33 protein-coding genes are annotated in these 40,605 nt (G+C 29.1%); 8 read left to right on the top strand and 25 right to left on the bottom strand.

The annotated features are described in order from the left end of the window. A partial coding sequence (locus tag E5347_RS15910) for an exo-beta-N-acetylmuramidase NamZ domain-containing protein (RefSeq protein ID WP_136008213.1) occupies positions 1 to 283 on the bottom strand: 283 nt, incomplete at its 3' end. Between the two features lie 426 nt (positions 284 to 709). On the opposite strand from E5347_RS15910, the gene E5347_RS15905 reads away from it, so the two are divergent. Beyond that, positions 710 to 1,057: a hypothetical protein gene (locus E5347_RS15905; RefSeq protein WP_136008212.1), complete on the top strand. Its 348-nt coding sequence runs from the start codon at positions 710 to 712 to the stop codon at positions 1,055 to 1,057. Between the two features lie 90 nt (positions 1,058 to 1,147). On the opposite strand, the gene E5347_RS15900 is transcribed toward E5347_RS15905, so the two are convergent. From E5347_RS15900 to E5347_RS15875, 6 genes are all read right to left on the bottom strand, one after another. Further along, positions 1,148 to 1,447: a hypothetical protein gene (locus E5347_RS15900; RefSeq protein WP_136008211.1), complete on the bottom strand. Its 300-nt coding sequence runs from the start codon at positions 1,445 to 1,447 to the stop codon at positions 1,148 to 1,150. 93 nt (positions 1,448 to 1,540) lie between these two features. Then, positions 1,541 to 1,915, bottom strand: a complete 375-nt coding sequence (locus tag E5347_RS15895) for a GNAT family N-acetyltransferase (protein WP_136008210.1) — start codon at positions 1,913 to 1,915, stop codon at positions 1,541 to 1,543. A gap of 42 nt (positions 1,916 to 1,957) precedes the next feature. After that, positions 1,958 to 2,458, bottom strand: a complete 501-nt coding sequence (locus E5347_RS15890) for a GNAT family N-acetyltransferase (protein WP_168354985.1) — start codon at positions 2,456 to 2,458, stop codon at positions 1,958 to 1,960. A 57-nt stretch (positions 2,459 to 2,515) separates the two neighbouring features. Beyond that, positions 2,516 to 2,830: a hypothetical protein gene (locus E5347_RS15885; protein WP_136008208.1), complete on the bottom strand. Its 315-nt coding sequence runs from the start codon at positions 2,828 to 2,830 to the stop codon at positions 2,516 to 2,518. 346 nt (positions 2,831 to 3,176) lie between these two features. Further along, complete coding sequence (locus E5347_RS15880) at positions 3,177 to 3,365, bottom strand: DUF3139 domain-containing protein (RefSeq protein WP_136008207.1); 189 nt, start codon at positions 3,363 to 3,365, stop codon at positions 3,177 to 3,179. Between the two features lie 132 nt (positions 3,366 to 3,497). Beyond that, positions 3,498 to 5,426: an SEL1-like repeat protein gene (locus E5347_RS15875; RefSeq protein WP_243109806.1), complete on the bottom strand. Its 1,929-nt coding sequence runs from the start codon at positions 5,424 to 5,426 to the stop codon at positions 3,498 to 3,500. A 293-nt stretch (positions 5,427 to 5,719) separates the two neighbouring features. Between E5347_RS15875 and E5347_RS15870 the strand changes: the two genes are divergently transcribed. Continuing rightward, positions 5,720 to 6,040: a hypothetical protein gene (locus E5347_RS15870; protein WP_136008205.1), complete on the top strand. Its 321-nt coding sequence runs from the start codon at positions 5,720 to 5,722 to the stop codon at positions 6,038 to 6,040. Positions 6,041 to 6,261: 221 nt separating this feature from the next. Here E5347_RS15870 and E5347_RS15865 read toward each other — a convergent pair whose 3' ends face one another. The 3 genes from E5347_RS15865 to E5347_RS15855 form a co-directional block, all read right to left on the bottom strand. Beyond that, positions 6,262 to 6,984, bottom strand: a complete 723-nt coding sequence (locus E5347_RS15865) for an amino acid ABC transporter ATP-binding protein (RefSeq protein WP_136008204.1) — start codon at positions 6,982 to 6,984, stop codon at positions 6,262 to 6,264. Continuing rightward, complete coding sequence (locus tag E5347_RS15860; RefSeq protein ID WP_136008214.1) at positions 6,971 to 7,618, bottom strand: amino acid ABC transporter permease; 648 nt, start codon at positions 7,616 to 7,618, stop codon at positions 6,971 to 6,973. The genes E5347_RS15865 and E5347_RS15860 overlap by 14 nt, the downstream gene beginning before the upstream one ends. Positions 7,619 to 7,766: 148 nt before the next feature. Next, positions 7,767 to 8,588 carry a transporter substrate-binding domain-containing protein gene (locus E5347_RS15855; protein ID WP_136008203.1) on the bottom strand — a complete coding sequence of 274 codons (822 nt, stop codon included), beginning with the start codon at positions 8,586 to 8,588 and terminating at the stop codon, positions 7,767 to 7,769. A gap of 405 nt (positions 8,589 to 8,993) precedes the next feature. Here E5347_RS15855 and E5347_RS15850 point away from each other — a divergent pair, with 405 nt between their 5' ends. Continuing rightward, on the top strand, positions 8,994 to 10,085 hold the full coding sequence (locus tag E5347_RS15850) for an ATPase (protein WP_243109805.1): 1,092 nt from the start codon (positions 8,994 to 8,996) through the stop codon (positions 10,083 to 10,085). A gap of 157 nt (positions 10,086 to 10,242) precedes the next feature. Here the strand turns inward: E5347_RS15850 and E5347_RS15845 are convergent, their stop codons facing one another. From E5347_RS15845 to E5347_RS15795, 11 genes are all read right to left on the bottom strand, one after another. Beyond that, positions 10,243 to 10,530 carry a hypothetical protein gene (locus E5347_RS15845; protein WP_136008201.1) on the bottom strand — a complete coding sequence of 96 codons (288 nt, stop codon included), beginning with the start codon at positions 10,528 to 10,530 and terminating at the stop codon, positions 10,243 to 10,245. A gap of 5 nt (positions 10,531 to 10,535) precedes the next feature. After that, positions 10,536 to 12,527: an NAD-dependent DNA ligase LigA gene (gene ligA / locus E5347_RS15840; RefSeq protein ID WP_136008200.1), complete on the bottom strand. Its 1,992-nt coding sequence runs from the start codon at positions 12,525 to 12,527 to the stop codon at positions 10,536 to 10,538. Positions 12,528 to 12,838: 311 nt separating this feature from the next. Beyond that, positions 12,839 to 16,087 carry a UvrD-helicase domain-containing protein gene (locus E5347_RS15835; RefSeq protein WP_136008199.1) on the bottom strand — a complete coding sequence of 1,083 codons (3,249 nt, stop codon included), beginning with the start codon at positions 16,085 to 16,087 and terminating at the stop codon, positions 12,839 to 12,841. 757 nt (positions 16,088 to 16,844) lie between these two features. Beyond that, positions 16,845 to 17,561: a pseudouridine synthase gene (locus E5347_RS15830; RefSeq protein WP_136008198.1), complete on the bottom strand. Its 717-nt coding sequence runs from the start codon at positions 17,559 to 17,561 to the stop codon at positions 16,845 to 16,847. Between the two features lie 267 nt (positions 17,562 to 17,828). After that, the gene (locus E5347_RS15825) at positions 17,829 to 18,602 is read right to left on the bottom strand and encodes a lytic transglycosylase domain-containing protein (RefSeq protein ID WP_136008197.1); all 774 of its coding nucleotides are present in this window, start codon (positions 18,600 to 18,602) and stop codon (positions 17,829 to 17,831) included. Positions 18,603 to 18,789: 187 nt separating this feature from the next. Further along, a complete protein-coding gene (locus tag E5347_RS15820; RefSeq protein ID WP_136008196.1) occupies positions 18,790 to 20,868 on the bottom strand; it encodes a triple tyrosine motif-containing protein in 2,079 nt (692 codons plus the stop codon). Positions 20,869 to 20,991: 123 nt separating this feature from the next. Further along, positions 20,992 to 21,435 (bottom strand): YaiI/YqxD family protein, encoded by a 444-nt coding sequence (locus tag E5347_RS15815; RefSeq protein WP_136008195.1) that lies wholly within the window; start codon positions 21,433 to 21,435, stop codon positions 20,992 to 20,994. Then, entirely contained in the window at positions 21,435 to 22,790 is a 1,356-nt protein-coding gene (locus tag E5347_RS15810; RefSeq protein ID WP_136008194.1) for a glucose-6-phosphate isomerase, read from the bottom strand. Before E5347_RS15810 ends, E5347_RS15815 begins: the two co-directional genes overlap by 1 nt. 477 nt (positions 22,791 to 23,267) lie before the next feature. Continuing rightward, positions 23,268 to 27,143, bottom strand: a complete 3,876-nt coding sequence (locus E5347_RS15805) for a fibronectin type III domain-containing protein (protein ID WP_136008193.1) — start codon at positions 27,141 to 27,143, stop codon at positions 23,268 to 23,270. Position 27,144: 1 nt separating this feature from the next. After that, positions 27,145 to 29,577, bottom strand: coding sequence for a discoidin domain-containing protein (locus E5347_RS15800; RefSeq protein WP_136008192.1), 2,433 nt, complete (start codon positions 29,575 to 29,577; stop codon positions 27,145 to 27,147). A 10-nt stretch (positions 29,578 to 29,587) separates the two neighbouring features. Then, positions 29,588 to 30,646, bottom strand: coding sequence for a peptidyl-prolyl cis-trans isomerase (locus tag E5347_RS15795; protein ID WP_136008191.1), 1,059 nt, complete (start codon positions 30,644 to 30,646; stop codon positions 29,588 to 29,590). A gap of 157 nt (positions 30,647 to 30,803) precedes the next feature. Between E5347_RS15795 and E5347_RS15790 the strand changes: the two genes are divergently transcribed. From E5347_RS15790 to E5347_RS15780, 3 genes are all read left to right on the top strand, one after another. Further along, positions 30,804 to 31,679, top strand: a complete 876-nt coding sequence (locus E5347_RS15790; RefSeq protein ID WP_136008190.1) for a helix-turn-helix domain-containing protein — start codon at positions 30,804 to 30,806, stop codon at positions 31,677 to 31,679. A 107-nt stretch (positions 31,680 to 31,786) separates the two neighbouring features. Further along, complete coding sequence (locus tag E5347_RS15785) at positions 31,787 to 32,209, top strand: GNAT family N-acetyltransferase (RefSeq protein ID WP_136008189.1); 423 nt, start codon at positions 31,787 to 31,789, stop codon at positions 32,207 to 32,209. Positions 32,210 to 32,376: 167 nt separating this feature from the next. After that, positions 32,377 to 33,144 carry a hypothetical protein gene (locus tag E5347_RS15780; protein ID WP_136008188.1) on the top strand — a complete coding sequence of 256 codons (768 nt, stop codon included), beginning with the start codon at positions 32,377 to 32,379 and terminating at the stop codon, positions 33,142 to 33,144. Positions 33,145 to 33,568: 424 nt separating this feature from the next. Here E5347_RS15780 and E5347_RS15775 read toward each other — a convergent pair whose 3' ends face one another. From E5347_RS15775 to E5347_RS15760, 4 genes are all read right to left on the bottom strand, one after another. Next, on the bottom strand, positions 33,569 to 33,910 hold the full coding sequence (locus tag E5347_RS15775) for a YmaF family protein (RefSeq protein ID WP_136008187.1): 342 nt from the start codon (positions 33,908 to 33,910) through the stop codon (positions 33,569 to 33,571). Between the two features lie 261 nt (positions 33,911 to 34,171). Further along, entirely contained in the window at positions 34,172 to 35,362 is a 1,191-nt protein-coding gene (locus E5347_RS15770; RefSeq protein ID WP_136008186.1) for an ATP-binding protein, read from the bottom strand. A 272-nt stretch (positions 35,363 to 35,634) separates the two neighbouring features. Next, entirely contained in the window at positions 35,635 to 37,410 is a 1,776-nt protein-coding gene (locus tag E5347_RS15765; protein ID WP_136008185.1) for an oleate hydratase, read from the bottom strand. Positions 37,411 to 37,561: 151 nt separating this feature from the next. Beyond that, complete coding sequence (locus E5347_RS15760; protein WP_136008184.1) at positions 37,562 to 38,134, bottom strand: TetR/AcrR family transcriptional regulator; 573 nt, start codon at positions 38,132 to 38,134, stop codon at positions 37,562 to 37,564. A 347-nt stretch (positions 38,135 to 38,481) separates the two neighbouring features. Between E5347_RS15760 and E5347_RS15755 the strand changes: the two genes are divergently transcribed. Further along, positions 38,482 to 39,378: a LysR family transcriptional regulator gene (locus E5347_RS15755; RefSeq protein WP_136008183.1), complete on the top strand. Its 897-nt coding sequence runs from the start codon at positions 38,482 to 38,484 to the stop codon at positions 39,376 to 39,378. An 82-nt stretch (positions 39,379 to 39,460) separates the two neighbouring features. Further along, the gene (locus E5347_RS15750) at positions 39,461 to 40,405 is read left to right on the top strand and encodes an NAD(P)H-binding protein (RefSeq protein WP_136008182.1); all 945 of its coding nucleotides are present in this window, start codon (positions 39,461 to 39,463) and stop codon (positions 40,403 to 40,405) included. The last annotated feature ends 200 nt before the right edge of the window (positions 40,406 to 40,605 follow it).

The raw sequence follows: 40,605 nt of genomic DNA, 5'->3' as shown, positions 1-40,605 counted from the left end.
TAATTCCATGTTCTGCTGCAAATAAAGTTGTTAGATTAGTTTTTTCATATAATACGTCTATAGAGCTTTTAAAATTACTATCCACACCAGATGGATTAGTTATTAATCCTACTTTTTTTCCTTCAAATATAGTTAAATTTTTATCTAAATTGTCTATACCTAATTTTACTTGTGCATTGCTGCTTGCACTTACAGTTTTTATATCTTTAGCCTGAAAAAATATTGAAGAAATCAAAAATCCACATGTAATTATCCCTATCTTTCTTTTCAATCTTAAATTCATAGTTTACCCCCTATAATAATAATTTTTTCATTAATAAGAATAATATTTTTTCATTTAAAAGTTAAAACTTAGTATATACAAACTTATCTTATACTTTTAATGACTTAGTTTACATTTTAACAACGACAATTTATACATATTGGTAACTTTTATTTTTCCTCCCTTCACATATAAATATTTAAGTTTAGTACACACTAATATTATTCATAGAATTGTGGTTACGTTTACAAAAATATTGTATCATATTGGAAATTCCATTTCAATCTATTACTTAATTTATGTTATTTTGTTTCATATCTTGACCAGTTTTTCTTATATTAATAATTTATTAGTGTCATATAAATTATTGATCCTTTTAATAATAAAAAAACTATATAGATTTATAATTAATTAAATAAAGGAAATAATATTTGTGAGGTGAAACAAATGAAAAAAAGATTTTCTATTTTATTATCTGCAATAGCTTTATTTCTTATGATTTTTACAACTAATACATATGCTTATACAAATGCAACTATCCCTCCAACTGATTCAGTATATAAAGAAGGTATTTACAGGCTTGATCCTAATGATACAGGTTCTTATAATTTACAATTTAAATTTTTAAATCCTGAGAAGAACTCTGCAATTATTATTTTAGATCAGAACGCTGACATAGTTTATAAAAATATAAACTGTAACAGAAAATGTAATGGTGGCACTATTACAAATAAAAATACTATAATCTTAATATCAGATGGAGAAATTGCTTTATATTTTAGCAAAACTCCTTAAGTAAAAAAAGGAGCTGTTTGTACGACAGCCCCTTTTTTAAATTCAAATATATAATAATCTATATTATAACACGATTTAAATTAAAAATTATTAATGTTCTATTTTTAAAGAGATCGACTTTTTAATACTATACTTAATTGTATATATAATAAAATCAATTATAGCAGCTGTAAAAATAAAAGTAATTAAGTGTGCAATATACATGAAAATATTAGGTCCATCATTCCATGCAATACTCCTAAATGGTTCAGTATAAACAGCAAAATTCAATATAGGGTTTAATCCAATTAACAATATATTTTTAACATCATTCCCTGTTATATTGATTGTAATTACCACTATGCTTGCAATAAAAAACCAGAATGTAACACTTTTAAATATTTTCATCATAGTTTTCACTCCTTTTGTTCTTTAAATCCCATTCATATATGCATTTTTGCCTTTCACCAGCTACATACATTTGATTGTATATAGGTAAATCTACTATTCTCTTAGCTTAAGACCTGACTTTTCACAAGTTCTTCTTGATGGAAAATTATCTGGATTACAAGTAATAATAAGCTTTTCCATTCCATGTACTATTGCTACTTCCCTTATGATTTTACAAGCCTTTGATGCATAACTATTACCTCTATATTCTTCATTAATGGTATATCCAATATTTCCACCATAATATGTATTTTCATTATGTCCTATCCTTATATCAATAGCTCCAATAGTATCTTCCATATTATGAAGGGTAATCCTATACTTATATGAAGGGACACGCCCTTTTTCTTCATTAGCTGGAACCTTTTTTTCAATCTTTAAATCAATATCATCATCAGTTAATAAGTCAAAATCCTTAAAATAAAACATAATCTTCCCCCGACTTGTTGTATCCTATATTACAATTAATTTTTATATTTTAATTCCTATTATCTCTTCAGTAATCATACTCCCTTTATATTCATCTTCTCTTTCTCCTACAACTTTTCCACCCAACCTCTTATAAAACTCTACCGATGGATTCCCCTTTAAACAATTTATTATAACAGATGAATATCCCTCTTCTTTTAACTCCTTAGCTGCAGATAAAAATAATTTTTTACCTAATCCTAATCCTTGAAAACCCTTTAATACATATATTGCATATATTTCTCCATAATCTAAAAAGGAGTCATCTCTAGATTTACCATAAGTACAAAAACCTACAATTGTATCATTGACAGCTGCAATAATATAATTATTAGTATCTTCTATCTCTCTTTCAATTCTCGCCGTCATATCTATTAAGGATTCAATTCTTCCATCAATAATTTCACTTGGAATTAAATCTGAATATGTTGTTTTCCATGTGTAGACATTAACTATAGCTATCCCTAATCCATCTGTCTTATTAGCTTTTCTAATTTTAACCATATACCCCTCCATAACTCTTTCGCTTACTTTCAGCTAAAAAGCTATTTCACCTTATATCTAATACCCAGCAAATATAAATCCAAAAGCAATTAATACTATCATTACAATAGAAATTCCCATTCCTATCTTAGCTCCAAAATTGTCCTTGTACTTATATCCTAAAATTACTGATGGTATAAAAAATATAAGAGAATAATAGATAGTGTAGTGAGTCCCTGAATTCCCTTTAGACCAAGGTCTTAATCCTATATTATTTAATATAATATCTCCATAGTTAATATCTCCAAAGGTAAAAGCAAACAAAATCCCTATACCTGCTAATAATAAAGTAACAAATCCAAAGGCTAATTTTTTATTAGTCTCTTTCTCCATAAATCCTCCAACTAAATTTTATAACAAATTATTTTAATACTAATCTATTGAGCAATATCTAAATGCTTTAATGTACTTTTATCTTTAATATCTCCAGAAAAACCTGACAGAGTAATCTCACCTCTTTCAATGGTGTAAGAATAGTCCACGCCTGGTTCATCCTTATAAACTATACTTATATTCCATCCACCCTCTAACTTTATCCGATCGCTACCATTTCTAATACTCCCATCTTATTAAAGTGGGAGTTAAGCACTGCTACGCGCCTGGATTAGTTCTTCTAAGCTTCAGATGGAGTAAGGTATTAAGGTATTCCTTTTAAGAAAACTCCATCTGAAGCTAAGAATCACTTTATTGCACCAAACAAAGAATGACTTACATCTAATTTAGTAATATCCTCTCTAGAGTATCCCTTTTCCTCAATATAACTTACCATCTGTTTCTCTAATTTTTTAGTCTTAAGTGATACATAGGCAAAACTAAAAATAACTAATACTACGATTATACTTAGTATTATTAAAACCTTCTTTTTCATTTTATAATCCCCTACTATAAACTCACCCTTTATAATTAAATTATATCCATCAATACCATAAATTTACATATAACTTCTAATATATAATAAATTCTTAATAATCTTTTTTATAAAGGAAAATTAGAGAAGTATTTACTCAAAAAGCTTCCTAGCCCATTTATCAGCTAAACTCATATCCTTGTTTACAAAAATCCCTTCTGTGTACCATTCCACTAACTTTTCCATAGCTCCTTTATGTCCTTTTTTTGCTCCTTGAACTAAATTAATAAAAGCTGTTTCATCATTTACTTCAACCCCTATTCCATAGTGGAATAACAAGGCATAATAATAATATCCTGAAATAAGATTTCCATCTAAAATTTTATTTACATAAGATAAAATATCTAATTCCTTATAATACTCATTATTTAAAAAGCTCTTTATCCCTTCATTAGCCAAGGCTTCAGCTGCATAAACTGATCCCCTTTTATATGCTTTCCTTAAATATTCTAGTCCTTCTTCCTTCTCCTCATCCTTATCTTCTTCTCTACCTTCTTCCAAATAGACCTTTCCTATTAAGTACAAGCTATGTGGATCTTCACTATCAGCTGCTATACCTAAGTATTCAAACCCCTTATCTTTATCTTCTTGTACCCCTTCCCCATAATAATACATAATTCCAAGCCTTTGTACTGATTTTAAATCACCATTTGCACAACCCTTATAGTAATTCATTAAAGCCATTTTTATATCATTACTTTCTTCATATAGGTTACCTAATTTATAATATAATCCAATATTACCTTCAGCTATGCTTTCATTATAGTATTCAAAAGCCTTCTTCTTATCTTCTTTTACATAAAGTCCAAAGTAATACATATCTCCAAGACCTTCTAAAGAGTTTTTATCTTTTTTAGAAGCTCCTTTAGAAAAGTAATGAAAAGCCTTATTATAATCTAATTCTATTTCTTTCCCCTCTAAATAAGACTGTCCTAATATATAAAAAGAATCTTCAAAATCATTATCAGCTGACTCTTCTAGCCAATAGTAAGCTTTAAAATTACTCTTTTCACACCCTTCACCATTCTTATAAAGATATGATAATGCATATTGAGCAGGAGCAAATCCACTTTGAGCTGCTTCACTATACCACTTAAAAGAATATTGACTATTTTTCTCTACTTCTTTACCTTCATAATAAATAAATCCTAGGGAATACTGAGAAAATATATTTCCTTTAAGTGCAGCTTTTTTATACCAATACAATGCCTTTTCAATATTTTTTTCTCCACCATATCCTTTTTCATAGAATAATCCTAAATAACTTTCAGCATGCTCATTACCTTCTTTAGCTGCTTTTTCAAAATACTCCTTAGCCTTATAATAATCTTTATCCAAATTTTTACCTAAATAATACAATTCACCTGTTAATAAGTATTCTTCAGATGTTATGTCTTCATCGTCAAATTCATTTTCTAAAGAATTATCCTCTATATCATCAAAGCCTAAAAAGTTAAGACCTCCTTTTGATTCTCTACTTTCAACATCCTCTTCATCAATATCTTCTTCAACTTCTTCTTCATCTTCATCTTCGTAAGCAGTGTTATATTTAAAATCACTTTCAATATTATTTAGGTGCTTATTAAAAACAATCTTTTCATCTTCATTTAAGTTATTAACAAATAAAGAATAATCCTCTTCTCCAGAGCTTACCACAAGCCAAACACAAGCATTATAAACTATATCTTCATTAATTAATTTTTCTCTATAATCCTCCGTATCCTTAACCTTAGTAGTAAGTATTTTCTTATAATAATATAAATCTTCAATATAACTAGATATATACCTCATTAAATCATATGGAATTATATTTCTCTTATATAAAATCTCCAGGTTTTTGCTAAAGGAATTTTCACTATTATAGAAAATTTTATTATTTAAGTGAGCTTTAATAATTATCTCTTTTATAAACTTAATTAAATTTGAATTAACTAGCCTTATTTCTTCCTCTTCAAACACTTTATTTACAATATAATAAACATCCTTAAACTCTAGTAATAAAAAATCATAACTGTACTTCATAACTATTGCCCCCTTAAATTTCTTATTACTATTTTATTTTCATTTAAAGTTTCTAGAACAAAAAGAGCCTTACCAGAATTAATAAATGTGTAATTAACAATGCAAAACTTAATTGTGCATTGAAATATTCCATATAAATTACTATGGTAAAGTATTTTAAAAACAGAACATCAACTTATATGTAATATTATTATTTTTATGTAATTTTAACCCATAATTAGTGTATACTAAAAACATAGAGTAATGAATAATTATATAAAATTCTTTTTAATATAAAAGGGGGAAAAAGTTTTATGGATTTATTATTTATTATGGGTTGCATTATTGTAACAATATTCATTGTTTACAATATCGTATGTTATAAAAATAAAAAAACTGTATATATGCTAAATGATAAATATATTGTTTTAAATGATAATTACTATACTACACAATTGATTTTTGGTTTAGTGAATTCAGTTTTATTACTTGTTTTTTACTTAGCGTGGAATGTAACTGATAGAAATCCTCCAATATTTCTTTTTACAACAATAATAATTTTTTGGGGATTAAACTATATGTTAGAATTTTACGCAAGAAAAAAAGGCTATATAGGTACTAAAGATGGTTTTTAATATATTTCTCATTAAAAGTGGGCAGATAGTTTGTCCACTTCTCTTATAATCTAATATCAACATTATCTTAAAACGTACCCAAATAAAAAATTCAGTCTTGCACTTAGTTCTATCCACAATTCCCATTTTTAATTCTTAATTTTTCATTTCACTATAATAAAAAAACTCAGCCTAAGCCGAGTTTTATCCATCATTCTTTCATTATTTAATTTTTCATTCCACTATAGTACTTTAGACAAAAAGTCCTGTGTTCTTGGATTTTTAGGATTATCGAATATTTCTTCAGGTGTTCCTTGCTCTACTATATTTCCGCCATCCATAAATAATATTCTATCTCCAACTTCTCTTGCAAAGCCCATTTCATGAGTAACTACAACCATAGTCATTCCTTCTTTTGCAAGATCCTTCATAACACTTAAAACTTCTCCAACCATTTCTGGATCTAATGCTGAAGTAGGTTCATCAAATAACATAACATCTGGTTCCATAGCTAAAGCTCTTGCAATTGCAATTCTTTGCTTTTGTCCACCTGATAAAGATGCTGGATAAGCATCTGCTTTTTCTAGTAATCCTACTTTTTTTAATAAATCCTTTGCTTTTTTTTCTGCTTCTGCCTTAGATTTATTTTTAACATTTATAGGTGCAATAGTTAGGTTACTTAAAACTGTCTTGTGTGGGAATAAATTGAATTGCTGAAATACCATTCCCATCTTTTCTCTTATTTCATTAATATTTGTGTTTTTATCTGTTATATTTTTATCTTCAAAAATTATTTCTCCATCTGTTGGTACTTCTAATAAATTTAAACATCTTAAAAAAGTACTCTTTCCTGAGCCTGAAGGACCAATAACAACAACTACTTCACCTTTTTTAATACTTTCATTTATGCCTTTTAATACTTCATTTTCTCCAAAACATTTATGTAAATTCTTAACGTTTATCACTAGCCTTCATTCTCCTTTCGATGTAATTCATAAGTCTTCCAAGTGTAAATGTAATTACAAAATAGAATACTGCTGCTACTATTAAGGGCTCAAAAGCTCTAAAAGTTCTTCCAGTAACTACTTTTGCACTATACATTAATTCACCTACCCCAATAACAGATGCCATTGAAGATTCTTTAATTACTGTAACAAACTCATTACCTATTGCAGGTAATATATTGCTTATAGCTTGAGGCATTACTATTAGCTTCATAGCCATAAATTGACTCATACCTAAACTTCTTGCTGCTTCATATTGTCCCTTATCGACAGCGTCTATACCTGCTCTTATTATTTCTGAAACATAAGCTGCTGAATTTAAAGAAACTGCAATAATACCAGCTGTAAGTGGTTTCATATTTATCCCTAATAATTCATCAAATGCATAATAAACTATCATAATTTGAAGAAGCATAGGAGTTCCTCTCATTATTTCAATATATATAGATGCAATTACTTTTAATGGATTTACTTTTAAAATAGTAAATTTAGATCTTTTCATAAATGTTAGTAAAGATCCTAATAAAACACCTAATAAAACACTTATAAAAGATATTAATAGTGTCCATTTAACACCATCATAAAAATAATTCATATAACCAGATAAAAAACTAAAATCTAAAGTCAAACCTTACACCCCTTGTCTATTATATAAAAATCAGCAAATCAATTTTATATGAAAATTAAGGACTAACTCAGAAACTCTGAGTTAGTTCAAAACTATCTATACTTCAACTTATATCTTAATTTTCAACTTGCTTTTCAGCTAATGCAGTTGCATCTACTATAAATTGATCTAATAATTTTTCATCTTTTATTCTTTTAATTGTAGTATTAATTGAATCTAATAATGCTTGTTGCTCTTTTTGTAATGCGACAGCAGAACCACCTTCAGCGTCTGTTGCTTTTTCTTCTCCAACTACTAATTCTGGATTGTTCTTAACTATCATTTCAGCAACTGGTAATTCAACTACTAAAGCTTCTATCTTTCCAGTTTTTAAACTTAAAACTAAATCATTAACATTTGATAATAATTGAAGATCAACTTCTGGTATTTTTTCTTCAGCTATATCAGCTTGAATAGCTCCCATTTGCGCTCCAACTTTTTGCCCTTTTAAGTCTTCAAAAGTTTTATACTTGTCCTTATTTTCTGCTTTAACTAAAAATCCGTGTTCTGCAACATAATAAATGTCTGAGAAATCAACTGATTTCCTTCTTTCATCATCAGGAGACATACCTGAAATTGCTAAATCTATTTTACCTGATGAAACACCAGCTACTAAATTCTCAAAATTCATATCTTGTATTTCTAATTCAACTCCCATATCCTTAGCTATTTCATTAGCTATATCGATATCGAATCCAACTATTTCATCTTTTCCTTCTTCATTCATAATATGGAATTCATATGGTGCATAATCTGCACTTAATCCAACTACTAATTTTCCATTTTCTTTTATTTGTGATAGCTTGTCTACATCTTTCTTACCACAGCTAATTAATCCTAAACTCATTACTCCAATTGTAGCTATAGCAAATATCTTTTTTAACATTCCTTTTTTCATATTAAAAATCCCCCTTATTTCTACTGTCCTTTACGATAGCATAATTATACACCATAAACTAATTTTTATGCAATACTTTTTTATAAAATATTTGAAAAAAGTTTATAATTATAATTTTTTTATTAAAATATAATACTTTTATGCATAAATCCAAATGTAAATCTATATAAACCCTCGATACTCAAAGCTCTTATTTTCCTTATATATGTGTACTTTTCATTGAATCTTCTTATTACATTGTCGAAATTTTATACATCACTATTCTATTAATATTTTATTCAACTTTATGCATTATTATAAAAAAGAAATAATTAATACTTTTATCCTTCCCTATAATTTTAAGTTCCAAAATTTCTCAACATACATATATTGCTATTAGAAATTTATTTAAAGCAATATTTAGGAGTGATATTTTTGACACAAAAAAAAGAAAGACATCTATTCCTAGGTGGAAATACTTATAGGGGCTTTCATTCCTTTTACAGTTACATTATTAATAAAGAGACTGCTAATAAAGTTTTATGTTTAAAAGGAGGTCCTGGTACAGGCAAGTCTCATTTAATGAAAAAGGTTGGAGCTCACTTTTTAGATAAAGGTTACTCTGTAGAATATCATCATTGTTCTTCTGACAGTAATTCTTTAGATGGAGTAGTAGTTCCTGATCTTAAAATAGCACTATTAGATGGCACATCACCTCATATGATTGATCCTATTTATCCTGGTGCTGTAGATGAAATTATAAATTTAGGGATTGCCTTAAATAATGATGCTCTTTCTTTAAATAAAAAATATTTAATTAATATCTACAAAGAAATAAGTACTAACTTCCAGAGGGCTTATAAATTCCTTGCAGCCGCAAAGCCTATTCATGAAGATTGGAGTAAGCTAAATTCTAAAGCTTTAGATTACAGTAAATTTATTACTATATGTGAAAGTCTTAAAGAAGAAGTTTTTATTAAGCAAAAATCTGGGTTTGGTGATGAAAGACACTTGTTTGCATCGGCCTTTACACCTGATGGTATTATCACCTTTGCAGAAGACTTAGTTTCTGAATATACTAATACTTTTATCTTAAGAGGAGGTCCTGGCTTTAGCAAAAGTAAAATCCTAAATGAATTAGGAAGTCTTGCTCAAAAGAAGGGCTACTTCGTTGAATATCTACATGACCCTTTTAATCCAGATAGAATAGAGCATATTTTAATACCTGAAATATCTACTTCAATTGTTACAGAAAATGAAATTAGCAAGAGTTCATTTAAAGGAAAGACTTATAATATAGAAGACTTTTGCAATTCATCTGTACTATTAAGTAATAAATCTGAAATTGAATATGATAAGAATCATTTTGAGGAGTTAATTAATAAGGCACTCTTCTTAATATCAGAAGCCCACAGAATACACGATGACTTAGAAAGTCATTATATAAAGACATTAGATTTCACTATATTAGATAGTGTTTATAATGACGTAATTCAAAAACTAGAAAAATATATATAAAAAATAAACTCAGCTGATGTAAGAACAAATCCAAGTTCTTACATCAGCTTTATTTATTTATTTATTTATTTATTTATTTATTTATTTATTTATTTATTTATTTAATTTTAAAAACTCCTTAGAAGTTTTATTCTTACTTATACATTATTAATTGATCTTACATTACCATATTTACAGCAAAGAACATTGATACTAGTGCTATAAGAAAGCAAATTGATGAATATATATATCTTTCTTTTCCTACTCTATATAAGGAAAATCTTATTGCCCATAAAGCCATAGTAATACTTACTCCTATTTGCAGTGGCTGATAGGAATTAAAACTTGGCATACTATTTATGAAATGATATGTTGTTAAAAAGGTTAGAACTACTACTGCACTAGTTGCTATTGCAGATAAAGTGCATATTAATGTTAGCCAATCCTTTAATCCAAATTTTTTCATTTCCATTACTCCTTTATTAGGCCTTCAAACTCCTCTTCATTTAATACCTTAACTCCAAGTTCAACAGCCTTAGTTAATTTTGATCCTGCTTCTGCTCCTGCAATAACATAATCTGTTTTCTTACTTACGCTTCCAGATACTTTTGCACCTAATCCTTCTAGTTTTTCTTTTATTTCTCCTCTAGAATACTTTTCTAAAGTACCTGTCACTACTACAGTTTTTCCTTCAAAGACACTAGCTATTACTTCTTTTTCTTCATATCTTGGATTTACACCAAGACTTAGTAATTCTTCTATAGTAGAAATAGATTTTTCCTCACTAAAGAATCCAAGTACACATTGTGCAACTATATCACCAACATCTTGAACAGAAACTAATTCTTCAAACTTAGCATTCTTTAATCCATCTAAAGACTTAAATTTATTAACTAAATCTTTTGCAGTCTTAACACCAACATTAGGTATTCCTAAAGCATATATAAACCTATATAATTCACATTCTTTACTTCTTTCAACTGCATCTAAAAGATTTTGTGCTTTCTTAGGTCCAAACTTATCTAAAGTTAATAACTCTTCCTTATTTAACTTATATAAGTTTGCAATAGACTTCATATCTAACTTTTCAAATAATTGCTCTGCTGTTTTTTCAGAGAATCCTTCAATGTTCATAGCATCTCTTGAAGCAAAGTGAACTATAGTCTTAACCATTTGTGGCTTACATGATAAAGTATTTTCACAGAAATAATGAACACCATTTTGTATTAAATGAGCTCCACATGCTGGACATAATTCTGGTACTAATATTTCTTCAGTACCTTCTAAAGACTCATTTACTACTCCCATAATTTCAGGGATAACATCATTAGATCTTCTAATAAATACTTCTGCTCCTAATCTAACACCTTTTCTTCTTATATCATCAATGTTATTCAAAGTAGCTCTTTTTACTGTTACTCCTGCAAGCTCTACAGGTTCTAAAATTGCAGTAGGTCCTACTCTACCACTTCTACCAACATTCCATTCAACATCTAGTAATTTAGTAGTAGCTTCTTGAGCTTCAAACTTATAAGCAATTGCCCATTTTGGGAATTTCACTGTATAACCCATAAGTTCTCTAGTTCTTATATCATCTATTGCAATTACTACTCCATCAATATCATAGTTTAAATCAAATCTTATATCATTTATATAAGCAATTTCTTTTTCTATTTCTTCTAAAGTAGTACAATACTTAACATAATCATCCATTGGCAAGCCCTTAGACTTTATAAAATCCAACATTTCTTCATAATTTCTAAAAGGTCTTCCTTCCTTATATCCTACATCATAGAAAAAGGCTGATAGGTTTCTTTTTGCCGTTTCTTTTAAATTTAAATTTCTTAACGCTCCAGCTGCACCATTTCTTAAATTCTTAAGTGGCACTTCTGAATTTTTATTATAATTTTCAAAAGCCTCTGTAGTCATTATGGCTTCACCGTGAACTTCAAAAACATCTTCATTATTTATCTTAAGAGGAATTGATTTTATAGTTTTAACTTGAGCTGAAACTTCTTCACCAACTTCTCCATTTCCTCTAGTAGCTGCTGCAACTAATACTCCATTTGTATCATAAGTTAAATTAATAGTTAATCCATCAAATTTCTTAGTTAAAACATATCTTGGACTTGGCAGATTTTCTCCTCTTAAATTCATTTCATTAATAAACTTTAAATTCCTATTATGCCAATCTCTTAACTCCTGAAAAGTTTGAGCCTTATCTAAACTCCAAAGTCTAGCCTTATGAGTATATTTCGTAAATCCTTCTAATACCCTATCTCCAACTCTTAATGTCGGTGAGTATGGAAGTACATAATTTATTTCCTCTTCAAGAGCCTTAAGCTCATAATATTTCTCATCATATTCTTTATCTGAAACTGAAGGGTTATCTAAAGAATAATATTCATAAGCATATCTATTAAGTTCTTCTACTAATTCTTCAATTCTTTTCTTTTTATCCACTTATAAACACCTCACTTAAAAGGTGCAAAGCACCTTTTTAATTAAAAATTAAGAATGAAAAATGAAAAAATGAAGGAATGAAAGAATGAAGGAGGTTTTGTTTCACAAAACCATCTTAACTAATATATATCTTTATAAAATCCTTAAAAACTTTTATATAAATATTTTTCATTCTTCATTTCTTTAGTAATTCTAAAGGAATTACTTCCTCAATTATCACTTACTCATTATTCCTTATTACAACACTCTTAATTTCTTCATTTTTTAATTATTTCATTGTGCGCCAGCACTCTTCATCGTGCACCGCACTCCTATGCTAATTCTAAATTCGCTACTGATAATAACAGTATTTTTATTCCTTGATTATCAAAGGCTATAGTGACCTTTTTATCACTTCCTGCATCTGTAATAGACACTACTGTACCTATTCCAAACTTACTGTGTTTTACTTTTCTTCCTATAGTAACTTCATCACTAGATACTGAGCTTTGAGTGCTTTGAATCTTAGGTTTTTGCATAGCATTAGAGCTATTTCTTAAACTATGAGGATTATTATAATTATTTCTTGCTTGGAACATACTGCTTCTATTTTCAGTTCTTGATGCTAAAGATTCTCCTGATACATATTCCTTAAGATCAGACTTAATTTCATTTATAAAATCTGATTGTGCATATGCAACAGTTCTTCCAAATTGTCTTCTAACTTCAGCTGAAGTCATAAATAATTGTTCCTTAGCTCTAGTTATTCCAACATAGCATAGTCTTCTTGACTCCTCCATTTCAGCCTCACTATCAAAAGATGCCATTCCTGGGAATATACCATTTTCCATTCCTACCATAAATACTACTGGGAACTCTAATCCTTTAGCACTATGAACAGTCATTAGTACTATAGTATCAGCATCATCTTCAAGCTTATCTGTATCTTGAACTAAGGATACTTTTTCTAAGTAAGCTGATAAAGTAGTATCTTCACTGCTTCTTTCAAAATCAACAGCATCTGAAACCAATTCTTTTAAGTTCTCGATTCTACTCTTATCTTCTATTTCCTTTGACTTTTCAAGCTCTGAAATATATCCAGTTTCCTTTAATATCATTTCTATTAAATTAGAAACAGGCAACACTTCACTCATTTCAATGAACTTTTCCATCATTTCCATAAAATTTTCTATTCCACCACAGTTTCTAGGTGTTAAAGTTGGAATATTTCTAACTGTACTTAATGCATCCCATAAAGTTAATTCATAGCTTTCTGCAAAATCAGATACCTTACCTACAGTAGCCTCTCCTATTCCTCTCTTAGGAACATTTATTATTCTCTTTAAGCTTATACTATCATTAGGATTGACTAATACCTTTAAATATGAAAGCATATCTTTTATTTCTTTTCTATCATAGAATCTTGTTCCACCTAAAATCTTATATGGAATATCATTTCTTCTTAAACTTTCTTCAAATATACGTGATTGAGCATTAGTTCTATAAAGAATTGCAAAGTCTTTATAATCTTTCTTTTCTGCATCCTTTATCTTTCTTATTTGTTTTGCAACAAAGTTTCCTTCATCTGCATCTGAATATGCTCTATAAACCTTAATCTTACTTCCAGCTTCTTGTTCTGTTCTTAAAGCCTTACTTTTTCTATTAGCATTATTAACTATTACAACGTTAGCTGCATCTAAGATATTTCCTTTAGAACGATAGTTTTGCTCAAGCTTTATAACCTTAGCATTAGGATAGTCCTTTTCAAAATCTAAGATATTTCTAATATCTGCACCTCTCCATTGATAAATACAGTTATGGACAACTACATTATTAGCTATATAGTTTCTTGCATGTTCTATATTTAAATCATAAACATATCCACTATATTCTTCTCTTTCTTTTTCAACTATTTTCCCTTCAACTATCTTGCCATCCTTAAAAATAGCAATAGTCATTCCTACTTTTAAGCTACCTACTGGCATTAATCTAAATTCATTTTCCTTAGTTAATTTAGCTTTTCTTATAATATCTAAATTCTTTTCTAATGATAATTTTGTAGAAAAATCTTCTGCTTTATCATATTGATTTTCCTTTTGGGCTATACTTTCTTCATTTAAAGAATTAACTACTATATTGTGAGAATAGACTCCTTCACTTGTTTTATCTTCTCCTCCGAAGAAAGTTACATTAATATTTTTTCTTTCTTCGTTGTCTTTCTTATTTTCTAATGTAATATAATGAGGATACTTTGAATATAGGTATCTTTCCTCCATTAATTTTTCAGCTGACTCAAAAGTATTAATACTATTATATAAGTTATTTACCCTATCTTCGCTTACTCCACCATTAACTATACTTGCATTAAATGAAAACTTAGGAACTCCATACTTAATTGAATAAAGCTCTTCATAATAAATTCCATCACTTAATGAAGCACAAGTTTTAAGGACCCATAATTTATCTGCTTTTTCCTTAAGCATTTCTTCTCTTAAAATATTAGTGTAGTCTTCTTCAAAGCTACTATCAATCGTAACTTTTCCTACCCTATATCCAACTCCTTCTTTATGCATTAAGTAAACAACAAAATTATTCTTATCACATGTTAATCTTGAAAATGCTATATGATTAGGAGTAGCTTTTATAATATCTCCATCTTCTGTTACAATCTTTATAACAGTTCCAGAATACTCTCTTTTTGAAATATTGTTTATTCTTAAAAGCTTAGTTTCACCCTTTCCAGATGCAACCTTAACTTCATCATTTTCTTTTAAATCTTCTATCTTTACTGTGCCTTTTTCAGTCTCGATTAATGTTCCTTCAACTAAACATTGATCATCATCACCAACAACACAAATATTCTTATGTTTATCAGCAAGTAATCTTATAAACTCATATTGAACCTTATTAGTATCTTGGTACTCGTCCACCATGATATATTGAAACTTTCTTTGATAAAACTCTAAGGTTTCCTTATCCTTCTTAAATAATTCTACTGTTTTAGAAATTAAGTCATCGAAGTCTAATGCATTGTTTTCCTTAAGTCTCTTTTGATATAGCACATAAGCCTCAGCAATTTTCTTTTCTCTAAAATTACTTTCATTTTCTCTCATAAAAGCTGCAGGGCTTTGCATATTATCCTTAGCCTTACCTATTTTACTTATTATTTCTTGCTCGCTAATATCTTTATCATTTATATTTAATGCCTTTATGCATTCTTTTACTAATGTCTTTTGATCTGAAGAATCATAAATAGTAAAACTCTTCTTATATCCAAGCTTCTCTATTTCTCTTCTAAGGATTCTAACACAAGTAGAGTGGAAGGTTGAAATCCACATATCTTCTGCTCTATCACCAATTAAGCCTTTAACTCTATCCTTCATTTCCTTAGCAGCTTTATTAGTAAATGTTATAGCTAATATCTTATAAGGAAGTATTCCTAAATCCTCTATCATATGAGCCATTCTATATGTCAGTACTCTTGTCTTACCTGAACCAGCCCCTGCTAATATTAAAACTTGCCCATCAACAGTAGTAGCTCCGTCATATTGTTCTTTATTAAGTAACTTTTTCAAATCCATTTGACTTGCGTACTCCTTTCATACTATAAAAGTTGTAATAAATATCCTCTATCTATTTAAATTATATTCTATCTATACTTTCAATTAATATAATTTACTTTCAAAACTTTTTCACTTTAAATAACATAATGCCTCAAAATGCAGATTATTTATTAAAACTTTGATTAATCTTTCCTAAATAACTTTACTATCTTAGCATTATGTATAATAACATATTATATCACATATGTCCTTTATATTCTTGCCTAAAAGCCCTTATTACATAATAAGAATAAACAAATTTTAAATGAATTTATTTATTCATTAATTGCTTTTACAGATTTTTTTCCGTCATTTATCCACTATTTATTCTTCCATACAATATTTGTCATAAATTAAATTGATTCTAATAAAACTCTATATTTTTTCCTGTAATATTACAATACCTACAATTTATATTATGGTATTTTTTTCAATAAAATATATATTTTAGCTATTAAAGCTATAAAAAAACCTTCAAAAAGTTTTCTTCTTACAAACTATAAAAATTTTTCCACAAAGTAAACTTTTACATTTGAACGACAAAAAAACGCAACCCTTGGGGCTAGGTTGCGCTTTAGCAATAAGCAATAAATAAAAAGGGGGCTATTTATTCCTTTTATTTATCCTTGCATAGATATTATAGTGCATATAGATGTAAAATGCAAGGAATTTTGAAAAGATAATTGTAAAATCTTATTGTTATGAATGATTTTATTTCATTTTTACATATTATTCGCTAAAAGCCTTTTAAAACTGCAAGTTCCTCATCAGTAAGTTCTCTATATTCGCCTTCTTCTAAGTCTTCATCTAACTTTAATGTACCAAATTCTATTCTTTTTAAATAAACTACTTCCTTACCAACAGCTTCAAACATTCTTTTTACTTGATGGAATTTACCTTCTTGAATAGTAACCTCTACTTCTGACCCCTCATCTGTAGCATTTAATATTTCAAGCTTAGCTTCCTTACAAAGATATCCATCATCTAATGTAATTCCCTTTTTAAATTTATTCACATCATCCTCAGTAACTTTCTTATCTATCTTAGCATAATAAACCTTATCAACCTTCCACTTTGGTGAAATTAATCTATGATTTAACTCACCATCATTAGTAAGGAAAAGTAGTCCTACTGTATCCTTATCAAGTCTTCCAACTGGGAAAGGATTAAAAACTTGATGCTCAACTTCTAATAAATCAACTACTGTTTCATCTCTATTATCAAATGTAGCAGAAACTACACCATCAGGCTTATTCATCATTAAATAAATAAATTTTCTATAAAAAATTTCCTCACCATTTACGATGATTCTGTCACTTTCAGGATCTACTTGCATTCCATTATCTTTAACTAATTCACCATTAACTTCTATAAGACCTTTTCTTACAGCTTGCTTAATCTCTTTTCTACTTCCATACCCTAAATTAGATAAAACCTTGTCTAGTCTTTCCATAAAGGCACCTTCTTTCTTAGTTTATTTTGAACTACTACGACTTATTTTATTACTTTATCTTCATTTTAGCAAATTGGGAATAAAATACTAAGCATTTTATTAATGAAAGAATGAAAAAATTAAAAAAGGAAAGAATGTCTAAAAAATCCTTACAGATTTTTTAAAGGAAATCTTTAAAACAAAAGATGTTTTGCATTGCAAAACATCTTCCTTCATTTTTTCATTCTTTCATTATCTTAATTTTTTCATTTTAAAATGCTACGCATTTTAAATCTTATTAAGTTGTTTCATAATCTTAGTTACGTAGTTTTGCGTTTCTTGCGGCATCTTGTATAAATCATCAATTGATTTTACGCCTCTTCTACTTACAGTTCCTGGTCCTGCATTGTATGCCATTAATCCTAGTTCTACATTTCCATCATATAAATCTAAATAAGATTTAATATGTTGAACTCCAGCATTTATATTTTGATCGATATCAAAAGGATTAGTAAGTCCATAGGCTTCTGAGTTAAAATCCATTAACTGCATAAGTCCTTTTGCTCCTGCTGATGACACTACATTAGGATCAAAATTAGATTCATGTTTTATTATTGCAAGTACTAGATTCTTATCTACCCCATATTGGGCACTATACTTATCTACTGTGGAAAGAATCTCATCCATACTTGCTGATGAAGTACCTTTAAGAGAATCATATAAACTAGATATTTCACTTCCATTATCTATAACTAGATTTTCATTGCCTATAGCTAGACTTTCACTATCTACTGTTTCACTTTCTGCTTTTACAGTTCTTATTCTTAGTGGAATATCTTCAAGTCTTTGACCTGCTGATGCTGTAACATAGCTAATAGTAGATTCATCAGAACTTTCTTCTAATGAGGAATTATTAGATAATGATAGGCTTCCATTTTCCTCAATTTGTTTTATTAGTGCTTCATATACTAATTCAAACTCCATACCATCACCCATGGCTTGCTTAAGCATGTCCTTACTTATTGTTAAAGTCAACATGTCCTCTACCTTAGAAATCTTCATCTTTACCCTCCATAAATATCATCACTCGTTTATACTCCATACTGCATTTGATATGTTCCAAACAGCCCAAATTAGTAATTAAGAATTAAAATTTAAAAATAAATAATTATTAATGTAATTCTTTAGAATTACTAAAAACACTTAATCTCCAAAACTCCTATAGGAGTTTTTTTCTTCATTCTACATTCTAAACTGTGCCTTGGCACACTTCTTCTTTTACTTCAAATTCTAAATATGCATAATCTTCATAGTTTACTTTTTTATAATAACTCTTGCTTAATACTAATATTTTATAATCTCCTGGAGCAAATGGGAAAAATGTATAGTAGTTTTTTCTACTATAAGCTTGTACTCTAACCCAATTTCCTTTTTCCATAATATAAAATTCGTAACATACTTCCTTGCCACCTTCACTACTAACTTCAAAAGTAGTTTCCTTGCCTTCAATAATAATATCTGAATTTAGGGTAATTCTAGTATTAGTTACTGGTGTAGCCTCATTTACATAAATAATAGCTTCCTTTTTAGTATCAAACTCATCTTTACACAAAACATTTTTAGCATAAATTTCAAAAGTATATTTTCCTGGGCACTTAGGCTTAACCTTCAATGTTTTGCTCTTTATATACCCTGTATCTTCAACTTCATGCCCATTTATTTTAGTAATATATCTTAATAATACATTCTTAGTGTTTTGAGCTATTGTTTCAATTTCTATAGTATCTCCTACTAAATAAAATTCATTTTGAGATAACAGTACATAATCTATCTCAGCCTCTTGGTAATCCTTAACCTTTACAAATAAATATTCATGAGCATCATAATCTCTAAGAGAATACTTATCTAAAATCCTAACTTCAACTTCATACTCTCCACTTTCTTCTGGAGTAAAGTTTACCCAGTTCATTGCTCCATATTTACTTCTTTCTTTTTCTTTTCCATCTTTATAAACGATAAAAGAATATTTTAGTTCAGTTCCGCCTTCAGCCTTAACCTTTAAATTAATAGGTTCACCTTTTATGCAGCCTCTAGTTTTACTAGCTGTAATATCTAATATATTAACAGGCTTCTCACCTTTCTTATCGACATTAAAAATTATTTCTTTAATATCTTCATATTCTCCAGTGTAAGACATATCTTTAACTAAGACTTTAATCTTATATTCACCTTCCGATTTAGTTTCCCAGTTAAATATTTTAGATCTAATATATCCTGTATCCTCAGCTACAGTTCCCTCAACTATATATCTATATAAAACTTCATTTCCACCTTGGACTTTAGTTTTAAAAGCTACAGTATTTCCACATAATTGTGGTGAACTAAGTTCTGAAGAAAAACTCCTTATTTTAATTTCCTCATAAGGCTTAACATAATAAATCATTGCAGCCCTATCATCATAAGGCTTGTTAGAGAAAATATCCCTTACATAGCATAGAAGCTTGTACTTTCCTTTTTCTTTTTCATAAAAAGATATATTACTCTTAGTTGAATAATCTTGAATACAAGTAGTTTTTCCATTCTTATCTACTCTTAAGAACTTATATAAAATAGTTCTTGAGCTTTCAAGATTTACACCAACTTTAAAGACAAGTTCCTCACCTATTAATAATTTATCTGTTAAACATTCAAAAGAAGTCACTTCAATCTTAGGCTTTTCATTAACCTTAAACTTTACAGTTGTAAAATCATCAACATTATTAGATGAAGAAGGTCTCTTACATTCAATTAAAATTTCCCCATCCATGGCCTTGTTAGTAGTATAGGTAAATTTATTTTCAGTAGTATAATCTCTTAATGGCTCCCAACCTTGACTTCCCCTAATCCAAAACCTATATAATATTATTTCTTCTTCTGACGTTAGTACGTCTAAATTTATTTTCTCTCCTAAAGTTAGAGAAGTTTTATCTATAATAACATCTTTAATTAACTTCATATTATTACTGTTAACTTCTTTGCCCTCCTCTTTATTAGAAACTTCTATATCATCTATAATTCTAAATTCACTTCTTATTGAAGTAACTTTCCCGCTAGAATCTTGTATATTGACCATTATCATATAAGATCCTATGCTTTCAGGCTTCCATTCACATTCCTTACTGATAGAAAAATCTTTTAATGTAACCCAGCTCCATCTTCTATCACAGGGATATCCTATAAAAAATTTATACTCATAACCATTCTCATAATTGCTTATAATTTTTATCTTAATTTCTTCCCCTAATAAAGCTGGACTTTCTTTATCAAAAATTAATTCAAATTCATTCATACCCTCACACCCTATTTCAAATATTCCCTAACAATATTATACAGTTAACATAAGAAAATATAAAACGAAATTTGTCATACATATAAAAAAATAAGAATAAACCGTCTTCTATATTTCTACAGCTTATTCTCTTAAGTTACATTCTATTATCTTTTCTAAGGTAGTCTTAAGTCTAATATCATCTTCTTTTGTCCTTTTTCTAGGATTATTAGTTCTTCCACCCGCTTTTCTTATCTTTTGGGAAATATGTCTTTCTTCTAATAATCTATCAATATTCTTATCAGTATAATTATATCCTTTAGGATTAATAACAAAAGCTTCCTTTCCAAGACAAATAGCTGCAACACCATAATCCTGACTAATAACAATATCATTTTTTATACAAGTGTTAACTACATACATATCTACACTTTGAAATCCAGAATCTACTATCTTTACTTCTCCATAATCTAAAGCTATATAATGATTTATATCACAATATACTATCAAATCCAGCTTGTAAGATTTTGCTATTTTTTCAATAATGGAGATACCTGGACAGGCATCTCCATCTACTATTATTCTCATTATTTTAATTTAGCTTCTAATTCAGCTTTTAATTCTTCATATCCAGGCTTTCCAAGTAAAGCAAACATGTTTTTCTTGTAAGCTTCAACTCCTGGTTGATCAAATGGATTAACTCCTAAAAGATATCCGCTTATAGCACAAGCCTTTTCAAAGAAGTAAACCATTTGTCCAAAGTAGTAAGCACTAAGTTCTGGAATATTTAATACGATATTTGGAACTCCACCATCATTATGAGCTAATAATGTACCATTAAATGCTTGCTTATTAACAAAATCTATAGTTTTTCCAGCTAAGAAATTTAATCCATCTAAATCTCCTTCAGCTTTTTCAATAACTACTTCTCTCTTTGCTTTTTCTACATTTAATACAGTTTCAAATATAGTTCTTCTTCCTTCTTGGATGTATTGTCCCATTGAGTGTAAGTCAGTTGAAAAATCAACAGCAGCTGGGAATATTCCCTTTTGATCCTTACCTTCTGATTCTCCAAATAATTGCTTCCACCATTCATTGAAGTAGTGTAAACCTGGTTCATAGTTAACTAATATTTCTATTTCTTTTCCCTTGTTATATAATACGTTTCTCATTGCAGCATATTTATAACAATCATTATTCTTAAAGTCATCTGTTGCATAAGCTTCTCTTGCATCAGCAGCCCCTTGCATCATTTCATCTATATTAATTCCAGCTACAGCTATTGGTAATAATCCAACAGCAGTTAAAACTGAGAATCTTCCACCTACATCATCAGGTATAACGAAACTTTCATATCCCATTTCATCTGCTAGTGATTTTAAAGCACCTCTGCTCTTATCAGTAGTTGCAAATATTCTTTCCTTTGCACCTTCTACTCCATATTTCTTTTCCATATAATCTTTAAATACTCTAAATGCAATAGCAGGCTCTGTTGTAGTACCTGATTTAGATATTACATTAACACTTATATCTATTCCTTCAATTGCATCTAAAAGGTCTGCTAAATATGTTGAACTAATATTGTTTCCAACAAAAAATACCTTTGGTGTATTTCTCTTATCATTTCCAAGAACGTTGTAGAAATTGCTATTTAGCATTTCAATTGCGGCTCTAGGTCCTAAATAAGAGCCACCAATACCTATAACTATTAGTGCTTCTGAGTTTCCTTTAATCTTTTCAGCAGATTTCTTTATTCTGTCAAACTCTTCTTTATCGTAATTTACAGGTAAGTCTAACCAACCTAAAAAGTCATTTCCTGCACCAGTTTTCTTTGTAAGAGTTTCATGAGCACCCTTAACCATTGCTTCCATATAATTTAATTCTTGTTCTAACTTTACATAAGGTTCTACCTTAGATAAGTCTAGCTTTAATCCTTTATTCATTGTTCAACCTCCGTATCTTCTGGGAATTCCGATGATATTTTCTACTATATTATATCATAATTTATATAGTACATTTCATTATTTTAATATTTTTAATTCAATTATTATAATTTACATTAATATTATAATCATTTTCACTGTTTTAAAATCATTTTTATTTTTATTTCTAATTATAATAATTTATTTAAAGTAAGCTTCATCATATTAGTATTCATCAGATAAGCCTTTATGTTAATCTAGATATCTTTTCACTAAACAAGAATCATTAAAAGTCATATCACTTGAATTTCTTCCTTTATCATCATCCCATCCACAATATTAAAGACTTCTGCGCAATGTTATCTTTATCAATAACAACTCTTTTATTGTGATTTACTAATTAACCAATAAGCTTATAGATTCACTTAAATTTTGATATATTAATTTATAAATAGTAAGGCCCTATAGATTTCTCCATAGGACCCTAAATATTTTAAATTACTTTCTTCTTCTTAATACTGAACCAGCACCAAGAAGTAATGTTGCTACTCCTACTAATGCAAATGTTGAAGTACCACCTGTTGCAGGTAATTTACCCTTACCAGCTGTATCACTATTCCCATTATTAGTTGTACCATTTCCATTATTACTGCTATTATTTCCGTTGTTGCCACTATTATTTCCATTATTACCGTTATTATTGTTGCCATTATTATTGTTGTTATTTCCTTCTACTAATTCTAAGCCATCTAAAGCTAATTCTAAGCCCTTTGATGCTTCATCTACCTCTTTTTGAGTAGCTTCTTTATTATCTAAAGCTTCCTTAGCATTTTTTAATTGTTTATTAAGTGCATTAACACTTTTCTTAGTGTACTTAGATGTATCTATTGCTTCAGCTTTATTTATTAATTCTTCAAGCTTAGATTTATCTGGTATTAATCTTAAGTCTAAATAAGCTTTGATTAATTTGTTATAAGCCTCTTTCACTTCTTTTTCCATTGCATTTTCATCTGCTAATACTTTATTAGCTTTTTTAAGTTCATCTTGAAGTTTAGACCAAGTTGATGGTATATATTTGCTTTCATCTAAAGCATTTATTATTTGAGCTAACTTTTCGAGCTGTTCTTTATCACCTATCTTGAATTCTAGCATATGAATTACATCAATTAATCTCTCAGAAGCTGCTTTTACTTCATCTTCTGTAGCATTTTCATCTGCTAAAACAGCCTTAGCATTTTCTAATGCTTCTTCAAATTCCTTAACTACTGCTGGAGCAACATCTTCAAGAGCTCCCTCTGCCTTAACCTCTTCAGCATACTCTATAACTTTTCCTAATTCAGTTTTATCAACTTCTTTTATTTCTATTGTTTTAAATGTTACTGTACCAGCCTCTGATTTATTTCCAGCTGCATCAACAGCTTTTACACTTAAAGTGTATTCTGTTCCTGCTGTAAGTCCAGTTACTTTAACTGATGTTCCATCATTAACTGTTGCTATTAAAGTATCACCATTATATACTTCATATCCTACAACACCTATATTGTCTGTTGATGCTGTCCAGCTGATATCTGCAGTATTTTCTGTTATATTCTCAGCTATTATTTCTGTTGGTACTGTTGGTGATTCTGCATCAGCTACTTCAACATCTTGATATTGAATTTGTGGTGTAATATGAATAGATGGTTTTGTTGGATTATCAATATTTTGTGCTTCTACACGAATAAGATCACCCTTATTAACATTGATTTCCATAGCTTCTACATCAATCTTAGCAAAGCTTTCTGCTAATTCATATGAGCTAATTTCTTCCCCATTATGAGTAAAGCTTAACTTAACTTTTCCGCCACTATTACCAGCTTGACGTAAATATGGTTCATCATCCTTAACTGATAAAGTAATTGTACCAGACTTAGGAGCTCTATAAACCATAGAATGTCCTTCTTCACGTCCTGATGTTCCTAAAGTATCAATTAACAATCCATGTGTTGCATCAGTTGGCACTACTGAATGATTAGCTTCATCAATTCCAACTCCACCATAGTTATTACCATTCCACATTGGATAAGTTCCATCATAATTTGTTAAATTACTATATACTCCATTTGCCTTCTTTTGAGCAAACCAAATATTACCTTGCTTTCCTGTATAGTCTAAAGCCCATTGATAACTATTTTTCACTTCAATAGAATATGAATTTTCATCACCATTTTCAGCTGTTACTTTTAATGTCATTCCATTTTCAATCTTTCCGTCTTTTACTTCTACATCTCCATTAAATACTTTAACAGTAGCTGTACTATGAACTGTTATTCCTTCTAAAACTTCCTCTATTGTTGTTGGGTTATTCTCTAAACTTGGTAGATATACAGTCTTAGTATCTTCTTTTACCATATATATACTATCTTTAATAGAGTTGTCTACATTAGCTGAAATAGTATATTCCTTTGTTTTACTATTTGCAGATAATATAACCTTACTTCCTACTGTTACTATGTCATTATCATTTAATGTCTTTCCATTTTTATCTTTAATAACTAAAATAGCTGAATCATCATATGATAAATCCTTTAAGAAATCCTTAACTAATACATCTTTTTCAATACCTGCAATGCTACCATCTTCACTATTTATTTCATATACAGATGAATAAAGATCTAAAGAAGCAACCTTTGATTCATAAGCTCCAATATCTGGTGTTCCGGATACCTTATTTCCAAAGAAATCAAGTCCCCCATTATTAGCAATAAACTTTCCTGCATTAATTGCTGGTGAATCATCTTCTAACTTATATCCATCAAATGCACTTATATCATGTGTTATTTTTTCGTCGCTACTTGGAGTAATACCAGTATAAGCATCTGGAGCACTTCCTCCATCAACAAATTTAGGATCTCCTATAACTGCTGCTGTATCATCAGTAGGTATATTTTTATAGTTGTAATATAAATTATTACTATAAGTTACTTTACTATTTCCTCTTGTCCAATCTTCTTCCTTTTCAGCACCTGCATTATAAATAATATTATTTTCTACAACTGCAACTCCCCCTGTCATACCAGGACGAATAAATGGTACCCCTTCTTTAATATAGAATGTATTATTATATATCTCTGCTTTAGGGTGATATGGTAAGTTTAATACACCAGCTAAATCATTTTCGCTGATATTATAACGAAAAACTGTATTAACAGCTTCTCCAGCACAAATCATAACAGCTCCACCACCATTATTATGGCTGTAGTTATATTGATAAATAGTTCCATCTCCTGAATCTGCATCCCAAGCTTGACCATCTTGATTCACAGCAGTATCAAAAACTTCATTATATTGGAATACTGCATCTTTACATTTCCAAGGCCAAACAGCAGCTGCTACTCTACCTGATCCAGTCTCAGAGTAATCTGTTGTATTAATCTGCCTTGCAGCTCCATCTGATACATTGTACTCTATGATCGGTCTATCACAATACATAGTAGTAATAGCATCTCCGCCTGGATCTTTTATATAGTTATTTCTAATTTCAACTTTAGTTGAACCATACTTTGCTATTACTTCATCTGAAATCTCACCACCTAGGAACTTATCCCAATAAGCTGTATATCCAACTGCTATTCCCCAACGGTTAACGTTATCTACAATACAGTTTTCAATCTTAATATCATTGTATCTAGATATCCCAGTTTCAGATTCATTCTTAGGCTTAAATACTGTAAAGTAAATTCCACCATTATTCATATGCTTATCATAAACGTTTCCAATAACGTCATGAATATTTAATCCATCTAAATAAATACTATCTATTGTACCCTTATTTTGAGCAACAGCTGCAACGCCTGTACGATTCATAGTGTGCAAATAATTATATTTAGCTTCTATTTCAGGAGCATTATTTGTAATTTCTAAATTCTTTATACTAATGTATTCAACATCATATAATAGTATTGATGAAGAAACATAGCCTTTGTACTTATGACCTGCACTATCTAATTGTTTCCCAAAGTCTTGATACCAAATTCCTTGTCCATTTGTATCAATCCTAGGATTACTTCCTTCACCATATTTATCAATCTCAATTAGTGCTTCCTCTGAACCACTACCTTGGATGTGTAAGAATCCATTTGTAAAAACAGAACCTGCTTCTAAAAGAACTTTATCTCCAGGTTTTAAGACAATGTCATTGATTTTTTCTAAGCTATAAAAAGCTTTATCTTCTGATAATCCATCATTATTATCATTACCATCTAAGGTACTTACATAATAAGTAGTTCCTACTGATTCTTTCTTTGTTGTTTCTGCTTTAACTTCTAATGAAGGGCTAAACATTTGAAATAGCATGGTACATGTTACTGCTATAGAAAATATTTTCTTTATCATACTATCTCACCTCCTCATCAATTTTTTCAACGCCTAATCTTATCTCTGCAGCTGAAGCGTAAATATTACTTGTTGTTGTGTAACTTTCCTCTGCATGCAGTTTTACATATCTAGCATTAATAGTATTAAAGTATGCATATTTATCTGCTATACTTCTTTCCCAAACATTACTTTCAGTTTCAACCTTAGTCCATTGATCATTTTCATTTTCTTTTACATAAATAGAATATTTAGTTATGATACCATTAGCTATGCTTCTTCTTGGAGTATATTTAAGCATAGATATAGGTTTAACTTCTCCCATGTCAATACTAATCCAAGTATCTTCACGGTTAGATCCATTCCAGTTTGTATGCCACATAGTTGATAAATTGTTATCTATAGCAAAACTTCCTGGACCTTCTGTTGAGTTTCCACTTTGATGGCTTCCATCATCAGCAGTCATACCCTCTATTGAATATTCTACGAATTCTCTATTTACTATTATTAAATATTCCTTAGTACTATTATCAATAAAAGTAACCTTTAACTTATATCCATTTTTAATAAATGAATTTTCTTCTACTATTGAATTTCCATTAAAAACTTCTAATTTTACACCATTAGAATATTTGAAATTACCTAAGAAATCTTTTACAGATGTCTTTTGTGGTACTCCTTCTATACTACTTTCTTTAATGGCATAAGTATTAGAGTATATTTCATTTACAGAAGACTCATCACTAATATTTTTTTCATGTATTCCTATATCAGGAATTAAACCTATTTCATTACCGAAGAAATCTTTATCTCCACTACCTGGTACATATACTCCTGCATTAATAGCTGGTGAACCATCTTGCAATTTGTATCCTTCAAATGCACTTACATCATGTACTTTTCCAGTTGTAGATGTTGGTGCTGATCCTGGATTTACAAACATAGGATCTTTTGTAATTGCAAATTTATCAGTACTTGGAACTGAATTATATCCATAGTATATATTATTTGTAAATTGCTTATTATTAGATGGCTCCCACGGATCATTTGGATTACCTGTACTAGTGTTATAGAAAATATTATTTGCTAAATAACCTGCACCACTATCCTTATTACCTGTTGCTGGATGGTGCACTCTAGTAGTTAAATCACCATCTACATAAAATACATTATTATATATTTTAGCTAATGGATTTCCTTGAAATGTAATTAAGGATTTTAAATCATTTTGGCTAATATTATAACGGAATACACCATTATATGCTTCATTTAAACATATAAGCATAGATCCACCACCATTGTTATGGCTGTAGTTGTATTGATATATTGTTCCATCAGACCAATCAATATCCCACGCCTGTCCATCACCATTATTGTCTCCAACTGTATCAAATGCCTCATTATTTTGGAATATAGCATCTTTAGTCTTCCATGGCCATATTGCAGCACAGAAATTTTGCCAGTAGCTGTATTCTAGCATGTCAACTCCTGCTTTATCTGAAACATTCTTTTGAACTACTGGTTGATATGCGTACATTGAAACTATTGCATCATTTCCAGAGTTTTGAACATAATTTTCTTCAATTAAAATATTTGTATGTCCGTATTTCTTAACTGTTTCATCATTAAGAGCTGCACCATTAAATTTTGAATGATTGTAAGTATATCCTACAACGATTCCTGCACGAGATACATCCTTAACATGACATCCTTTAATTAAGATATCTTGATATCTTGCAATGCCAGTTTCAGCTTCATTATCAGGTTTTAATACATTCATTTGTATTCCACCATTGTTCATATGCTTGTCTTGAATGTTTCCATCAACATCATGAATATATAAGTCCTCTAATTGGATAGATTCCATTGTTCCGCCATTCTTTGCAATACCTGCAACCCCTGTACGGTCCATTCTTTGTGAAACCTTATCTCCTTCACTTAAATAATTAAAATCATCAGATTCATTTGTAATTTCTAAGTTGTTTATTTTAATAAAATCTGTATCATAAAGTAAAATTGTTGATGATACATATCCCTTGCCTCTATGTCCAGCATTGTCCAATGGCTCAATGTAATCTTGATACCAAATTCCTTCTCCATTTCCGTTAATAATAGGCTTTTCTTCTCCACCATACTTTGTAATTTCTATTGGATTTTCTGCTGTACCACTAACATCTTTTAAATGTATGAACCCATTAAATACAGATCCAGATTCCAATAATACTCTATCCCCTGGTTGTAGATCTACCTCTTCAAGCTTGTCTAACGTTTCCCATGCCTTCTTCTCTGTTGACCCATCATTACTATTATCCCCTTTAAGACTACTTATGTAGTAATCTCTTCCAGAGGTACGAGTTGATTCATCTATTGCAAAAACATCTTTCGGGAATAAAGAACTAACTATTCCAAAAGATAATGCTAAACAAATAACCCTAAATAACCTCTTACTTCTCATATCCTACCTCCTATTTTACATTTTTCTTTGTAAAATTATAAACCTTGTTAATATCACTATTAACTTCTAAACTGTCAACACGACTTGCAATAATATTATCGTATCGCTCTTCGCGTATAGCTTTATTAATATTATCCCTCACCTCCTCATATGGTATGTAGTCGTAGTCTACTCGATTGATGCATTGAACTAAATATAAGCATCCATTTTCATCAATCACTTGTGTTACATCGCCTTTATTAAGGTCCATAGCAATATCTAATACATCTCCTATAGCTTTAGCTTTTGCAGATAACTCCCCTGATAAAATAGATTCATGAGTAAAATAGTCTTTTAATATTTCATCATTTTCCACTAAATCTGATAAGGAGTTATTATCATCAATCTTTTTACTTCCCTCTATCATTCTGTTCTTTATCTCTTTAACTTCATCTTCAGATAATCCTAAAGACGCATAGTATACCTTTACATAAGATAGCTCAAAATCATCATTCTTTACAAATAAAGAATCTTTATTTTCATCATAATACCTTGTAGCATCCTCTAATGAAATTTCCATTCCCTCATTATTTAAGTCTTCACAATATGTCTTTTGAAGCTGATCTGTTTCATACTCTAAATAAAGATCTTCAGTAAAATTAGATAGCCCATAAACCGGTACTCCATTCTTTATTTTTTCTTCTCTTGCCTTATTTTCATTATTTAAACGATTTATAAAATCTTTATACTCTGCAGAATCTACATACCCCTTTTCTTCTGCTAATTGGTAAATACTATGTCTTACTAATAATTCATCCATAGTGCTATCCGCTAGCATTTTATAAGGATATTCTCCATTAAATTCAGTTTCCCAAAAGTCACTTGTTATTTTTGCCCCATACTTTGATATAAAATATTGAGTAATCTCGTACTTCTTACTATTCATAGTATTTATGTATTCGTCTTCATCAATCTCAACACCTGAAATACTAATTTTTAAATTACTACTATTAATTACAAAAAAGAATACAACTAGTACCATTATTCCTGATAATATTATTAGCATAGGTAGCTTAAATTTTTTCTTCATTATATCTTCCCCTCCTACTCATTAATTCTATTTTAATATTAACTTTATTTGTATTATAATTATTATACTAACTATTTACTTTTTTTTCTTATATGATAAAGTCCGCTTTAATATCAAACTTGGATAATACGGAATAAAATAAAGAGGAGGATTTAAAATGAGTCAAATTGATTTAGGTATAATATCTTATAATTCAATATCAATAAATAAAAACATAATTTTAAATGCTAATATTCAAGAAAGATGCAATTTTTATTTTTTCCCAAAGCATATACATCAAAGTATTGAAATCTATTACTTTATATCTGGTTCTTGTAAAATGGATATTGGAAAAGAAACTGTAGTTGGTGATGCTGGCAATATTATTATAATATTTCCAAATACCGTTCATTCTTTTTACTTAGATACAGATATTCCTTGCAAGTTCATTCATATTCATTTCGATCCATATATGCTGGGTTCTATTTTGGTCAATAAAGAAAACCTTAACATAGATTTGTTCTCTATTTTAGAATCAATAAATAACTACTATAAATCTACAGCTGACAAGGCTATGATTTCATTACTCTATTCCATTGTTGATGAAGTAAATAATCCTCAGCAGTTTTCAGAAATTCTAAGTACCCTTCATTTAATAGAAGTATTAATATATTTTATGAGAAAAGAAACTATATCCTCATTGCTTTTAACTTATGAAACAGAAATTACTCCACGCTATGTTTTTCTTGCCTTCAAATATATAAAAGAAAACTATTCTGAAAAAATATTAATATCCGATATTGCAAATTATCTTAATATATCATCTCGATATTTAAGTAAGTTATTTTATAAGGAAACTAATTTAACAGTACTCCAATACTTAAATATTTATAGAATTAATAAGTCTATAGACTTAATGATGACCACTGATAAATCATTAACTGATATCTCCTTAAGTGTTGGTCTTGGAGATTTACAACATTTTTCCAAATTATTTAAAAACGTTATAGGAATTAGCCCTAGTAAGTATAAGAAAATGCTACTTCATGATTAATTTACCTTAATGAAAAACTTTTATTTCATTTTAGATAAAATCACTTTTTAATTATTGATCTATAATACAGTGAAATTAACCTTAGTATTTGAAAGGAGATATAGATTATGAAAATAAAAATTCAAACTGATTGCATTAATATTAATTGGCAGGAAGTTAGGAATATATTAAAAACTGTTGGAATGTCATATGTAAATGCTGAAATTCATAAAAAGTCTTTTGAAAATAGTGAAATTGCTATTTTCATTTTGGATAATGATAAACTAATAGGCTTTGGTAGAGCCATTTCAGATGGTGTTAGACAAGCTTCTATTTATGATGTTGCCATCCTACCAGAATATCAAGGTAAAGGGATAGGCAAATTAATATTAGAAAATATAATTAGTCAAGCACCTTCCTGCAACTTTATTTTATATGCTTCTCCCGGAAAAGAAGGTTTCTACGAAAGTCTTGGCTTTGGAAAACTTTCCACGGGTATGGGACTATTTTATGATATGAAAAGAATGAAAAATAGAGGCTTTATTAAATAATTTTTTTATCCCTTTACTCTTATATTCACCCTTTCAATTAGTAACATTTAGATTAAATTTAACATAGTATAGAATATGGTACTGTGGATTGATGATAAATTGACTTTTTAATTAAAGCCCCTTTTCTACAGTTCCAAATATATTTAACTAAAGAGGAATGATTGAGCATGGGAAACAAAGATTCAAATAATAATTTCTATATTTACTTTGATGATGAAAATTATAATGAAAAATCTCATGATAAAGATGAGAATTGCTATTGTGATAAAGATGAGAAAAAAGATTCTTATTGCGAATATGAAGATAAAGACTATGATGACTACTGTAATAAGAAAGAAGAAAAGAAACATCATCATTGTGAAAAGAAACATGATGATAAAAAAGAAAAACGTGAAATCAAATGTTATTGTAAATGCTATGTAGAGAAAGAAAAACCTCATAAAGATCATTGTAAAAATGATAAAGAAAAAGATTATGATGACTACTGTAAGTGTCATCATAAAGAAGAAAAACCTAGAAAAGATTATTGCGATTATGAAAAAGAAGACAGAAAATACAATGACTATTGCAAGAAACACGAAGATAAAGACTACGGTTGTAAAGAAAAAGAAAAAGACTCTTATGAAATCTACTGTAAATGCTATAAAAAAGAAAAAAAACATGACAAAGATGATTGCCATAAAGATCACAAAAACAATGGTAATTGGCGTGAAGTAGATGATAGGCACTGTGGCTGCGAAAGAAAAGAAGAAAAACATGATAGAGATTGTAGATATAATGGCACTTGGCGTGAAGTAGATGATAAACACTGTGGTTGTGAAAGAAAGCATGAAGACCATTGTAAAAAAGACTATGATAAAGACTATGATTACAATTACGAAGATCACTTCAAAAATTGTAAAAATAAATATGAATCTTCTAGAAAATACAGATAAGTATAGTATTTTAATAAAATATCGATATTATTAGTTTAGAAATATAGTAGCTATATCTTTGTTTTTCCAAAATTCAGAGATATAGCTTTTTTGCATATATATATAAGTTATAATAAAATTTTTACGCATTATTAAGTTATATTTAATATATAAAATAATTGACACATAAAATTGTATGCTTAACTTATATACAAATTAAAATATCCATAATTTCAAATTATTGGGTGAATTTTTGGATTTTTTTACTTAAAGTTATATAATCACATAGGATGCAGATTATTTATTTGAGCATATATACTATTATTTATAATAAAAAAAGATAGAGGATATAAATCTATAATACATCCACTATCTTAAACTTTTCGTAAATAATAATTTATTAAATCCTAATTATTTTATTACTTAAAGACTATATTAATTCCTCTTAGCAATGATCGTTCTCTCCTATAGGATTTTCAATTAAAGTAGCAATTATAAATGCATGCCTATGGCCATCACTTTCTCTTGTAACTGCATAAACAAAGTGAACATGTCTACCCTTCCCTACTTGTATTGCAGGACCTGTAAATACATCTATAATATGAAAATGGTCATTAAAGAAATCTGTTCTAGTTGTTATACGATGAATATGACTTCCCTTACAAGGAATAGCTTGTCCAGTAACTCCAGCAAAACGATGATTATGAACATCATCACTATTAAGTTCAGCTAATCTTACACTACCAACAAACTCATGAACGTGCCTTTGCTTATCATAATTATTCATAGCTTAAATTCCTCCTCATTTGTTACATAATATATAATATTTGATTCATGTTCATTTTGTTACTATGATATCAATGTTTATTCATATTAATTTTCATTTTCTTACTATTCTACAAAATAAAAAAACCTCCCTTAAGTTTTGAATTATCTAATAATCTAATTCTTTAATAAAGGGAAGTTCCTAATTTATTATTCTATAATTTACTTATAAGCCCATCTATTCTTCATCTTGCAATGCATCATAGCAACCTAGCTTTTTATATCATTCTTGTATACTTTTTAAATACTCCACAAATTGACGAGCTGTTCTTCCTGAACGTCCTCCCCTCTCCATAGCATGGCGCTCTGCAAGTATATCAAGATTTTCAATATCTTTAATCTTATACTCTTTTACTAATCCATGAATAATATCAAGATACTCTTTTTTATCTGGCTTAGAGAAACATATAGCTAATCCAAACCTATCAGATAATGATGTTTGCTCTTGTATTGTTTCATTTCTATGGATATCATCTCCATCTCTATCAGAGAAGGATTCCTGAACTAAATGACGTCTATTACTTGTTGCATATAACACTACATTTTCCGTTTTACCAGATACTGAACCTTCTAAAATTGCCTTTAAAGCTCCAATTTCTTCATTATTTTTTGCAAAGGATAAGTCATCAATAAATATAATAAATTTTAAAGGATTATTGGCAAGTTTCTCTATTAATTCAGGCAATTTAAGCAAATCCCCTTTTCTAACTTCTATCATCCTTAAGCCTATATCAGCAAACTCATTAACTATTGCCTTTATTGTAGAGGATTTACCTGTTCCTGCGTCCCCATATAAAAGAACATTAGCAGCTGGTTTATCTTTCAAAAAAGCATAAGTATTATCAATTATTCTTTTTTGCTGCCTTTCATATCCAATATGGCTTGATAATCTAATACTATCAGGATATTTTGCAGGTACTATTCCCCCATTATTATAAGTAAACATAATATTATTTGCATAAATACCGTATCCTAAGGTAAATAAATTCTCCATTCTATTCTGATACATTATCTTAAAATCATAATCTAAGCTAGTTGTCCATTCTGGCAGGAATATATCACAACCAATCTCATCTTTTATCTCCCTAGATGTTATTCTTGAAATTTCCTGCAAGGTTTCAAGTTCATGCTTCACACATCTTTCTAACATCTCAGAAACATCTTCCTTATTAGATAATTTACGAATATAGATATTTTCATCAAATACAATAAGCTGCCAAATATACTCAGAAAAACTCTCATTTTTTTCAAAAAGCTCACGAACAAAGCTGCTATACTTTTCAACCTTTTCTATAGTACTACTTTCCTTAACATCAATCATATTAATAAATGATTTCATAACCTTGTCCTCAAATATCTTATTGAATACTATAAATGATTTTACTTTCATATTAATCAGTTCCAATGAACTCATAATTTTGCCCCCTTTTTACTTCCTCCATTACTTTAATTTTTAATGCCCAAGTTTTAATTTATAGATAATAATATACCTCCAAAATATGGTTGTCAATAAAGTAGACTTAAAAGCAAGGTTAATATATGAATACCTTGACTATTTTTAAATATCTTTTATATGAATGAAGAATTTCTTTGTACATTAATAACATATACAAACATTATATTATTTAGATATAAAATAGCAGATAACCATTAAGATTATCTGCCATTTCATATTTAATATAGGAATTAAATCACATTATATTTCTTCAATAATTTTTCAATATCTGTTCCTGCTATCTTCTTTAAGCCTTCTTTAACTGCAATTTTTTGAACTAAACTCAACTCCATATCAGTAGCAGCTTTTCCATCTCTAAGCTTAACTGTTGCATTTAGTAAGTCACGAACATCAAATGTACTTCCCCATACTTCTGGTACACCACGATCAACATTAAGCAATGTATATACTGCTTCCATACCAGTTCTCATTGAATATTCAGTTGTAAATATTGTATCTCTTGGTGTTTCTGCAAACTGTCCAAGGAATGCAAAATTTACTGAACCTTCTGGTACTACATTTGGTCTATCCCCTGCTGCACGTGGCATAAAGAATGTAGTAATATATGGCATCATACATGGAATTGTGTTTGCACTATTAGTAGCTAATTCTTCTATTTCTGCTTCTGGAACTCCAAGATGATATAACCATTCCATACAAATTTCCTTACCTGTACACTCTCTCATAGTCTTCTTTACATAGTTACCTGGCTTATCGCTAAATAAACCATAAATCCAGCCAACAAGTTGATCTTTTGGTTGTGTTCTAAATTGTGGTTGTCTATTAAATGTCCAACTTAATAACCAGTTAGAATCTTTTACAGTAACAATTCCACCTGTTACAACTTTACCTGAGAATGGATCTCTCTTACAAATCTTCTTAATATACGGAACAATTTTTTGATCTAGTGTAGTAACAGTTGCACTCATCCAATTAGACTTTTCTGCATCATAACAGAATTTATCTGGATTACCAAAGGACGGATCTTGTGCTGCAATCTTTCTCCACATATCCCAGCCACCACCTGGCTTAATTTCAGGATTAAATATAGCTGGCTCATTTTGTGATCCAAGACTAGAATTTTCTACACATCCACCATTTGTAATAAATACAAGATCATTTTCAGTAAGGCCAACATATTCTGTTTTTCCATCTACTAAAAGTTCTATTTTCTTGGCTAATTTCTTACCAGGTTTAATATCAAATTCTACATTAACAACCTTTGTATTGAAATGGAATTGTACATTAAAGCCTTCCAAATATTTAATCATAGGAAGTATCATTGATTCATATTGATTATATTTGGTAAATCTAAGTGCCTTAAAATCTGGTAATCCTCCAATGTGATGAATGTAACGTTTAATATATAACTTCATTTCTAAAGCACTATGCCAATTTTCAAAGGCAAACATAGTTCTCCAATATAACCAGAAGTTTGATTCTAATACTTCATCATCAAAGAAGTCTGTTATCTTCTTGTCATATAACTTTTCATCTGGTGTGAAGAATAAATGCATAATTTCCATTGCACCCTTATCTGATATATTAAATTTTCCATCTGTATGTGCATCTTCACCACGATTTATAGTAGCACGACATAAAGAATAATTGGGATCCTTCTTATTTAACCAATAATATTCATCTAGGACACTAACACCTTCTGTTTCAATTGATGGAATTGAACGGAATAAATCCCACATTACTTCGAAATGATTGTCCATTTCTCTTCCACCACGCATTACATATCCAAGTCCTGCATACTCAAATCCATCACAAGCCCCACCTGGAATAGGATCTTTTTCAAAGATGTGAATATGTTCTCCTTTCATTTGTCCGTCACGTACTAAATAGCAAGCTGCAGTTAATGCTCCAAGTCCAGTCCCAACAATATATGCTGACTTATGGTCTACTCCTTCTGGCTTTTGTGGCCTTGCAAAAGCTTCATAATTTCCACTTGAATAATACATATCTAATTCCTCCATTCAATATTTTTATTTACTATATTTCTTTTATTAACCTTACTATATAAGCTTTTTGAATTCTTCACCATCAGCAAAAAAGCCTCTATGATAATTTTTTTATCATAGAGGCTTATTTGTAGAATTTTTAATCATTTTATTAACTTTGTTTAGTTTTGTCAGTTCGATAATTCTCTAGGGCATTTAAAATATTCCCCTGCATCAGCATAGTAAGCTCTTTAATAATTTCTTCTGGATCTTCTTGCATATCATTCTTAATCCAGTTAAGAACTAATCCAACAAAAGAGTACTTATAAAAATTAGCTATAAAACATTTGTCCTTTTCTCTGACGGGTATATCTTTTGCCATTTCTTCTACAACATCTATAAGCAACTGATATGTTAACTTATATAAGTAATTCTCAATATTTTCACGACTTAGAGAATGATATACATTCATTACAAATGGCTTATTATTACTTACTTCCATAAAAATATTATAAAATCCCTCTTGCCATGTCGCATAAGCCTTTTTACCCTCTAACACTTTATTCGCATCTTCTTCACATGCCCAATCAATCAGCTCATAAATATCCTGAAAATGATAATAAAATGTCATTCGATTCACACCACAATCTTCAGTAATATCGTTAATTGTAATCTTATTTAATGGTTTTTTTAGAAGTAAATTCTTTAAGGAAGCTACCAAAGCTTTTTTTGTTATCTGTGACATCCCATTACCCTCTTTCATAATCTTTAAATAAAAATATTCTTCATCTCACACAATTAATTATACCAAGAAGCTCTTCCAGCCTCAATCCATTTATACTATTCAAGTGTTTTGAAATAACAAAGCCCAAGAATCTGCAATTTTGGTGTTATTATAAAATAGTAGACACATTAAATCAAACTAAGTAAAATAATATTTAGTTAAGAAAGAACTATAGTGTAAAAAACTAAATCTTTAAGAAAATTAGAAAATAAGGAATTAAAATCAGTTATTATAAGGATATTAAACACCAACACTTATTCGTGTTTTTAAAATAGAAAACGATATAATAACAAAACAGAAGAATTTATATGAAAGGAATTTATATGAAAATAGAAAAGATTAAAGCATTTATTGATTTATATAATTGTGGTAGCTATACTAAGACTGCAAAAATGAACTATATTTCTCAAACATCTATTACTCAATATATTAACTCATTAGAAAAAGAGTTCAATATTCAATTATTTGATCGTAGTGTTACACCTGTAAAGCCTACTACAGCTGGTGAATTGTTTTACAAAGAAGCTAAACTCATTTATGAACAATACTTAAAAATGCAAGAGGTGATGGCATCTTTTCATAATAAGCAAAGTATTCCTTTAAAAATTGCTTATACATCAGTTGTAGAAGCGCAGATGATTCTTCCTTATATCATGACCTTTAAGAAAAAATATCCTCATATTAATCTTATTTTCAAACAAGTTTTGATGAAAGATTTAGCAAATGCTTTACATGCTGGAGTATATGATATTGTTATTACAATTGATTCGGAATTTGATAAAGAAAAGGATATTGAAACATATTCCTTGTATAGTGGTTATTACAATGCTATTGTGAGTAGTAATCATCCTTTATATGATGAAAGTGAAATTACTAATGAGCAATTGTATAATTATCCTTTAATTATGTTAGATAAAAATATTATTGGTAAATCCTATGATAAGATGATAGAGAAGAGTCAAAAAGATGGATATTTCCCTATCATTCAAAAGACTGCCCATGATTTTGATTCTGAAATGATTCAGATTATTGTTGATGATTTAATTGGTTTTATTCCTGACAATTATAAATTAAATGATTTTTCTTTAGAACTTAGAAAGATACCTATTAAGAATTCTACACATACTTTTCAAATAGAATTAGGTTATTTAAAAAGTAATCATAATGAATCTATTTCTTTATTATTAGATATTATTCAAAAATAGAATAGCTTATTATTATTTAGAATTATTGAATGATACTGATATTAGTTATAATATATTTATCAAAAGAAAAAGGAGAGAAAATATGGGTAAATTATTATTAACTGGTGTTGATGGCAATCTAGGTAGTATTGCTGCTAAAAAATTATTAGAAATAGAAACTAAAGATAACTTAATTTTTTGTGGATATAATCCTGATGTTTTAAAAAAATATGCTGACATGGGTATTGAAACACATATTACAAACTTTAACAAAACAGAAGGCTTAAAAGAAGCATTTGCTAATGCTGACAGATTAGCATTAATCTCTATGCCATTCGTTGGTCCTAAAAGACAAAAGGCTCATCGTCAAGCTATAGATGCTGCTAAAGCTGCTGGAGTGAAACAAATTATTTATACTTCTTTAGTAAATGCTGCAGATGAAACTAATCCAAGTGTCGAAAAGAAAGATCATATTTATACAGAAAATTATATAAAAGATGCTGGATTAGATTACATTTTCTTAAGAAATTCTCAATATGCTGAAGCAATGATTACAAACTATTTTACATATGTTAAGGGTGATGGTGTATTAAAGAATTCTCAGGGTGATGGTAAGATGGCCTATATTTCTAGAGTTGACTGTGGTAAAGCAGTTGCTTATGCTTTACATAGAGGTAGTGAATACCATGAAGCCATTCTAAATATTAATGGTTTAGAATTAATGACTATTTCTGATTTTATTGAATATGGTAATGAAGCAACAGGAAATCATATTTCTTATCAAGAAATTACTGATGAAGAAAACTATCAAATATGGGATGCAATGGGTGTACCTAGAACAACAGATGGGATTTTTGATGAAGATTCTGAAGCACCATTCTCAAGTGATGGTATGGTTACATTTGCACAAGCTATTAGACTTGGAAAAATGGATACTTTTACAGATGATTTTAAAAAGTTAACTGGTGATGATCCTATTAGTGTTTCATATATGTTTGAACATGCTGATGATTTCCAAATAGGAGAAAGACATTCAAAAGATGACTAAAAATATAATTTCCAATTAATATATTAGTCATGTACCACCAGCTTAGCTGGTGGCTTGATTAAGCCCTATAAGGGCATGATACTGGCGGCACTACTCGTGCTCTGAATAACTGCCAATCGCAAAACAGTTTCAGCTACCACCCTCGTCGGGTGGTTTTCCTATTTGCTACTTTTTACCGACGATCCCGTGAACGGGTCAAT

The sequence above is a fragment of the Clostridium sartagoforme genome, from assembly GCF_004794105.1.
Lineage (GTDB): Bacteria > Bacillota > Clostridia > Clostridiales > Clostridiaceae > Clostridium > Clostridium sartagoforme_B.
Note: the sequence above shows the minus strand (reverse complement) of the source record. Positions and strands in the feature narration are given on the sequence as shown.

What these genes read in the sequence shown, in the direction of transcription:
- E5347_RS15885 (WP_136008208.1), bottom strand. Translation starts at nt 2,830, where the DNA reads ATGGAGAAAGAGACTAATAAAAAATTAGCCTTTGGATTTGTTACTTTA.
- E5347_RS15900 (WP_136008211.1), bottom strand. Translation starts at nt 1,447, where the DNA reads ATGATGAAAATATTTAAAAGTGTTACATTCTGGTTTTTTATTGCAAGC.
- E5347_RS15870 (WP_136008205.1), top strand. Translation starts at nt 5,720, where the DNA reads ATGGATTTATTATTTATTATGGGTTGCATTATTGTAACAATATTCATT.
- E5347_RS15770 (WP_136008186.1), bottom strand. Translation starts at nt 35,362, where the DNA reads ATGAGTTCATTGGAACTGATTAATATGAAAGTAAAATCATTTATAGTA.
- E5347_RS15755 (WP_136008183.1), top strand. Translation starts at nt 38,482, where the DNA reads ATGAAAGGAATTTATATGAAAATAGAAAAGATTAAAGCATTTATTGAT.
- E5347_RS15780 (WP_136008188.1), top strand. Translation starts at nt 32,377, where the DNA reads ATGGGAAACAAAGATTCAAATAATAATTTCTATATTTACTTTGATGAT.
- E5347_RS15825 (WP_136008197.1), bottom strand. Translation starts at nt 18,602, where the DNA reads ATGAAGATTTCTAAGGTAGAGGACATGTTGACTTTAACAATAAGTAAG.
- E5347_RS15875 (WP_243109806.1), bottom strand. Translation starts at nt 5,426, where the DNA reads ATGAAGTACAGTTATGATTTTTTATTACTAGAGTTTAAGGATGTTTAT.
- E5347_RS15860 (WP_136008214.1), bottom strand. Translation starts at nt 7,618, where the DNA reads ATGAATTATTTTTATGATGGTGTTAAATGGACACTATTAATATCTTTT.
- E5347_RS15815 (WP_136008195.1), bottom strand. Translation starts at nt 21,435, where the DNA reads ATGAGAATAATAGTAGATGGAGATGCCTGTCCAGGTATCTCCATTATT.
- E5347_RS15835 (WP_136008199.1), bottom strand. Translation starts at nt 16,087, where the DNA reads ATGGATTTGAAAAAGTTACTTAATAAAGAACAATATGACGGAGCTACT.
- E5347_RS15805 (WP_136008193.1), bottom strand. Translation starts at nt 27,143, where the DNA reads ATGATAAAGAAAATATTTTCTATAGCAGTAACATGTACCATGCTATTT.
- E5347_RS15800 (WP_136008192.1), bottom strand. Translation starts at nt 29,577, where the DNA reads ATGAGAAGTAAGAGGTTATTTAGGGTTATTTGTTTAGCATTATCTTTT.
- E5347_RS15795 (WP_136008191.1), bottom strand. Translation starts at nt 30,646, where the DNA reads ATGAAGAAAAAATTTAAGCTACCTATGCTAATAATATTATCAGGAATA.
- E5347_RS15810 (WP_136008194.1), bottom strand. Translation starts at nt 22,790, where the DNA reads ATGAATAAAGGATTAAAGCTAGACTTATCTAAGGTAGAACCTTATGTA.
- E5347_RS15775 (WP_136008187.1), bottom strand. Translation starts at nt 33,910, where the DNA reads ATGAATAATTATGATAAGCAAAGGCACGTTCATGAGTTTGTTGGTAGT.
- E5347_RS15905 (WP_136008212.1), top strand. Translation starts at nt 710, where the DNA reads ATGAAAAAAAGATTTTCTATTTTATTATCTGCAATAGCTTTATTTCTT.
- E5347_RS15890 (WP_168354985.1), bottom strand. Translation starts at nt 2,458, where the DNA reads ATGGTTAAAATTAGAAAAGCTAATAAGACAGATGGATTAGGGATAGCT.
- E5347_RS15895 (WP_136008210.1), bottom strand. Translation starts at nt 1,915, where the DNA reads ATGTTTTATTTTAAGGATTTTGACTTATTAACTGATGATGATATTGAT.
- E5347_RS15830 (WP_136008198.1), bottom strand. Translation starts at nt 17,561, where the DNA reads ATGGAAAGACTAGACAAGGTTTTATCTAATTTAGGGTATGGAAGTAGA.
- E5347_RS15845 (WP_136008201.1), bottom strand. Translation starts at nt 10,530, where the DNA reads ATGAAAAAATTTGGATTAAAGGATTGGCTAACATTAATATGCACTTTA.
- E5347_RS15880 (WP_136008207.1), bottom strand. Translation starts at nt 3,365, where the DNA reads ATGAAAAAGAAGGTTTTAATAATACTAAGTATAATCGTAGTATTAGTT.
- E5347_RS15820 (WP_136008196.1), bottom strand. Translation starts at nt 20,868, where the DNA reads ATGAATGAATTTGAATTAATTTTTGATAAAGAAAGTCCAGCTTTATTA.
- E5347_RS15765 (WP_136008185.1), bottom strand. Translation starts at nt 37,410, where the DNA reads ATGTATTATTCAAGTGGAAATTATGAAGCTTTTGCAAGGCCACAAAAG.
- E5347_RS15790 (WP_136008190.1), top strand. Translation starts at nt 30,804, where the DNA reads ATGAGTCAAATTGATTTAGGTATAATATCTTATAATTCAATATCAATA.
- E5347_RS15760 (WP_136008184.1), bottom strand. Translation starts at nt 38,134, where the DNA reads ATGTCACAGATAACAAAAAAAGCTTTGGTAGCTTCCTTAAAGAATTTA.
- E5347_RS15855 (WP_136008203.1), bottom strand. Translation starts at nt 8,588, where the DNA reads ATGAAAAAAGGAATGTTAAAAAAGATATTTGCTATAGCTACAATTGGA.
- E5347_RS15750 (WP_136008182.1), top strand. Translation starts at nt 39,461, where the DNA reads ATGGGTAAATTATTATTAACTGGTGTTGATGGCAATCTAGGTAGTATT.
- E5347_RS15785 (WP_136008189.1), top strand. Translation starts at nt 31,787, where the DNA reads ATGAAAATAAAAATTCAAACTGATTGCATTAATATTAATTGGCAGGAA.